We start from the raw sequence: 57671 nt of genomic DNA, 5'->3' as shown, positions 1-57671 counted from the left end.
CATTGATGAACTACAAATGATGGCATTATTAATCGATCCAGATGGTTATGTCCTATCCTTAAGTGGAAATAAACAAACGTTAAAGCGAGCGAAACATATTAATTTTATTGAAGGTGTAAAATGGACGGAAGCAGCTGTGGGGACAAACGCAATAGGAACAGCGCTAGAAATTGAAGAAGCTATTATGATAAGTGGTACTGAACATTACTCCGTGGTATCTCATAGCTGGAGTTGTGCGGCTGCTCCCATTCATAACGATGACGGGAAATTAATTGGTATTTTAGATTTCTCCTGTCCAATTGAATTTTCGCATCCATATATGCTCGGTATGGTAACTTCAATTGCACATGCGATTGAACGTGAATGTAGCATAAGAGTTCATCAAAATGAATTACACTTAATCCATCGTTTTTTAGATGTCATTGATAGTGATGAACAAGTAGTTATTTGTAATCATCGTGATGTTATCGTTTCTGCGAGTAAGAGCGTTCGGGAACGAGTAACTAATTGGTCAAGAATGAAACTTGAAGATTTAGTGCACCATGGATTGGAAACTAAATTAGAAATACCAGTATATAGTAATGAAAGAATGATCGGGAAATGTATGTATTTAAAGGAAAACAAACAAATGAATACATATTCTGCTTTCACATTTATAAAAGGAATTACTTTTCCAGGAGTTACCGGGACAAGCAAAGCATTTCAACACACACTAGAAGAAATTAAGCTTGTTTCACCGACTGATGCTAGTGTGTATGTATGTGGTGAGACAGGAGTAGGAAAGGAATATGTCGCGAGAGCGATTCATGAAAATAGTCCAAGAAAAGACGGGCCCTTTATAGCTGTTAATTGTGGTTCTTTGCCTAAAGAATTAATGGAAAGTGAATTGTTCGGTTATGCTGAAGGTGCGTTTACAGGTGCGCGACGTCAAGGGTATAAAGGGAAATTTGAACAAGCGAATGGAGGAACATTATTTTTAGATGAAATTGGTGAAGTACCACCAGAGATGCAAGTAGCATTATTGCGTGTTTTACAAGAACGTACAATAACTCCAATAGGAAGTTCAAAAGAGGTACCAGTAAATATTCGTATTATTACTGCCACACATAAAGATTTACTAAGGTTAGTAGAAGAAGGGAAATTCCGTCAAGATTTATATTATCGTTTACATGTTTATCCACTATATGTTCCATCGTTAATAGAAAGAAAAGAGGATATTCCATATTTTATACAACACTTTTGCGAACGGAAGAATTGGAATGTTGTATTTCCGAAGAGTATTTGTAATCAATTTTTACAACATACATGGCCCGGAAATATTCGAGAACTAGTAAATGCATTAGAACGCATTTACATTTTGTCGCAAGGACGGGAAATATGCGAAAAACAAGTCGCTTTTTTGATACAAACAATGATGGGAAATCAACAACAACTTGAGTTACAAGTTGAAAATAAAACCGAACATACATTGAATTTTCGCGAAAAAATACAGCGTGATAGCATGATTGAAGCATTACAAAAGACAAACGGAAATGTTTCATTAGCTGCAAAACTATTAGATGTACCCCGTAGTACATTTTATAAACGAATGCAAAAATATAAGTTATAAAGTAGATTTTTGTAATCTACTTTTTCTTTGTGGGCTCATGTTCTGTCGGAATGTGCGCTTACCGGGGAAATAATAGAATTGTTAGAAGGGAAATTTCCTAATGGGGGTTAGTGTGTGAAGTACATTGAAATTGGAATCGGGAATAGGTGGTTCGTTCGAACAGAAACCGAAAATAAAGATGGAACTGAATTTGAAGAACGAGGAATTATAAAACCTATTTATTTTGAGTCACTATATGTACGAATGTGGTTTCGGAAAACGTGTTTAATTTTTGATACGAAAGAAGGATTTAAAAAGATTAAGAAGGGGAGGATTGAATATAAATTTATAGTTGGAATTGTAAGTAGACTGAATAAAGAAGAAGTGGGCTAACATACGTAGTTATATTGGACAGGAAATTCTTTTGACTTATATCAAATTCATGAAAAGCACATTTACTAAATATAAATTGTTAATAAAACCACTAAAAATTATTATCAAGACCTAAAAGCTAAAAATCCTAAAAAAATAAAGGTGAGCGCATATTATACATGACTAATATGTACTCACCTTTATTTTATTGTTCAATTAAAGGGCCAGATTGTTGAGGAAACAGGAATAATAAGAATACTCAAAATATTGTTTGTGAAGTGTTACACTTAAACTAACGGGCAGTTTAGCTTAAGTACATTTTTTCACAAATTTAAATGGGGAAATTTCCCCATTTTTTATACCAGCTTAACGTTGATTCGGGAATATTGAACTTCGCTACCTGCTAATTGAATTCTACTTCATCTGGAGACCTTTAAATTAAAATGCTTCCTTTCTTCTGACAGACTTATTAAATTTCGAAAACAATCAATTCAATCATCTTTTCGTATAGAAAAACTTATTAAGAAACATGCACTAGAAAAAATATAAATCATATATAGGAGATATCCCGTTTGAATGCTTGAGGAGGATATTATGAAACCTATGTTACCTAGTGAAAAATATTTCGGTAATTTAGAACTAGTTTATGCATTTTATGGGGCTATGCCTACAGGTGTTACTGTTTCAGAAACCGGTCGTATTTTCATTTGCTTTCCGAAATGGGGAGACGATGTTAAATTTACGGTGGCGGAAATTTTTGAGGATAAATTGCAGCCTTATCCTAATTTACAAACCAATTTGGCTAACCCCGAGAATATCCCAATGACTTTCATCAGTGTCCAAAGTGTAGTTGCTGATGGAAGGGGAACGCTTTGGATATTAGATACAGCGGCACCTAATTTTTCTGAACCTATTAAAAGGGGGGCAAAATTAGTCGCTGTTGATTTAGAAACCAATACAATAAGAAAAGTATATACCTTTACAGAAGATGTGGTCCTGCCTACAACTTATCTGAATGATGTCCGTTTTGATTTTCGTGTTGGAAAAGCAGGTTATGCCTATATAACGGATTCTTCTTCAAGAGGACCAGGAGCTATTATCGTCGTAGATTTATCAAATGGAAACGCGTTTAGAAGGTTAAATGGAGCAAATTCAACTTCACCCGATCCCTATTTTTTACCGAAAGTAGAAGGTCAAATTTTAATGAATCGAAACAAAGACGGTTCAACTTCTCCATTTAGGTTGGCGTCTGATAGTCTTGCAATTTCTCCTGATGGAAAGATATTATTTTTTGCTCCACTAACCAGTCGGCATTTGTTCTCGATCTCAACAGAAGCCTTGAGAGACAGAACGATACCGGACATGAAATTACCTTATCATGTGGAGTATTGGGGAGAAAAAGGTGCGTCTGATGGAATGATCACCGATGCAAAGGGAACTATTTATGCTGGAGATTATGAAAACAACAGTATCCGTAAGATATTGCCAAATGGCATAATGGAAACTATCGCACATGATCCGAGAATTTTGTGGCCGGATACTTTTTCAATTGGTCCGGATCAATATTTGTATGTCATTGTGAACCAATTACATCGACAGCCTAGATTTCATTATGGAAAAGACTTACGACAGAAACCTTATAGTTTACTTCGTATCAAAATTGATGAATTTCCTGCTCCGACCTTTTCATAATAAAAATAGTCAATTAATTGTTTTCATTGATAGAAAATGATCAAACTTTTTTATAAAACCAAAACATAAACCTGCTGGATAAGAATCCATTTTGATCAATCTTTTTCAAAATGGATTCTTTTTATTTACCATAGAATACGGGTTAACACGATATTTTTAATCAAACTTTATTTTAAAATTACGAAGAAACTCATGAATGTTTTAAAAAATATGGTGAAGTAGTAATACCCGAACTTATGAGTGAAATTAATGAAAAGTTAAAATGGGATGTTGTTAGTTATGTAGATCATAAGGAGTATGCTTTATGGCCACATTCTATTTGAAGATTTTTCATTGAAAATCTCAATAGCTCTTTCACATATTTCTTGATTAATACAAAATCTTTCTGTTATCCAATAATTAAGTTCAGAAGATGTAAGGCTTTGTTCTATTTTCTTACCTTGGAAATATCGTTTTAAAACATTATCATTAATAGAAGTTGGAATACCATCGATATAACCGAAAATCTGAATTTTCTTTAATACAGGAGATGTATGCCAATCGTTAGACTTTTTAATGAGTTCTTTCATACTTGATAAATGTATTGAATCTGTATGTAAGATTTTTGCTGGACCTGGATTTCTAGCAATTTTAATCCTATTATTTGAGACTTCATAAGTGAAAGTTTCTCTTACATTACTTACTTGAAATGATTCATAAAGTGGGTAAGCTTGGAATAAAGGTGCACAATAACCAACATCAACATAATAAGGTTGGTCTAAGTTAACCCGTAAGTATAAATGTCCGGGATCCATATACATATAATGAACATTAAAACCAAGATTTGATAATAACCAATGGAATCCAATTGAGTGCGTCCAACAAGTACCCCCGAGACCTTTTGTTGTAATACGGTTTATGTATGTCTCAATGGAAGGAAAATAATTACCTGTTTCATTACCCTTTTCCCAGTCAATTATTTTAGTAAGGGTTTCCCATTTTATTTTTTCTTGATGAGCTTTAATAAGCTCATTTAAAAACTTTAAGCTAGTAGGCTGTTTTGTCGTACCTAAAAATGATAGAAAGCTATTTACTAGTTGTACTTGGGTCATTTTCTTATCCTTTCTATATAGAAATTGCTATTGGTATTATTATACAATAGGTGTCAGAAAATACAGTTGTTTATTATTGGAGTGGGAGAGAATTATATGTCGATGTCGCTATATTATAAAAAAATCCGTGAGCAATTAGGCCATGAACTAATTCTAATACCGAGTGTAGCTGCTGTTATAAAGAATGGGCAGGGAGATATTTTGTTTCAATATCCTGGCGGGGAATACTGGAGTTTGCCAGCTGGAGCAATTGAGCCTGGAGAAACTCCAGAAGAAGCGGTAGTTCGTGAAGTGTGGGAAGAAACGGGTTTGAAAGTGCAAGTAAAAAAACAAAAAGGGGTATTTGGAGGGGAAAGGTTCCGTCATATATATCCGAATGGCGATCAAGTAGAATATATTGTTGTTGTGTTTGAATGTGAAATTACTAGTGGAAAACTGAAATCGATAGATGGTGAATCTTTAAAACTACAATATTTCTCATTTTCTGAAAAGCCTACTTTAGCGCTACCATACCCAGATAATATATTTTTATAGATGTAAAATAACACACCTTACTTATTGAAGGTGTGTTATTTATATAACCCGGTCGTATACATCTCCGTTAACGTATACACAATTTCCTCTAAGTTAATCTTTTTATCATTTTGCGTAATAGTCCAAAGAAACGATTCATTCATCGCGAACCAACCGCGTGCTACAATCTCTTTATTTAAATTAGGTTGTGCTAATCCACTTTCTTGAGAGTAAGTAATATCCTGTTTAATACTTGTTATAAAACGTTCCCGAATCTCATCCCATTTTTGCCGTATTTCTCTTGATAATCCTATCGCTTCCTCTACAACTTGCAAAATAGCGCGTTCTGCATCTGCTAATTGCAGGAATGCTCTAACTTGATTTTGGATCATTATACGTGCTTCCTCTTTTGTTTGTGGAGAAAAAGAGCGCTCAGCAATATTATAAAATTGATTCATAACATCTTCCATTAAACTAATTAGGAGATCATCTTTGTTTTTGAAGTATACATATGCTGTTCCATAACCAGTTTCTGCATGTTTAATAATTTGTGTAATTGTCGTTTTTTGAAATCCATTATTTATAAAAATAGTGTAACCAGAGTGTAATAGTTTCTTCTTCGTTTCTAAGGAGCGGTGTTTTCTTGATGAAAGAGTAGAGTTTTTCAAAGAATCACCTCTTTATACTGAAATATCTGAAAATATAACTGTATTGTAAAAGAAGTTCATATATAAAGTCAACTGACATAATATCATTGACGTTGTATCAATTAAGGTGATATATTTCAATTAGTTAGAATAAAAAGAAAATTAAGAGAAGGTGACACCATGTATAAAGAACCATTTCAACCAACTTATGAGTATGCGCTTGAATGTGATAAACATGATGAACTGAAAGATTTTCAAACTGAATTCTATAAAAAAGAAGGTACTATATATTTAGATGGAAACTCATTAGGGCTACTTTCAAAAAGAGCAGAGAAATCATTACTTACGTTGCTAGATTCGTGGAAAGAGTATGGCATTGACGGCTGGACAGAAGGTGAGCACCCGTGGTTTTTCCTTTCAGAGAAATTAGGTAAACTTACAGCCCCTCTTATTGGTGCTTTACCGGAAGAAACTATTGTAACCGGTTCTACAACTACAAATATACACCAAGTTATTGCGACGTTTTACGAACCAAAAGGAATACGTACAAAAATACTTGCGGATGAATTAACTTTCCCATCAGATATTTATGCACTTCAAAGTCAAATTCGTTTAAAAGGATTAGATCCAGAGGAGCATTTAGTAAGAGTGAAAAGCCGAGATGGTAGAACACTTTCTGAAGAAGATATTATTTATGCGATGGAAGATGATATCGCTTTAATTTTATTACCTTCTGTTTTATATAGAAGTGGTCAAATTCTGGATATGAAACGTTTAACAACGGAAGCTCATAAACGCGGCATTCATATCGGATTTGATTTATGCCATTCAATAGGATCTATTCCGCATCATTTCAAAGATTGGGATGTCGATTTTGCTGTTTGGTGCAATTATAAATATTTAAATGCAGGACCGGGTGGCGTTGCAGGAATTTATGTGAATAATAAACATTTTAATAGACTACCAGGGTTGTCTGGATGGTTTAGTTCTAGAAAAGATAAGCAGTTTGATATGGAGCATACATTAACAGCTGCTGATCATGCAGGTGCTTATCAAATTGGTACACCGCACGTTTTAAGTACAGCACCATTAATTGGTTCACTTGAAATTTTCAAAGATGCTGGTATTGAACGTTTACGTGAAAAATCTTTACATATTACGAGATACATGCTGAATTTAATTGGACATGAATTAAAAGGTTTCGAATTTACAATTGGAAATCCATTAGAGGATGAAAAACGAGGCGGGCACATTTATTTAGAGCATGCAGAAGCAGCACGTATATGTAAAGCACTAAAAGCAAATGGAGTAATTCCAGATTTTAGAGCGCCAAATGGGGTGAGACTTGCGCCGGTCGCTTTATATAACACATACGAAGAAGTGTGGAAATCTGTACAAATATTAAAGAAAATTATGAAAAATGAAGAGTATAAGCAGTTTGAAAATAAGCGAGAGGTTGTGGCATAAATATGAAAACATCAGAGTGGATTGATATTTCACAACCGCTAAATAATAATATTGCAACGTGGCCAGGAGACACACCGTTCTCGTATGAAGTTTCATGGTCAAAAGAAGAAAGTGGCTCAGTAAATGTCGGAAAGTTAACGATGAGTATTCATACAGGCACTCATATTGATGCACCATTTCATTTTGATAATGATGGAAAGAAAGTATTGGATTTAGATGTTCAAGTTTATGTTGGCCCAGCACGGATTATTGACGTTTCTAATCTTGAAAGCATCGGGAAAAAGGAATTAGAAAGCTTTCATTTAGAAGGTGTAGAACGATTATTATTACGTACATCTTCACATGGAAAAGCTGAAGAATTTCCAGAGGTGATCCCTCATTTACGTGCAGACATAGCGTCGTTTCTTTCAGAGAAAGGTATTCGTTTAATCGGAGTAGATGTACCATCAGTTGATCCGCTAGATGATAAAGAATTAGCAGCGCATCATCAATTATTTAAACATGGAATTCATATTTTAGAAAATGTCGTACTAGATCATGTAGCAGACGGTGATTATGAACTTATTGCATTACCACTTGCATTAACTGATGCAGATGGAAGTCCAGTTCGAGCCGTTATTAGACCAATATAAGTAGAATCATATAAAAGGGGCGTTTGGCTAATATGAAAGAAAATGAAAAAGTAATTATGGAAAAAGGGATTCATACGGATTTTAAAGAGAATATGACGTATGGGGAGTATTTACAATTAGATAGTTTACTATCTTCTCAAAAAAGATTATCGGACCATCATGATGAAATGTTATTTATCGTTATTCACCAAGCAAGTGAGCTTTGGATGAAGCTCATTTTACATGAGCTAAATGCGGCGATTGAATCTATTAAACAAGATAAATTACAACCAGCTTTTAAAATGTTAGCACGTGTATCAAAAATTCAGTCTCAAATTATTCAATCTTGGGATATTCTTGCGACATTAACACCATCAGAATATATTGAGTTTCGTGATTCACTCGGTCAAGCTTCAGGTTTTCAATCGTATCAATATCGTATGATTGAGTATGCACTTGGCTATAAAACGCCACACGCATTAAAAATTTATGAAAAGGATCCAGAATTACATGCACGACTTCATAAAGCGCTACATGCACCAAGTCTATATGATGTCGCGATTCAAGCATTAGTAAAAGAAGGATTCCCTATTCATAAAGATGTGTTAAACCGTGATATTACGCAGCCTTATGAAGAAGATGCAACAGTAGAAGCAGCATGGTTGGAAGTGTATGCGGATGTGAAAAAATATTGGAATTTATATCAGCTTGCTGAAAAATTGATTGATATTGAAGACTGGCTACAACAATGGCGTTTCCGTCATATGAAAACAGTAGAAAGAATTATTGGACATAAAATGGGTACAGGTGGATCCTCCGGTGTTTCTTATTTAAAGCGAGTACTTGATCAACAATTCTTCCCAGAGCTTTGGAATGTTCGTACGAAATTATAAAAATAAACCTGTCAGTTCATTATGGCTGACAGGTTTATTTTTATTTGAACACAATTATGTTTAAAATGAAGGAACAAGATATAATAAATGGAGTAACTATTTAAATGGAGGTAAAGTTTTTGGATTTCAAGCAACTAGAAAATAAATTCGAAAAGAAAAAAGTGAATACATTTCTTGTTTATCAAAAAGGGGAATTAACAACGGAGTATTATAAAACACCCGAATGTGCAAATAACTTATATAAAATAAATTCGATTACAAAAAGTATCGTATCTTTATTAATTGGTATTGCAATTGATAAGGGCTATATAAATGATATACATACATCAATTACAGAGTGGATTGAAAATGTACCTGGGGAAAAACATGATTTAACGCTATATCACTTATTAACAATGACTACTGGTGAGGACTGGAAAGAGTTTGGGAATGGAGTAGTATTCCCAAATGACTTTGTAGAATCAGAGAACTGGGTACAGTACATATTAGAAAAGCCAATAATTGAAGAACCTGCTACAAAAATGAATTATAATTCAGGTTCTTCTCATTTACTGAGCTATATTATTCAAGAAGCTACTGGAATGTCGACAGAGCGGTTTGCAAAGAAATATTTATTTGATCCATTAAAAATTAACGAATACGAGTGGCAACAAGATCCGCAGGGTATATATGTAGGTGGCTTCGGTATGAAAATGAAATCTACCGATTTATTAAAATTAGGAAAATTATGTTTGCAAAATGGATATTGGAATGAAAAAGAAATTGTATCAGCGAAATGGTTAAAAGAGTCAAGTAGGGCGCAATTTGAAACATATGAACATGTCGGCGCATATGGATATCACTGGTGGGTATTACATAACGAAAGATTTCACATACCGTATTGTATATATTTCGCTATGGGATACGGCGGACAATACATCGTTATCATTCCTCAATTAGAAGTAGTATCTATTATAAGTAGTCATATGCCAAAACGTGGGCTCGTTCCGTTAAAATTATTTATTGAGCATGTACAGGGAAATTCTAATTATATATAAGAAAAGGAGGGAATGTATGAAGGATGAAAAAATTTTATCTTTATTTAGACTATGTTTAAGCCTTCTAGCATTTAGTGCAATCATTACGCAATTTATAATACGGGCACAAGTGAAACCGTTCAATCCAGTTAACTTTTTTAGTTTCTTCACGATCGAAAGTAACATTTTAGTTGCATGTATTCTCCTTTTAAGTAGTATCGGAACAGCTACATTTGGTCGATCAGAACAGTTTGGTATACTTCGTGGTGCAGCAACGGTATACATACTTACGACTGGACTCATTTATTTTTTATTATTAAGAGGGTTAGAAGAATCACTTCAAACGGCAATACCATGGGTAAATACGGTGTTACATTATATCATGCCAATTGCTATGCTTTTAGATTGGATATTAAATCCACCAAATAAGAAAATCACTTGGAAACAAGCTTCAAGTTGGCTCTTATTCCCGTTTTTTTACGTTGTATATAGCTTAATTCGTGGTCCAATCGTGAATTGGTATCCTTATCCATTTTTAGATCCGAGAATAGGTGGATATGGTAGAGTACTTTTATACAGTATAGGGATAGCAGTTGTAATTGGCACTATTTGTATATTGGTAAGATTTTTAGGGAATCGATATTTTAGAAAAGAATTTTAGAAATGAAAGAAACCCGGCTGTTATGAATCTAAATAGCCGGGTTTCTTTCATTTTATCTACTCGTCTTCTGAAACGACATTTTAATAAATTTCTCCGTCTTCGTTTCAAATTCCACATCAACAAAAACACCATATTCTTTTCCGTCTTCACGTAGCCACAATTTGAATTTTTCAACTGTTATTTGAACGGTTTTTGGTTTTCTACCTATATGAAGGTAATCAATAATCTCTGCTTTTGGGTACTTTTCTTTCGTTTTCTCTACAGCAAGCTTACCCCATTTTGCATACGGCGGCTGCGCATGAACAATTGATGAGCTTGTATATACATTTGAACATGTTGTTAGGAACAGAAGGACGAGTGCGACACGCTTTAACAAATTCTTCATGATGAACTCCTTTTATCCTTTTTTTATATTGTTTACATTTTCTTTCTACGATATTAGTTTGGATTTTTTTGTCTTCTTTACATAAAAGCGAGGCTTTTACAAAACATAACCAAGAAATCATTTACATAATTAAGGAGGGAAAATTATGCGCCAAAAAGTTATGTTTAAAATAGCGGTTTTACTTGCGTTCATAGGACTGTCTTTAATGATCAGTAGTATACAACTAAAGAATGTAGAAGCATTTTCTAATCAAGTCATTCAAAGAGGAGCATCGGGCGAAGATGTCATTGAACTGCAATCTCGTTTAAAATATAACGGATTTTATACGGGAAAAGTAGATGGTGTTTTCGGATGGGGTACATATTGGGCACTTCGGAATTTTCAAGAGAAATTTGGATTACCCGTTGATGGTTTAGCTGGAGCTAAAACGAAGCAAATGCTCGTGAAGGCAACGAAGTATGACAAATCAACTGCTAATAAAGGAACGACAACGAATAAAGGAAATAGTGGTGGCACTGCACAAGAGAATAAACCACCTCAAAATAAAGGGACAAATGTTCCGAACGGTTATTCTCAAAATGATATTCAGCTGATGGCAAACGCAGTATACGGAGAATCACGTGGTGAACCGTATTTAGGACAAGTTGCAGTAGCTGCTGTTATTTTGAACCGTGTTACAAGTGCGTCATTCCCAAATACTGTTTCAGGTGTAATCTTTGAACCTAGAGCATTTACAGCGGTAGCCGATGGACAAATATATTTAACACCAAATGAAACAGCAAAAAAAGCAGTTTTAGATGCGATTAACGGATGGGATCCAACAGGAAATGCTTTATATTATTTCAATCCAGATACTGCGACTAGTAAATGGATTTGGACTCGTCCACAAATTAAAAAAATCGGTAAACATATTTTCTGTAAATAGAGCGGAGGTGGGACAATGTTACGAGGTATTATCATTGTATTGTTAACAGTCGGTGTAGTAGGAACAGGCTATTGGGGCTATAAAGAGCACCAAGAGAAAAATGCGGTTTTAATTCGAGCGGAAAATAGCTATCAACGTGCATTCCATGATTTAGCATACGAAGTCGATTTATTACACGATAAAATTGGCACAACACTTGCGATGAATTCACGATCATCTTTATCACCTGCATTAGCGGATGTATGGCGTTTAACATCTGAAGCTCGCTCAGATGTAGGACAACTACCTTTAACATTAATGCCATTTAATAAAACGGAAGAATTTTTAGCGAATATCGGTGATTTCAGTTACCGTGCAGCCATTCGTGATTTAGAAAAAGAGCCGTTAAATGAGCAAGAATATAAAACGCTACAAACTTTATATTCAAATGCAGGAAATATACAAGATGAACTAAGAAAAGTACAACATCTTGTTTTGAAAAATAATTTACGCTGGATGGATGTAGAAATGGCACTTGCATCAAATCGCGATCCAGCAGATAACACAATTATTGATGGATTGAAAACTGTAGAGAAAAACGTAACATCATATTCTTCTACAAACTTCGGACCGACCTTTACAAGTGCGCAAAAAAATAAAAAAGGTGGATTTGAAGCGGAAGGAAAGGCAATTTCTAAAGATGAAGCGGCGAAAATTGCCAAATCGTTTTTGAATTTAAAAGGAAATGAAAAAGTAGATGTTGAGAAAAGCGGAAAAGGTGCGAAAGAATCCTTCTATAGTGTGAAAATTAAAGATGAAGCAACGAACAATGAGTTCTATATGGATATTACCGGAAAAGGCGGATATCCAATTTGGGTTATGAATAACCGCGAAATTAAAGAACAGAAAGTTAGTTTAAACGATGCAGGTAGTAAAGGTTTGAAATTTTTAAAGGACCATAAGTTTAATAATATGGAGCTTTATGATAGCTCTCAATATGATAATGTTGGTGTATTTACGTATGTAGTAAATGAAAATGGAGTACGAATTTATCCAGAAGCAATCCAAATGAAAATTGCTTTAGATGATGGTTCTATCGTTGGGTTCTCCGCAAAAGAATACTTAGCGTCACATCAAAAGCGAACAGTTCCATCGGCAAAGCTAACTGCAGCAGAAGCAAGAAAGAAAATCAATCCGGATGTAAAAGTCATGGAAGAACGTAAAGCTTTAGTAGTCAATGATTTGCATAATGAAGTGCTTTGCTATGAATTTGTAGGCACTTTAGGAAAAGATACGTACCAAATATTCATTAATGCTAATAGCGGGGCCGAGGAAAAGGTAAAGAAAATGCAAGCTGTTGAAAAAATTTATGATTAAACCTTAATAGTGAAGTGGTGAAAATAATGAAAACTCTAATATATATATTGATGCTTTGCTTCGTTATAACTGGATGCAGTATTGGAAAAAAAGACAATCCAAACGAAAAGCCGGAACAAAAAAATGTTTCAATGAAAAATGTTAATTATACGAATAAATCAAATAAGCCAAATGAAAAAGCAGCAGATCATTTAGCATCTTTAGCAGCAAGTGTGCCAGGTGTGAATGATGCAACAGCGGTCGTTGTTGGAAAATATGCTATTGTAGGTATTGATGTAAAAGCAAAACTTGATCGAACTCGAGTTGAATCAATTAAATACTCTGTTGCAGAAAGTTTAAAAAATGACCCTGACGGTGCTAATGCAGTCGTTGTAGCAGATGTTGATACGTATGAACGCCTCAAACAAATCGGAAAGCAAATTAAAAAAGGAAAAACAGGTGAAGGTATACTAGATGAATTAGCCGCTATTGTGGGCCGAGTAATGCCACAAGTTCCAAATGATATGATAGAAAATAGAGAAACGAATCCAATTAAAGATAATGATAAACAATTACCAAAAGATGAAGAACAAGAGTTAAGAAAAGAACAGGATGATCAATCAAATAATCATTTGAATAAATGAAATTAGCCTCGTACTTAATTGTACGAGGTTTTTAAATATAATATTAAATATTCAGTTTATTTTTAAGGGAATATATGGTTTAATTATCATGGGAGGGACAACTGTTATGATGAAAAAAAGCGCATGTATATTGTTTAGTTTATGCTTAGGTTTCAGTATGACAGCGTGTGAACAGAGAAAAGAAGTGAAAAACCAAACAGCAACTTCTTCTACTGTGATGGAAAGGCAACAGAAAGAGTCTATCAATATAAATCATTTCTCGAGTATAAATGAAGGAATGACTTATACAGAAGTGAAAGATTTAATTGGTTTTGAAGGAGATTTACTTATAGAAGAAGGGGTAGAGCATTCTACACAAATTAAACAAATTTTTGCTTGGAAAGGGAACGATCCAAATTCATTTGTTGAAATTACCTTTTTAGATGGAAGAGTGCATTCAAAAGCACAGCAAGGTATAAGTTAATAAGCTAAAAAATGGGAGAGTTTAGCATGAACATACACACAGGGGAAATTCAATTAGCTCCGTATAAGGAGAAATATAAAGAAGTTATACAAACATTTACTTTACCAAGTGAACAAGTTCAGTTTACATCAGATCCAAGCGCATTACTGGAGAAAGCAAAAAGTGATTATACAAAAAATGTGATTGTTATTTTAGATCACAATGGGGTACCGGTGGGTCTTTTCGCATTGGAAACGGGAGATAGAGTAAAGGAGTTCACAGATAATGAGGATGCTTTACTTTTAACGTCATTTTCTATTAATCACAATAGACAAAGAAAAGGATTCGCTAAAAAGTCATTGTTATTATTAGAAGAGTTTGTAAAACGTTATTTTCCAATAAAAAATGAAGTTGTACTTGCTGTGAATGAAAGAAATATTCCTGCACAAAATTTATATGCAAAAGTTGGTTTCCAAGATAAAGGTTTTAGAAGAATGGGACCAATTGGCCAACAAATAATAATGCATTTACCTATAATGAAATAATGAGATAGAAAACTTACTCTTGAATATTCAAGTAGTAGGTTTTTTTATTTTAACAATATATAATATATGTATATAAAATGAAACAGGAATGAAGGATATAAAAAATGAATCAAGATAGAAAATGGAATATCGTTGGACGAAGAGTGATTAAAACTGGGATTGCAGTTTTTCTTACAGTGTTAGTTTGTGATTTTTTTAACATCCCAACTATTTTTGCTGTAATAACAGCAATTGTTACAATTGAACCAACTGCAACAGACTCAATAAAAAAAGGACTTATTCGCTTTCCGGCCTCAACAATTGGATCGGCATATGCCATGACTTTCACATTTTTCCTAGGCCACCAAGCAATTTCTTATGCATTAGCTGCAATGTTTACGATCGTTACATGTCAAAAACTAAGGTTACATGCGGGAACTTTAGTTGCAACTTTAACTGCCGTAGCAATGATTCCAATTACGGCAAATCATTATTTTACTGCATTTTTAATTCGTTTAGCTACTACATCTACTGGTATTATAGTATCTACTTTAGTGAATTTTTTCATTTTTCCACCCCACTACACGAAAATGATTTTTGGATGTACAGAGGATCTATTTGCTAAAACAGCAAATATTATGGAAGAATGGATTACTGCATTAGTTGCAGGAAAAGGTGTGAAAAAGGAGACTGCTCAGGATTTATCTAAATTGACTTTATTATTGCATAAGGCGATACAATTTGTTCAATATGAGCAGAAAGATTGGAAATATCATCAACATACAAAGAAGGAAATGAGAAGCTTTTTAACGATGCAGAAGCAACTTCATATATTACAGCAAATCATTTACCATATAGATAATTTAGCTCGGGTATCAATTGAGACTTGTGACTGGTCACAAAGTGAAAGAGAAATATTACAACGAACAATTCATTCTATAATTGCTATATTGAGAAACCGTTGTAATGAAATTGATGAGGAACATTTCAAACTTATTGCTGAATTAGACAAGCAATTTTGGAGTTATAAAAATGATTTAAAAGATTATAAACCAAATCATTATCATCACCATTTTTCAAGTGAATCTATTATTTTATTTGAGGTATTATCTATTCATGATATGTTAGAAGAATTAAAACAAATATCCGAGAAATATGAGTGGGAAAACCGATTCAATTGATAAGTTCATTTTACTGTGGGGGGGATAATATGACATTTTATATTGCATTACTAAGAGGAATCAATGTCGGTGGCCATAAAGTAATCAAAATGGCTGATTTAAAACGAGTGTTTGAATCAATAGGGTTAAAACAAGTGAAAACATATATACAAAGTGGTAATATTGTGTTCGAATCTGAGGAAGGTATAAACTTTCTAAAGGACCAAATACAATCTGAAATAAAAAAAGAATTTGATTTCGATGTTCCAGTCATGCTAAGAACACATGATGAATTTATAAATATTATTAAACAATGTCCATATGAAGTTCATTCATTGTTAGAAGGAGAAAGTGTTCATATTGCTTTTTTAGCTAATGTACTTTCTGAAGAAGAGAGTAGTCAATTGCTTACATTTAAAAGTGAACTTGAAGATTGCTATATAGATGAGAAGGTCGTTTATTTATTTTTCAAAAATAGCATTCGAAATTCTAAATTAATGAACCAGTTTCAGAAGTTACATACACCAGCTACAGTTAGGAATTGGCGGACTGTGAATAAATTAAAAGCAATTGTAGAGAGTATGTAAATATAAAAAGATGAGTTCGACAATAGGATAAATAAAGAATGAAGAGCAAATTGCGATGAACAGGGGGAGGTTTTTTACTCCATCTAAATTAGCCCCCATAGAAAATCCTTCGGAGAAGATTAATAAAAGGAACATTACAACTACAAGCACAAAATACGCAATTTTAAAGCTTTTATATGTAATTTGTTGTCCCATCTCATCTTGACTTTCTTCTGACACACCGTGGGGATCTCCCCAAGTAATGTGATTAATTAAATTACTAAGTATTAACGAAATAGCAAAAATCGTACCACCTAAAATAGAACCTTCAGTTATGTATTTATATGTGCCATGTACTAGTATTGCAATTAATGCTAAAACAATGATTATAAAAATAGTTTTTTTAGTATTCAATAAATAATTGCCCCCTCGATTGTAAAAAACCCTTTACAAATATAAGTATAAAATTGGAAAAGCGTCATGTCAAATACTTTTTACACACAATATGTAAGTATGCAATATTTTGTTTTTATGATAAATAAAAAATTACAATACATTTGAATGTAAAAGAATGGGCTCGCATATATTTGGAAGGGATGTCAGATTAATTTAGGGGGTAGTTATGTCTATACTTTTAAAAGCTGGTGCAGATGCAGGAAACAACGGTTTGAAGTTAATGGTGAAAGGGCAAGACCCTATTTTTATTCCGAGTATTTATTCTTTATATATAGGTGAGCCTACAGGACTCTTAGATGAGGTAGATGTTTCATTATCTGAATTAGAAAACCACATTGATGTGACTATAAGTTCGCCATCGTTAATGCTAAATAATGTACGATACATCGTTGGAGAAAAAGTTATTCAAGATCAATTAAAAGGTACTGAGGTAGAGAAGAAATCGAATAAGTCAACGGATGAGTTAATGGTTATTACAATACTATCAGGTTTGGCGGTAAGCGCTATGCGTCAAAGTCCAACTTCTAGCCATATTAATATTCGTTATGATTTATCTGTCGCTCTTCCTATGCAGCTTATTACACAAGAAATAGCTGCTGAAAATGCAAAACGTTATATGGGAAATCATAAGGTTATTTTCCATTATCCGAACGGACGCGATGTGACAATTAATGTTTCAATTGAGTATTGTAAATGCCTGCCTGAGGGCGCTTCTGGTACGTGGGGCATTGTATACGATGAAGAAGGAAATGTTGTGAAACATAAAATAGAATGTGAGCAAAATCAAGTTTCTGAAATTGATTTTGTAGATAAAACTCTACTCTCTTTTGATATTGGTGCAGGGACGACAGAAGAAGTCGTTTCATTAGGGGTGAATTTCCGTCCGCAACTAAGTAAAGGTTTATCTTATGGTGTAAAAGAGACGTTACTACAAATCATTACGAGATGGAACCGGAAGTATCCAACTAAAACGATTGATAGTATTACAGAATTCAATCAAATTTATTTAAATGATAAGCATCCGAGAAATACCTTATTAGTTGAGGAATCACAGCCAGCGCTATTAGGTTTAGCAGCACGTGTTGCAACAGATATTATAAATAAAATTGATGATATGAAAGACGATCCATACGTGTTTATTTATGGCGGGGGTGCAGTAATTATTAAAAATAGTTTAAAAATGATTTTAAAGCAAAAAGGACGACTCAAAAATGTAATCTTTGTAGATAATCCGTTATTTACAAATGCACGAGGATTATTAGTTTATACTTGTTCGCCAAAATATAGAGAGCATAAGCAAAAAGAGTTAGGATTTACAAACTTAACGATAAGTTAGTTGGTGGAAGTATGCGATCTAGGCGATATAAACGTGGTGATCGAGTAAAAATCAATATTCATAAATCGGTATCACCTGAAATGCTTGCGTGGCTGAATAAACAATCAAATCCAACTAATTTCTTCTTTTTTGCTGCGCAGCAACTATTTAAACAAGTTGGAGATATTGACGTTTCAAAAGCTTTACCAAGCAGCCATGTTTTCTCATTATATGTGGAGCCTTCATCCTTATTAAAAGTCGAAGTAAACCCTTTTAAAAACATGACACTAGACACAAATACATCCACCGAAAATGCAAAAAAAAAATTATGGGAATCTGTTGATCAATTAGATTGTCCATTTTTTTAAACATAGAAAAATATAAAAAGTCCCCATCACTATACATACGAATACAGTGATGGGTTTTTGTTTGTAAATAGAAGGGGGCACAATTTGTGCCCCCTTCCATTAGTTATTTATCTAAATTTTAGATGTATATTTAGAAACAGCGTTAATTATGCTTTCCCAGTCATCTGGATGGTTTTCATGGCCTGCCCCTTTAAGAGTTAATAGTACTGAGTTTGGAATTTCATCAATTAGTGCGAGGCCATGTTCAAATGGGAGTGCTGTATCGTCTGTTCCGTGAATAACCAATGTTGGTGCTTGTATGGAGTGAAGTACACCTTCATATGCATCATCACCTTGAAGTAAAGCGTGATTAAACATACTTAATAAATTGTTTGCGCGTTCTATTTCTTGTTTTACTTGTGTATAAACTCTATTTTCATCAAATATTCGTTCTGATCCACATAATAGACGAGATCCTGAAACTAAATATTCTGCCACATCATTTTTATTTGTCCAATCTATACTTGCGCTCTTTACATGATGTGTTAAAATCCTTTCATCCATTGGGGGTAAATCGCGAGTATTATTATCAGATCCTATTACACTAGTCGCTAGTAAAGTTAGCGTCAAAATTCTTTCGGGATGTTTTACAGCGGCAATTTGAGCAATCATACCACCTAATGACATACCAAAAAGATGGGCTTTATCAATATGATAAGCGTCTAATACTCCGATTGCATCTTCAGCCATATCTGTTACTGAATAATTTGAAGTGCCAGGTTCATATGTAACAGAGCGTCCAACATCGCGATTATCAAAGCGAATAACAAATTTTCCTGTGTTCGCCAACTGTTCACAAAATTCTTCATCCCAATATATCATTGAACAAGTAGCTCCCATAATTAATAAAATAGCGGGATCATTAGAGTTACCGAAGCTTTCTGTACATATATCAATACCGTTTATTTTAAATATCTTTTCACTCATAACGTTAGCCCCATTTCTTTTGAATTTAATTAATAATACAGTTTTGAATAATTCTAAGATGTGTGTAAGATTCTTTTTGAAATTCATCCCGCTATTTGCCGGGCAGTAAGAGCCCGATTGGTGAGGAATGATTAAAGTTTCACTTTATAATGCTTTTTGCATAATTACCCCCAAAAATAAGTATATGGTAATTCAAGGCAAAAAATTTTGAGAAATAATTGTATGTTATTAAAATAAACAGCAAGGAGGAGAGGAAATGAAAGCAATCGTTATTGATCGATATGGCAGTGTTGAAGAATTAAAAGAAAGACAAGTTTTAAAACCGGTTGTTAAGAATAATGAGGTATTAATACGTATTTATGCAACATCTGTTAATCCAGTTGATTGGAAAATAAGAAAAGGTGACTTACAAGAACAGTTACGCTTTTCATTTCCAATCACTTTAGGATTAGATGTAGCTGGAGTTATTGAAGAAGTTGGAGAAGATGTAGAGTGTTTCAATATAGGAGATAAAGTGTTTACGAAACCTGAAAATATAGGAAGCGGCTCTTATGCTGAATTCATTGCAGTACAATTAGATTTAGTATCACATATGCCTAATAATATTAGTTACGAAGAAGCAGCTTCTATTCCTCTTGCAGGACTTACAGCGTGGCAAAGTCTTGTAGATTACGCAAAAATAAAAGAGAATGACCGTGTATTCATTCATGCTGGAGCTGGTGGCGTTGGAAGTTTGGCAATCCAAATCGCAAAATCATTTGGAGCTTTTGTTGCCACGACTGCTAGTAGTAAAAATAAAGAATTTTTACAGTCTTTAGGAGCGGATCTCGTTATTGATTATAAAAAAGATAAATTTGAAGAACTAGTATCAGATTTTGATATTGTGTTAGATACAATAGGTGGCGAAGTGCAAGAAAAAAGTTTTCGAATTATTAAACCTGGTGGTGTTCTAGTTTCCATTGTTCATGAACCACTACAAAAAGTAGAAGGAATAAAATCAGGATTTTTATGGCTAAAACCAAATGGAAAACAATTAGAAGAATTATCAGCTTTAATTGTAAACGGAAAAATCAAACCAATCATAAGTAAAGTGGTGCCATTTAATGAAGCAGGAGTTCGAGAAGCTCATATTTTGAGTGAAGGACAACATGTTAGAGGAAAGATTGTAGTTAAAGTGGAATGATAATAAAGATTACAGCTTATAGAGTAACTAGATTTGAATAACGAAAAAGCTCAACAATAGATAATATCCCATACTATACATTTTCATTTGCGGGCATTATTTATTGTTGGCTAATGTGATATTGCTTCTAACAAATACTTTTTCGTATTGTATCATGTAATTTCTCTAATCCAATTTCCATATCTTTCTCGTTTAACATTGAATAGCTAATTCTTAATTGGTTATCATTTGTTTCGTAGTTTAATAGACAAGCTGTTCCTGGTAAAAAAGAGACATCTACTTCATTTGCTTTTTGTAATAAGGTAAAGGGATCTATCGAATCAGGTAGTGTCACCCATAAATTAAAACCTCCATTTGGTATTTCAAAGTGTAGTTCTTTTAATGGCGATAATATATCAATTGTTAAATCACGTCTCATTTGTAAAGCTGTACGTAATTTTTCTAAATGGTTTTTCATACGTTCTGCACGTAAAAACGGTAGAAGTGCCTTTTGTGTTAATAAAGGACTACCGATATCCATTGAACCTTTTACTGCATATAGCCATTCAAAAATAGGACCATCGGCAATAAGCGCCGCGATACGCAGTCCTGGTGCTAACGTTTTACTAAATCCTTTTATATATATTACGTGGCCATCCTTATCAAAACTTTTGATTGGGGGCGGGATTATAGCATCTTCAAAATATATTTCTCCGAAAGAATCATCTTCAATGATAAAAAATTGATATAGCCCCGCTAGTTCTATAAGTTCCATTCTTCGTTCTTTACTCATTACTGTACCTGTCGGGTTTTGGAAGGTCGGATTCGTATACAATAAAACGGGATTTTTACTTTGACAAATATCATCAATTAAGTCGGAGCGAACTCCATGATTATCAAGAGAAACAGGAATGATTTGAACACCTTTATTGATGAAAACATCAAGCGCGGCACTGTAACACGGACTTTCTACTAATACAGTATCTCCAGGTTTTAATAATGTTTGAGCAATTAAATCAATTCCTTGTTGTGCTCCGCTTGTAATTAATAATTGAGATGGGTCCGTCACTAATTTCTGGTGTTCATTTAAGTAATTTGCTATTTCAACTCGCAATTCATAATCGCCTTGAACTGGCCCATAAGTTGCTAACAACATCGGATTTTTATCCAGCAATTTATGCATTTCGTCTGCCAAAAATGGATTTGGTAACAGACGGGGATACAGAATTGCTTGTGAAAAATCATAATATTTACGGTGTTTATTCATTGCATATTGAGAACGCATAACATTAATAGATCTTGATTGTTGCCATTTATACGGTATCGGTTTGAAATCTTTCTTTACACGTTTATATATGTAAGCACCTTTTCCTTGTTCGATGCGTATATACCCTTTCGTTTCTAACTGTTTATAAGCTTTACGAACAGTTAATACATTGATTTGTAAATCTGTGGCCATACAACGTAAAGAAGGAAGGGATTCACCATGTGAAAGCATACCACTTTGTACTCTTTCAACAATTTGCATATATATTTGCTTGTAATACGGTATGTTTGATTCTTTACGCAATACAATCTTCATAGGTTCACCTATTTTTCTTTTTAATTTAATTAAAGCGAAAAATATATAGGGAATCAACTACAACTTGAAGTAACTGTTATATGTACCGATACACTGTTATACACCATAGCCTCTATACTCATTTTAAGAGTAAAAAGGAGGAAGTAAAATGGTCATTTTTAATTACATTTTAGTATGTATTATTTTCGGGACAACATTTTTAACGATTAAAATTGGAATTGAAGCAGGAGCGCCACCGTTGTTTTCAGCAGGAATTCGTTTCTTTTTAGCGGGTATAATCCTTATGATTATTTTTAAATTAAAGCGAAAAGAAATTATGCCACATATATTTTCAAAACGTATTATGTATGCTGGATTTTGTTTAACATTTATGACATTCGCAAGTTTATATTGGTCAGAACAATATATTTCTTCGGGATTAGCTGCTGTTCTTTCTGCTACGGGACCAATGATGATTTTATTAATACAAGCAAAGAGGAATAGGGAGAAATTACAAAAGGAACAACTCGTTGCTTTAGTTATTGCACTAATAGGTGTTATATTTGTTTCTTTACCAGGAATGCATCAACAAGTAAGTTTCATATGGAGTATTGCTTGTATTGTTTTAGTTATAGGGGAGCTATTTTACGGAATAGGCTCTATTCGTTCAAAAGAAATACTTTCAGATTTATCAAATGTATCACCATTTCTTATTAACGGAATTCAAATGTTTTATGGAGGGATTTTACTACTAATCGCATCTATTATTGTAGAACAACCAAATGTAACTGTATTAACTTCATGGAGTGTACAATGGCCTATTTTATATCTCATATTTATCGGATCGATCGGTGGACACGGATTATATTACTGGCTCTTATCAAAAACAAACCCAGTATTTCCATCGACGTGGTTATATGTATCACCATTAATTGCAATAATTGTGGGATATATCATTTTAGGAGAGCCTTTAAATCCTACAATGGGAATGGGGGCTTGTCTTATATTGATTGGTGTATTTTTGGCCAATCGTTCAACGCTACGGACTTATTTCAAAAAAGGGCGGTTATTAGAGAAGGAGATGTAGTTTAATAAAGCAACAGCCCTGTATATTACAGGACTGATAAAATCAAAAACACAGTTGGAAAAATAACCAACTGTGTTTTTGATAATTAATTCACTTTTTTAATAAAGCCTTTATAATGACGTTTTACAAGCTGGCTTTCTAACGTCTTCATAGTTTCTAGTGCTACACCGACAATGATAAGTAAGCTTGTACCACCAATTTGAGCAGAAGGTGGTAACGTAGCAATTTTCGTGAATACGAGCGGTAATATAGAAATAGCACCTAAGAAAATTGCACCGATAAATGTTAAACGGTATAAAATTTTAGTTACATATTGTTCAGTTGCTTTACCAGGACGAATACCAGGAACATATCCATTTTGCTTTTTCAAATTCTCAGCCATTTGTTCAGGATTTACTTGAATAAATGCGTAGAAGTATGTGAAAGCAACGATAAGACCGACATAAAGTGTCATTCCAATTGGATGTGCGAAATCAAGATTTGCAACTAACCATTTTGATACGCTTGAATCAGGGAAGAGCTGCGCAATTGTACGCGGCGTCATTAAAAATGCAGAAGCAAAGATAACTGGTATAACACCAGCACTATTTACTTTAAGCGGTAAATGAGTGTTTTTTGCTCCTTGATATTGATTGTTTCCTGAAACAGCTTTTGCATATTGGATCGGTATTTTACGTACAGCTTGTTGAATGTAAATAACACCAACAACTATCGCTAAAATTACGAGTCCAATTAAAACAATTTTTATTATGTGCATAAATAGCTGATCGCCAGCATTTTGGAATTGTTGTAAATAAATTTGATTTGCAACATTTGGAATCGCGGCAACGAGACCTGCGAAGATAATCATCGAAATACCATTACCAACTCCGTTAGCGGTAATTTGTTCGCCTAACCAAAGTAAAAATGCAGTACCTGCAGTTAAAACTGTCGCAATAAATAAGTATGTAGTCCAGCTTTGATCTGTTATTAATTGTCCACCTGCTATATTATTAAAGCCATAAGACATTCCGATGGCCTGTATGAATGCGAGAATGATTGTAAAGTATCGAGTGAATTGAGCTGATTTCTTACGGCCCATTTCTCCTTGCTTTGCCCATTCCGAAAATTTAGGTATAACATCCATTTGTAGTAACTGTACTATGATGGAAGCTGTAATATATGGTGTAATACCTACAGCAAAGATTGAGAAGTGTTGCAATGCTCCTCCGCCAAATACGTTTAACATACCTAGAACGTTAGCTTGATCTTGTACTTTTAATACCTCTGCGTTAGTATGAGGAACTGGAATAAACGTGCCAATTCGAAAAACGATTAACATCGCTAGTGTAAAAAGGATTTTCCTTCTTATCTCAGCTACTCTCATGAAATTTGAAATCGTACGAAACATTATGTCGCCTCCTATATTTTTATCAGTAAAAAACTGATTATTATACCCTATGAAGTAACCACAAACCTCCTTCCGCACTAAATTCATTTGACAAATGGATTTTCATACACTTTGTAGTTTTCACGGATATAAAAATATAAGGTGTTATATAAGCGACCTATACACTTCACGTAATCATTCAATACCCATAATATATCGAATAAATTAACAAATGTACATACATACGCATTAAAAATGAATAAATAGGGTCATTTTTTACATTTATTTAATGATAAATTGATAGGACATTATTATTCAAGATTGTTATACATGTTATCAATTAAAGTTTATCCCGCATTAACTGGTAGCCCGATTGGTTCAACTAATAATCAGTGGGGATGAACAAAACCATCGCTGATTAAAGTTTCACTTTATATGATTAGAGAATTCTTTTTATTTAAGAAGGAATAAATGTTAAAGAAAGCTAATTAAACAGTGTACATATTTATAGGGGAGAAGATATAAATGAAAGTTGTTATAAAAAAATTACCACCATTAGAAGTAGCGTATATAAGACGAACTGGTAGCTACTTTGAACCGCAAGATCACTGGGGAAAGTTACTGAATTGGTCAATTGAAAATAAACTGTATCCACCAGAGCAATCATTTATCGGAATATCATTGGATAATCCTGAACTTGTTGCAAGTCATAAGTGCCGGCATGATGCATGTGTTACGATTCCTGAAAACTTCGATAAAGAAAAGTATCATGATGTGCAATTTAAAAAATTAGATGGAGGTACATATGGTCTATACCAGTTCTATGATGAACCTCATAAATTAAGTGAAGCGTATCAATACATGTATGTAGAGTGGCTACCAAATAGTGAGTATGATGCAGATTATGATAGAGATAATTTAGAGTTTTGCTTAAATAATGTTGCTGAAGATCTAGACGGAAAGTTAAAGGTTGATTTATTTGTGCCAATTAAAAAGATATAAAAAAACAAATAAGTTCATTTGTGGCTTTAAAATAAAATTGGAATAGTAGTGAAAGAAAAACTTTTTTTGAAGATAATATCTCTAGCGTAGAAATTTAAGTATGTAGGTTGCAATGAAAGGAGAATCCACATGGATACATTTGTAAATGACAAGTTTTATGAAACGAGAGATCAATTATTTGAGGAAATTACTTTGTTGAGTGATGTTCAATTTAATAGGAAACCAGATAAGGATAAATGGAGTATTGCACAAGTTTGTCATCATTTAGTTTTATTAGATGAGAGAGTGATAACAGTTATTTCCTCAGGGTTAAAAAAGTTAGATAGTACCCAAAATGAGCGTAAAGAAATTCACACTATTTTATTAGATAGAACGAAAAAGTTTATAGCTCCAGAAATGATTGAACCAAGTATAGAACCATTTGAAGTGGAGCAAATGCTCAATATGCTAAACGAATCAAGAAAAGAATTGATGCGTTTCCTGAGTACAATAGAAGATGAGTCTATATTAGCGAAAAAATCAGTGATGCATCCAGCTCTTGGAGAATTATCCCTTGATCAGTGGATAGAATTGATCTATTTACATGAACAGCGTCATATTTCACAAATAAAAGAGATAAAATTGCTTTGTGAAATTGAAAAGTAAAAATTATTCCCTATTTATTGATACGTATTATAAACAGGGGAAACGGTTGATTCATATTGATTCAGAAGAAAACAAAAATAGAATGAAATTAGTTGAAAGTGACCAATAAGCTTAAGAAAATATGAAACTATCCGATTTTCTGTATAAGTGTAACCCCGTCTTAAATGAAGAGCGGGGTTATTTTTTTGAAAGTACACTTCACACGCTTAAGGAAGGAGTATTCTGTCAGAAAACGATAAAATACAATTCTGTTAGGGGATGTATGCAATTTATTCTCTTTATTTTTGCAACAGAACCACCTTCAAAATTATCTTTTGTAGTTGAAGTTTCCTGAATAATAAGTTACATTTTTAAAGTTCAAGCAACTTTATGAAAGTACAAAAAGGGGAGAAATATTATTATTATGCAAAAAATGAAATGGAAGAACTATGTATGTTACTTTGTAATTTTATTACTGCTTGGAACGGCAGTAATAGTCAAACCATCTATCTCTAAGGCTGAGGAATCTGAAGTTAATATTACATTGTTAGGTACTGCAGATATTCATGGTAGATTTATGCCTTGGGATTATGCGCTTGATGGAGCAAATATGAGTGGAAGTTTGACGCAGCTTTATACGGTTATAAAGAAGGTCCGTCAAGAAAATCCAAATACCATATTAGTAGATGCCGGGGATACAATTCAAGGAAACTCAGTAGAATTATTCAACGATAAGCCACAATCGCCAATGATGGTAGCGATGAATACAATGGGATATGATGCCTGGGCATTTGGAAATCATGAATTCAACTTTGGATTAGATACATTGAAAAAAGTTAGTGAGCAATATAAGGGAAAAACGTTAGCAGGAAATATTTATAAGGAAAATGGAGAGCGCTTTCTTCCTGCATATACAATTGTAGAAAAAGGTGGAATTAAAGTTGGGATTATTGGTATGAATACACCAATGATTAGTGATTTTGAAAAAGGGACAGATCACTTAAATGGTTTAGTGGTGAAAAATCCGGTAGAAGAGACGAAAAAGGCAATTAAGGAATTAGAAGGTAAAGTAGATGTAATGGTAGGAGTTATGCATATGGGACTAGAAAATGAGAATGGTATCCCTGGTACTGGTGTTCAAGATATTGCAAATGCTTGTCCGGAACTAAGTGCTATTTTTGCGGCTCATATGCATAAACTTGTAAAAAAAGAAGTTGTAAATGGCGTAATTATTACAGAACCAGATAAATATGGAACACATATTTCACGTATTGACCTTACTTTTACAAAGCAAGATGGGAAGTTGGCTTTAAAAAATAAAACTGCTACCGCTATACCTGTAAAAAATGCTGATGGGACAACGATATTATCCGATCCTACACTTGAAGAAACATTAACACCTTTTCACGAATATGCGAGAGGAGATGCAAATGTTGTAGTCGCTCAATTAAAGGGTAGAAATCTTGTTCCTGAAAATGAAATAAAGGGTATTCCAAGTGTTCAGATTCAAGAAACACCTTTATCAGATTTCTTTCATGAAGTTATGCTCTACTACAGTAAAGCAGATGTAGTAGCCCATCAAATTGATAATGATTATGCCCGTTTAGATACAGGCCCTATTAAGAAAAAAGATATTGCGTACAATTACCAATATGCCTTGGGAGAAATTACAGTATATAAGATTTCTGGAAAAGATTTAAAAGACTATATGGAATGGGCAGCAGGATATTTTAACTCATCTCGTGCCGGAGATGTAACCGTTAGCTTTGATAAAACCCGCCGTGCATCTAAATACAGTACGAACGATTTCTTTGGAGGCGTAAAATACGAAATTGACTTAACAAAACCATATGGAAGCAGAATTACAAATTTACGCTCTATTCGTACAAACAAACCAATCAAAATGAGCGATGTTATGACGTTGGGAATGAATGCATATAGAATGGAGGCTCTTCAGGCAAAAGGTGGAGCTTTAGAGGGGCGTAAGTTTGAACAAATTTGGTCATCTAAACAAGAGAATGCATTTGGAGAAACAGGCGGAACCATTCGTAACCTTGCTATTACATATTTAAAAGAGGTAAAGAACGGTGTATACACACCAAAAGTTATGCATAATTGGAAAATTACTGGTGTAGATTTACATTCTTCAGAGCATAAGGCGGTAGTTGATCTTGTGAATAAAGGGATTTTAGAAATTCCAAAAACAGAAGACGGAAAATACACAAATATAGCATCTATAAATACGAAAGACTCAATTTCAAAAGAAGAGATTATATTACTCTCACAAAAAGCAAATATTAATCCAAATCAGTTTAATCATGTAAAGACAAAAGGTGAATTTTACAAAAAACTTAGTAGGATTACTAAAAGAATATAAATTATAAAATTTCTTATAGTAATTGTTATTTTAATAACATTAAACCCACTCTTACAATAGTAAAGAGTGGGTTTTTATGTTGTTATTTAGAGGTAAGTATACTTTTATTACAATGAATATAGATAATTAATAACTAACCAATTGGGTGAGCACCTATAAGGACTCTCTTTTATTCAAATTAATGTACATATGTGTTCCGTTCATTATTTATAATATTGACCACAATTTATGTAATTTTGCATAATGTTACATAAATTGTGTATTTTCTCTTTTTTTAGACATTAATAGACAGTATACTTTGTACAAGCTTTCTATTTCAAAAATTATACGAGGTGAAATAATGAAAAACAAAAAGACATTAACTAAGGTAGCATTAACAACAGGATTAGCTTTAACAGCTGTGGCACCATATGGGGTAGGTCATGCAGAGGAAACAGATCAACTACAAGTTCAAATTCAGGAGGAATCGTTCCGTTCGGGTGAACTTACACAGCCGTCACAAAAGGCACCAGAAAATGTAGTAAAGGATGCACTTAAGGAGAAAACAGAACAAGCTCTGTCCCAAAAACAAGTCAATGGAGAAGCAGGAGTAGATTATAAAGTCCTTCAAAAACGTGGTTCGTATGATGGAACTACACTTGTGCGTATGCAGCAAACATACGAAGGAAAAGAAGTATATGGACATCAATTAACTGCACACGTAGATAATAAGGGTGTTATTAAAAGTGTTTCAGGTGATAGCGCGCAAAATTTAAAACAAGAAGAATTGAAAAAACCTATTAATCTATCAAAAGATGAAGCAAAACAATATATTTATACGAAATACGGGAACGATATCAAGTTTATTTCTGAGCCAGAAGTTAAAGAGGTTATTTTTGTTGATGAAAATAATGGACAAGCTAGCAATGCATACCAAGTTACCTTCGAAGCTGCAACACCAAACTATGTTTCTGGTACTTATTTAGTAAATGCACAAAATGGTGATATGTTAAAAAATATGGTACAAGAATCTAACTTAAAGGCCAGTGACAAACTAGTTGGAGCTTTAAAGAAAAGTAAACAAAGCAGTCTTACATCATTAACCGGAACAGGAAAAGATGATTTAGGTATTAATCGTTCATTTGGTATCTCTAAACAAAGTAATGGCAAATATGCTCTTGCTGATTATACAAGAGGGCAAGGCATTGAAACATATGATGTGAATTACAGAGATATTACTAAAGAAGAAAGCTATTATCCTGGTACATTAGCGACAAGTACTTCGGCAACATTTAACGATCCAAAAGCAGTAAGTGCTCATTACTTAGCAACAAAAGTATTTGATTTTTATAAAGATAAATACAAGCGTAATAGCTTTGATAATAAGGGACAAAAGGTAGTTTCAGTTGTACACGCTTGGGATTCTGAAGAGACGAATGATCCGAAAAATTGGCAGAATGCATTAAGTGCTAATAATGGAAGTATGCTTGTATATGGCGATCCTATTGTTAAAGCATATGACGTAGCTGGACATGAATTTACACATGCTGTTACTTCTAGCGAATCTAATCTTGAATATTACGGGGAATCCGGTGCGATTAATGAGGCGCTATCTGATATTATGGGAACATCTATTGAGAAATACGTAAATAATGGAAACTTTAACTGGACAATGGGAGAACAAACGGGATCTGTTTTCCGTGATATGGAAAACCCAGCTTCTGTTCCATCTTCACTTGGAGTGCCTTATCCAGATGATTACAGTGAATTTAACGATTTTAATGGATGGGATCAAGGCGGTGTTCATTTTAATTCAAGTATTATTAATAAAGTTGCGTATCTGATTGCAAAAGGCGGAACTCATAACGGAGTAACTGTTAAAGGAATTGGTGAAGATAAAATGTTTGATATTTTCTATTATGCAAATACAGATGAGTTAAACATGACTTCTAATTTCAAAGAATTGAGATCAGCATGTATTCGAGTGGCAACTAATAAATATGGTGCGAATACAGCTGAAGTTCAAGCAGTTCAAAAAGCATTTGATGCAGCAAAAATTAAGTAATTTAGAAATATAGTTATCATTCATATATTAATACATTATGAAAAACAGCTAATGTCATTTTAAGGATATTAGCTGTTTTTTACGTGGCAATGTATCGTTGAAAATAAACTGACTAAGCAATAATGAGGCACTTTATCTGTAAGAAGTTGTGACAAATAAATAAGGTTTAAAATATATAAAAACAGAAAATTAATAATATATTGACCTCTTGATAGAAAGTCTATAAAATGAAAGCGATAACAAACGATTGCTTTAAAATGTTTTCCCTGATCTTTTAGTATTTACAAATATATGAAGGCATAAACAAATCTATTTTTTTAAGTACTAATGCAAACGTTTTCGTATTAAAAGGTCATTGAAATACATACGTGAAAATAGCCGATATGGAGGTGAAGTAAAAGAGATTTCTAGATTAATTTAAGCAGTGTTATTCAGTGTAAGCATAATAAATCGTTAGTAATATTTGAAGAAAGGGTGTATGTGATGCAAATTACAAAAAGATTAATTAACAAAACAGTTTTATTACTTACTTTAATCGTTATGTTATCATCTGTTTTCTCCTTTCAGAGTGTGAAGGCAGTTTCAAATTCGAAAACAACTGAAATTATCATTCATTACAAAGAAAAGCTTGGAAATACAAAAGACTGGAATCTTTGGTTATGGGGAGAAAATGCAAATGGTACATCTTATCAATTTACTGGTGAAGATGAATTTGGAAAATACGCTAAGATAAAAATAGACGGTGACTATAATCGTGTAGGATTTATAGTTCGAACAAATGAATGGGAAAAAGATGGTGGGGATCGTTGGATTGAAAATATAAAGGACGGTCGTGCTGAAGTATGGATCCTTTCGGGTGATGAAAAAGTATATAACTCTAAGCCTTCATCGGATCTCTCAATTCAAAAAGCAACTATTGATGGTTTCCATGAAATTACTGTAACGACTAATGTCCCGTTTAATATTAAGGAAAAGAAAATTGAAATTGAAGGCATTAAAATTAAGAATATTACTCCTTATGATATAAACAGTGGCGATATTACTAATAAGGTCAAAATAATTACGGAACAGAAAATTGATTTAAAACAAACATACAAAGTTAAAATAGAAAACTTAGCTGATACGAATACTGAAATTGGTAAAGTCATTCGTAGCGAAGAATTTGATAATTTATTTTATTATGGTGGTAACGATTTAGGAAATACATATACTCCGCAACATACAAAGTTCCGTTTATGGGCTCCTACTGCAAGCGAAGCGAAGTTAGTTACATATAAAAAATGGAGCGATAAAATAGGTGCTGAAATAAACATGCAACAAGGTGAAAAGGGAACTTGGACATCAGAACTAAAGGGGAACCAAAAAGGGCTCTTTTATACGTATAAGGTCAAAATTGGTGATAAGTGGACTGAAGCGGTTGATCCATATGTGCGTGCTGCTTCTGTAAATGGGGATAAAGGTGCAGTCGTTAATTTAGAAGAAACAAATCCGAAAAAATGGAAAGCAAACAAAAAGCCAAAATTTAAAAATCCGGAAGATGCTATTATTTATGAGTTACATGTACGCGATCTTTCCATTCAACCTGAAAGTGGTATTAAACAGAAAGGGAAGTATTTAGGTGTAACAGAAAAAGGAACAAAAGGGCCAGAAGGTGTAAAAACAGGACTTGATCATATAAAGGATCTCGGTGTTACTCACGTTCAGCTTTTACCGATATTTGATTATGCTTCTGTAAATGAAGAGACTTTAAATGAACCGCAATATAACTGGGGATATGATCCTAAAAATTTCAACGTTCCAGAAGGCTCCTATTCTACAAATCCTTATGAGCCAACTGTGCGAATAACTGAATTAAAGCAAATGGTTCAAACACTACATGATAATAATCTTCGAGTGGTGATGGATGTAGTATATAACCATATGTATAACGCTGCTGAATCTAATTTCCATAAGTTAGTTCCAGGTTATTATTATCGTTACAATGAAGATGGAACATTTGCAAATGGAACTGGAGTAGGAAATGATACTGCTTCAGAAAGAAAAATGATGAGGAAATTTATGATAGATTCCGTCACATATTGGGCAAAAGAATACAATTTAGATGGATTCCGTTTTGATTTAATGGGTATTCATGATTATGAAACGATGAATGAAATACGTAAAGCTGTTAATCAAATTGACCCTTCTATTATACTACACGGAGAAGGATGGGATTTAAATACACCTCTTGCAGCTGAGCTGAAAGCAAATCAAAAAAATGCAGAGAAAATGAAAGGGATTGCTCATTTTAACGATAATATACGTGATGGGTTAAAAGGTAGTGTATTTGAGGAAAAAGAAAATGGTTTTATAAATGGAAAGGAAAATATGGAAGATCGTATTAAAAAAGGTATTACGGCAGGTATTGACTACGATACAAATTCGTCTACCTATCAAGATCCGGAACAGGTGCTAACTTATGTGGAAGCACATGACAATCATACATTATGGGATAAACTTGAGTTAACTAATCCAGGTGACAGCGATGAAGTGCGAACACAAATGCACAAATTGTCTTCTTCGATTTTATTAACATCACAAGGAATTCCATTTTTACATGCAGGGCAAGAGTTTATGCGGACGAAATACGGTGATCATAATAGTTACAAATCTCCAGACTCAATTAACCAGATGGATTGGCTGCGCCGTGCAACGTTTAATAATGAAGTAGATTATATGAAGGGTTTAATAGAATTACGCAAAAAGTACTCAGCTTTTCAAATGACATCTGCAGAGCAAATAAAAACACACGTATCATTTATTGATGCTCCCCAAAATACTGTAGCTTATATAATAGAGGGGAATAAACATGAATACTTTACAGTGGCTCACAATGCAAATAGAGAAGCTGTTGAAATAACACTTCCATCGAAAGGGCCTTGGAAAGTACTAGTAGATGGCAAGCAGGCGGGAAGTAAACCACTTTATGTTGTCCATGACAATAAAATTAAAGTTCCTGCATTAAGTTCATTTGTTTTAAAGTTAAAATAATATAATTTCACATACTGTAATTATATTACAATTCAATAAACAAAAAGAGAAGAACTCACCAAGGTTCTTCTCTTTTTCATGTGAAATTAGGGTTTCCATAATTGTAGATATAAGAGTTCTTGAAAGTAGCAAAAGGCAAGACGATGAACCTATTTACAAAATGACAAGAAAATGACAAAACTGTAAGAATGCATGAATGTTTGTAAGAAAGTTCGATGTTTTCCTTTTTCTTTTTTTATTAAAGTGAAAAAGAAGAAAGTGATGTCATAAGAGGTTGATATTTTTAGATAGATACAATAACCAAAACTATTTATGTAATGAAAGTATATGGAAATCAGTAAAACACCTTACTAAAAAGGAGGGATTTGAAATGTCTTTTTCTCAATTTAATATTGATATATTTCGAGCAATTAATGATTTAGGTAAACAATATTCATTCCTAAACTCAGCCGTGGTATTTTTGGCAGAATATATGGTATATATTTTTGCTTTAATTATTTTAGCTTATTGGTTTACTGGGTCCAGAAAAAGTAGAATGATGGTTATTCAAGCGCTGGTTGCTTTTGTAATTGCTGAGGTAATCGGGAAAATAGCAGGGAAATTTCATTTGAATTATCAACCGTTTGCAGTATTGCCTGATGTTAATAAACTTGTCAATCATGCTATAGATAATTCATTTCCTAGTGACCATACGATTCTCTTTTTTTCGATTTGTTTTTCATTTTGGCTTGTTCGTAAAAAGATTGGGTGGTTATGGCTTATACTTGCATTTTGTGTAGCGATCTCTCGTATTTGGGTAGGAGTTCATTATCCTTTTGATGTTGCAATAGGGGCTTTAATAGGATGTGTTTCAGCGTTATTTTCGTATTGGTTAGTACCGAAATTTTCTTCTATCAAGAAGTTGCTTACTCTATATGAAAGAGTAGAGAAACATGTTTTACCATCAAAAAACAAATCAAAGGGATTTTGAGTATACAAGTATGTGAGTCTTTTGAATTAACAAATGTCATTACATTAAATCGTCTTGGAGGTCATTTTAAAGGAAGAACTGTTTTACACTGGAAAGGTGGAAATTATATTAAGACATTTTGCTAACAGGTGATATTTTTCAAGTGATTGCCAACTGTCAGTGAGTGAGTTTCATGTACAGTTATCTACATCCACTGCTAGTAAAGTAAAATAGCTGACGGATATAGTATAAGGGCTACCATTCAACCGTATTTATAATGCTTTTCATCGAGTCGTGTCAAAGCATGTGGACCTTGCTGTTCAGAAGTCAGCAGATCGATACATAAAAGCACTGCAGGGAACACTTTTTAATACATGGGATGTTTCAATATTATCTATAGATATCTGTAAGAAATAAAAATAAATAGATAAGTTTAGAGCATGTTATTATCATTTGTTTAAAACATGCTCTTTGTATTTAAAGTAACACCAGCATACTGACACGTACAAGTTATCAACAATCTTTATGTTGAAAGAATCTTAGTGTACGAATGTTGGTACTACCCCTTACTTAGTAATCTCACAATTTAAGACCTGTCATTGGATAAATGTGGGGAGTTCAATCGATTCTGAATAAAATTAATAGTATCAGTTGCAATTTTTTTACGTTTAAGAACTATCCCGGCATGCCCACATGTATAAATATATCGTGTAGGCCTTTCCCAAGATTTCCACAAGTAGTCTGTATCCTCAGAATGCACATATAGATCGTGCTTACCTGAAATTAATAAAATATTTTCTTTTTTTACTTTTGGTAATGCTTGACTCGGTTCAGTGATTTTCCAATAATCTATTAAATCATCATACGTTACACCATGATGTTCCAAGTCTTCTCTAATAAATTTACCTGGAGTTGTATTCCAAATTGAATAAGAGAGTCGATTTGCATAGAAAATGGATGCTAACACATCAATTTCTTCTTCAACAAGAGAGGTTAAGTTAGTAATAAATCCACCTAAACTAATTCCTATTAGAATCAGGGGACCATTTTTATTTGCTTTAATCCATTTAATCAAAGCTCGTAAATCAGCTACCGCTTGTCTAGTTGCTTGTACTGTTCGTTCAATATTTGCACTTACCATATACTCTCCACTGAAAAAGGATTGATCGGGTTTTCTTTCAAAATGATAGGGTAGAGTGAAATAATACATATTCCACTTCAGGCTGGTCATATGATCGTGGAATATTCTTTTCACACGTTCGTTAGAATCCATTCTCCAACCGTGAACAAAGATAACATGAGGTGCATTTTCATTTTTATGTAAGAATAATTCCCCAGTTACAGAGTCGTTGCGTGAATCACCGGATTGAACTGAGCTTTTATATTTGAATTGCCCAGCCATGTATTCCTTTTCCTGTTTTGAATGCTTAATGTCAAAATGAATATGTGATGGTTTTACTTTATAAAAAGATTCTATGTCCTTTATATTTAATGAAGTGTTAGAAAGGGAAGTATACTGAAACGCTACACTTCTTTTTTTGTGTAAATCATATAAGGCGTACCGATCAATGAGTTTTGAAAAAATCAAATTAACCTCCTCCAAAATACATATTGTGTAAAACATGGACAAAATTTATGGTGTAAATTAATTGTAAAATATTCTCTTTTCCTAATAGTAGGTGATAAATTTGCATATCATATTATAAAGCTTGCAATAAAATAAAACTATAAATAAATTATACTAAAATCTAAAAAGCAATTTAATATTATTATTCATATAAGAGAATATTAAATTGCTTATTTTCGTATTAAAAGATGCACCTTTTAAAGTGACGTGATTTGTATGAGATACAGTAACTATATTAAAATCCCTATTATAGATATCCAAATAGGTTTCTCTATATTTATTGTATAGAAATTACACAGTAAATATTTTTTGTGCTACATACATTAAATTAATCTTAACCTTTTCTTTTATATAAATTTATTAAACGGAATAACTCCTTACCAATATTCAAAAACGGCTGCGTTTTTGAATTTGTGTTCTAGCTTTTCTGAAACAGGTAAATAACTACACATAAACTCCTTATATCTCTAGTTAAACTACCGATTAGCTCCATATAAACTCTAGATAACCTATATAGAATACAAGATATCAAGGAGGTAAGAAAAAATGAATTTTATGAAACGAGCAATTCTCAGTATGAAAAAAAGGATAGGAACATCATTAATTTTGATGGCAGTTTTTCTGATTGTTACAAATTTGGTTCTTTCAGGTTTTACAATCCAAAATGCGTCAAAAAAAGCAGCGGATGCTGCGAGAAAAAAACTTGGTGCAGATGTTACTTTAGGTCTTGATTTCGACAAATTAGGTCAAAAAGCTAAGGAAACTGGAGAAATGCCAAGTCCGCCGCAGCTCGATACAAAAGAAACAGAACAATTAGCGAAGTCCAAGTATGTAAAAGACTATAATTACATAGCTAACACTTTCGGTATTTCTGATGGACTTAAACTAGTAGGAGCTTCAGAAGGAGAAGAAGGTAAAGGTAAAGCGGGAATAGCGGCTGTGCGAGGCGGTTCAAGCTCTGGTACAGAAATAGATATGAATGCTTCTTTTATGATTGAGGGAGTCCGCAAGACTGCATTACAAGAAAGCTTTAAAAACGGAAAAAGTAAAATCATTGATGGAAAACCAATTACAGAGCAAATGAAGAATCAGAATGTAGCTTTAATGGAAAAACGATTAGCGGAATTAAACAATTTGAAAGTAGGAGACAAAGTTAAAGTACAATCAGGGGATAAGAAGGAAACCCTTGAGGTTGAAATTATCGGTATTTACGAAACCAATGAGCAAGCAATGAGTCAACAGGCTCCTCCTATAATGGATCCGGCTAATAAACTATATATGCCACATTCAACTATGAAAAAATTAGAAGTGGATCAAGGTATAAGTAGTGTTCAAGTCGTGTATTTCTTGAATGACCCACAATATATTGATGCATTTAAAAAAGAAGCAAAAAAATCTAATATTGATTTTAATTATTATAAATTAGATGCGCATGATTCATTGTACAAGCAAATGATTGGTCCTATCGAAAATATCTCTTCGACTTCTCAAATGATTATTTATATTGTATCGATTGCAGGTGCGATTATTTTAGGATTAATCATTATGCTATCAATTAAAGGACGTCGTAAAGAAATGGGAATTCTATTGTCCATTGGAGAGAAAAAGTGGAAACTGATGGCACAGTTCGTAGTAGAAGTAGTATGTGTCGCTATTTTAGCATTTGGATTATCCATAACAACAGGAGCTAAAGTTTCTCAATATATCGGGGATAATTTACTTTCGAATGAAATAGCTACTGCAAGCGAAGAAACAGATACCTCGCAACATGGTACTGTAATGATGGCTGGATCTGGTGGTACTCTACAAAATCAAAAAGAAGATCCGATTGATAAAATTGATGTAAGTGTAACAGGAGAAGATGTAGGGAAAATGGGTGGAATTGGACTAGCTATTGCTATAATAGCAACGCTTCTTCCAGCATTATCTATTCTACGTTTAAACCCAAAACAAATTCTTTTAAAAGATGAATGAGGAGGATCGATATGGAGACGATTTTACAGTTTAAAAATTTGGATTATTATTATGAAAGTAATGGAAAAAATGTAGCGATACTAGATAATGTTAACTTTTCTTTTCAAAAAGGACATTTCTACACGATTTTAGGACCATCTGGATCTGGTAAAACCACAACTCTAAGTTTAGGTTGTGGACTGGATGTCCCTAAAAATGGTTATGTACTGTATAATGGCAAAGATATTAGAAAAATTGGTTTGGATCGATACCGTAATCAAAATGTATCTGTAATTTTCCAATCTTATAACTTAATTACCTATATGACCGCTCTTCAAAACGTCTTAACAGCAATGGAAATTACAGGTGTTAAAGTGCAAAATAAAACAGCAAGAGCATTAGAATTATTAGAGAGGGTAGGACTCACAGAACTTGAAGCGAAACGAAACGTCCTGCAACTAAGCGGTGGACAACAACAGCGTGTAGCAATTGCTCGAGCACTATCGTGTAATGTTGATTTACTAATTGCAGATGAGCCGACAGGAAACCTCGACGAAGAAACCGCAATGGATATAATAGAACTGTTTCAAGAACTTGCACATAAAGAGAATAAATGCATTATTGTTGTGACGCACTCACAGGAGGTTGCTAAAAAATCAGATCGTGCAGTGTATTTAAGTAAGAAGAAGTTGGTCGTAAATGAAATCTAATATAAACATCATAACTGTTCAATTCACATAATTTTCAAAATCTATCTCTTTCAAAAGCTTATATTTGATTTATAATAAAATCAAGCCATAACCAAAATGGTCTCCCTGTACTGAATGTTAAAATAGTTTGTTGTTCCCGTTTTAATAATATTTGAAAAAGAACTTGTATGATATTCTACAAGTTCTTTTTATTATAATTGGTTACCTATATCATGGGATAATCACACATAGTTATTGCAGAATTAAACCTACAATCATAATTAAACTAAATACTATTATCCAACCAAACACACAATAGCCAAAAATTCTAATCCATTTAGGTAATTGATTCATGTTAATTTTATTTGAGGGAACTCCCTGCATAGAAAACATCATTTTTTGATCTCTATCTCTATTATTTTGCTGTTCATACATAATATCATCACCTTTCCAGATATATTGAGTTTGTAGTATATCAACCTAAAGAAATTCATGTACAGAATAAAAGGGGATAGCATATATATTATGTGGTGGACTTTATAAATAAATGCATTTAATCACCATGGTTCTAAGCACTAATCCGTTATAAATACTGAAAAAGAGCCCTACATAAATAGGACTCATTTTCTTCAAATGTTAAGTTGCTGGATATAAATCAGAACCAAGGTAACGTTCTTTTATAATTTGAAGATGATGAAGCTCATGACCAGCAATGATGTATGCTAATGCACGAACTGTAACTTCAGAATTATTCGCATTTCCTCTTTGTGACCAAGCTTCTTTATCTAAGCTTCTAAGTAAATACAGGGTAGATTGGCGAACAACTATTAAATTCTCAAGAAGATCTTGCATAGATTGCTTATCAAAAGCAGCTCTAAGAACATACATATCATCATTATAGCCTGGAAGTTCTGCTGTCTCGCCTCGAGCGATTGATAGCAATCGATACGCCATAATCCGTTCTGTATCTGCTATATGACCCATTACTTCTTTTATACTCCATTTAGTAGGAGCATACCGGAAAAGTCCCTCACTATCAGAAATTTCCTTTAATAAGAGATTCGTTTCCTTCATTTGTTGTTCTAGAATATGTATGATATTTCCGTCTGATACCAAGTTGGTATACGTTGCATAATAGGAGTTATATTCACTTACTTGTGCTCTTATTTGCATACGAATCATCCTTTATGTTTTATGTTTAATCTTTACATATAGCTTACCATAAAAGAATTTTAAATTAATCTGAAAAATGGAGGGAAATATGCATTTTTCATCTTCCTTTTCAGTTTCATAGATGAAATGCATCTCAAATAAGAGAATCTAATTTGCTGCTAAGCGGAATTTCGTTTTTGCTGTTATAGTAAAAGATAAATATGTAAATTGAATACAGTTTGTCACCACTTATGATAATTACCATTTAAGAAGCAATATATATCATTAAACGAAAAGCCTGTTAATAAGTTTATACTTACCACAAAAACAAACAAACTCGTCCTATTTAAAGGAGAGTTTGTTTGTTTTTGTGTTTAGATAATGGAATACTCATGCAAAATTGTACACTATGTTCCATATTTTTTATTGAATACTTTATATCTAGCGTTTCAAGAATTTGTTTAACAATATATAGCCCCAAACCATTTCCTCCAGTATTTCGATTCCTTGATTTTTCAATTCGATAAAATGGTTTGAAAATTTGTTGTATCTCTTCATCTTTAATATTGACACCTGTATTTATAATTTGCATTTCGATTTGACTTTGTTTAGAATCCTCACTTAACTTTATATAGACTTTTTCATTATGTGGTGAATACATAACCGCATTATGGACAATATTTTTACATGCTTTTTCTAAAAGGGCACAATCTGTATAAATAGCAAGGCCAAAGTCAATTTCTTTTATTATTTCGATGTTTTTTTGAGAAGCAAAAAATTCGAGATCTTTTGTAATTGTCCCTATTAATTTTGAAAGATTAACTTTCTCTACTTTTAGTTTGAAGGTGTGTTGTTCTAATTTCGATACGCTTAAAATTTCACGAACTAATTGTTCCATACTTTCAATAATTTGATGATTCTTCTTTAAATATTGATCGCGATTTTGATAAGGGCCAATATTGTATATCATTCCTTCTAAGTATCCTTTCATTACAGTAAGAGGGGACTTTAATTCATGTGCTACAATCGCAAAAAACTCTCTGCGTTTTGTTTCTATTTCTCTTTCTTTTTCAATATCATTTTTTAATTGTTCATTTGCTTTTTTTAAATCAAACATAGCTTGTTGCAAGTTAATAGACATGTCATTCAAACTATTAGATAATTCTCCTAACTCATCTGTAGAGCGAACCTCAATTTTTTCGGAGAAATCTAAATTTGCCATCTTTTGTGCACCTTCATTAATATAAATAAGTGGCTTTGTAATAAACCTGGAATAAAAATAAGCACTCCCTATACCAATAACGAGCACAATGATACTAATATAGGGGAGAAAGCGTACTAAAACCTGTGAAGCTTCATCAATCGGTTGAAATGTAGCAAACACTACAAGCGTTAAACTACCATCTTGAAATTGAATTGGTTTCGTAGCGTTATATGAATTGCTAAGGGTACTTGCATTCTCGAATCGTGTTGCTTTAGTAACTACTGTTTTTTGCGTACCACTTTGAATAAAAGAAAATGAAGGAGAGTAAATAATTACTCCTTCTTTATTTTGAAGATAAAGCATCGCATTATTTTTTTTTGCGTATTCATCAAAAAGTGGTATCGCATCTTGAAACGTAAGATTTTTAGATTTATCAATGATTTCGTTTATCCCTGTTTGAAGTTGATCTGTTTTATATTGCTCATAAAACGTAGGGAGAAAGAAGTATAAAGTTAAATAAATCAATACTGCAAAGGATAACAAAATGAGAGATGTAGTCATAAAGAGTTTGTAAGTAATTTGCTTCATCTTCATGAGTTTCACAATACTATTCATCAATTTTATAACCAATACCCTTTATTGTTTTAATATAAGGGATAGCTAATTTTTTACGTAGATTTTTAATATGTGTATCAATTATTCGTGTTTCTCCAAAATAATCGTACCCCCAAACCTTCTCTACGATATTTTCTCTTGTAAGTACTTTTCTCTCATTTTGAAATAGTAGTTGTAGAATTTCAAACTCTTTTGTCGTTAATATAATTTCAACGTCATTTACATATACTCTATATGCATCCACATCGATACGCACTTCTTTAAATATCAAATGATTATTTACATTTTTATCATAACTTCTTCTAAGTACAGCTTCGACTCGTCTAATCAAAACATGAAATGAAAAGGGCTTTGTTATATAATCATCGATCCCAAGGTCGAATCCTTTCATTTGATCTTCCTCTTCTTCCAACGCAGTTAGCATAATAATTGGTACGTTTGACTGACTTCGAATCATTTTAGAAACTTCAAACCCATTAAGATTGGGCATCATGACATCTAGAAGAATTAAATCAAATGATTGCTTATTAAATTGTGTCATACCCTCTAGTCCATCTGAAGCGACTACCACTGTATAATGCTGTGTCATTAAAAATTGTTTAATTAATTCCTGAATTTCTTGATCGTCCTCTACCACGAGAATATGATAGTTTTTCATAATATCACCTCTGGTAGTCATTATAGCCGTACTATCTGGAGTTTATGTGGAGATACAGTAGTAAACTTCATAGGACGTTTACTACTAAAAAATATTATTAGCTATATTACTTTTTTATGGAGAAATAATTGTTTTAAAAAACTTATCGTATGAATTGATGTACGATTAATATTTACGAAAAACTAATGTATACTAATGTGAATTGTATGTAGCTTCTTAAAATTTGTGAAAATATACTTTTGCTTCTTTACCAAAAGAGGAAAGGGAATTTCAATATAGAAGAAGCTACTGTAATACTAGAGTGTGCGCCGAGAACTTTGGATTTCTTTCATCTAGTTTCTATTTAATCGTTAATCACTACATAACAATGTTCTTGCTGAACCAAAAGTTTAAAGGTACAAACTTGGAAAGATTTATATAATGCTAGAAAGGTTGTGAAATTATTTGATGGGTTATAAAGCGATGCTGTTTGATTTAGATGATACATTACTTGATAGGGATAAAGCAGTAGAGGCATTATTTTTAATTGTTTTAGAAAAGTGTTATGAAAATGTAGATGGTGCGGCTAAAAGCAACATGTTACAGAAATTTAAAAAATACGATAAAAGAGAATATGGCATAAGTAATAAAACGACAGTTTTAGAATCATTGTTTGATGAATTCACGCCGAAGTATAGATTGCCACGCAATTACATTCAAGATTTTTGGAATAATAATTTCCCTAGATGTTTTTCAATAGACAAAAATACTATTCATTTCTTAAATCAAATAAAGAAGCACTTTAAAGTTGGAATTATAACAAATGGCTCAACTCAGAGGCAAAAAGCTAAAATATTTAACACGAATTTAAATAGGTATTTTGAAACAATCATTATTTCTGAAGAAGTGGGATTTAGTAAACCTGATAAACGTATATTCGAACTAGCATTAAATAAGTTAAATTTACAACCGGAAAATACTTTATTTGTTGGGGATGACTTAGAAAAGGATATTGCTGGTCCTCAAAATGCAAATATAAAAGGTGTGTGGTTTAACCCTCAGAAAATCAAGAATACTACTAAAATACAACCATATGCCGAGATTAACACTTTGGATAGTTTGTTAAGTTATGTTACTCCACAATATTTTTATAACAAGTAAAAGTAATTCCATATATATATTCAAAAATACAAAAAAAGAGAAACTATCATTAATTTCATTGACCGTATTAGTAATAAAAAATAGGTATTTACAACAAAAAATAGAGGCCATTTTAATAGCTGTGGCTAATTTAATCTATGATTAATACGAAGTTTTGTAAAACAATTTTACTCATACTGTGTAAATTATAAAGGGGGAGGACTATGGAAATAAAGAAAGTAGTAATCGATGGAATCAATATTGCGGTCATTAGGAACGATAAGGTATTAATATCGGATGTTCAGTCTGCATTAGATACTATGGCAACAGTTCAATATGAGGTAGATGCGAAACATATTATTATCCATAAATCTTTAATAAGTGAAGATTTCTTTGACCTAAAAACACGGCTTGCGGGCGATATCCTTCAAAAGTTTATAAACTACAAGGTAAAGATTGCTATTGTTGGAGATTTCTCTATGTATACTAGTAAAAGCTTAAAAGATTTTATTTATGAATGTAATAAAGGGAATGACATTTTTTACTTAGCAACTGAACAACAAGCAATTGAAAAACTAAGTACATTAAAGTAATAATTATATCCTGCTAAATTCCCCCATTTCACTTAGTTCATAATTATATACGATATAGAAGAACTGATGTTTGTGGTAAACTAAGAGATGAATAAAGGGGGAGTTTTTTTGAACAATTTTAATAATATAATCCAAAATTTAAATAATATAATCCAAAATTTAAATAATATAGTTTACAAACCTAACAACTTAATGATTACGAATCTAAAAGAAGAAAAGCAAAACGCAGAATATGCCGGATGTTTATTCCACTTAAATAACAAAACCATTCGTTTTAGAAAATCAAAAGTTACACCTAATAAAATTGGTCAATTTGTTTCTTTTTGGGAGAAAGATGAAAATATGCGAAATAGAGCTTTCTCTTATGAAGCTGCTCCTGATTTATTAGTAATCACTTGTATTGCTGATAATAAACTAGGGCAATTTATTTTTCCTAAAGAGATTCTTCTTAAAGAAAAAATATTGAGAACACAAAGTCAAACAGGGAAAATGGCAACGAGAATTTATCCTGTTTGGGATACCACTGTTAGTAATCAAGCTAAAAAGAGCCAAACGTGGCAACTTCAATATTTTGTTGATTTAAGTGATAGTAATAATTTGCCTATAGATAAACTATTAAATTTATATTCGTAGCTTTTGATTTGCCCCAAAAAGAAGTGATTACAAAAAACATGTGTAATGACACCTCCTATGTGAATCGTAATTTTTGTACCGGTACAGTTAAATGAAATGTACATTGTTACAGTGCCCCTTAAAATTTACAATCAGCATATATTATTTAAACTTATAAATTTTTAAGGGGTGCTAAATATGACAAGTTTACAAGATCAGCTTTTCACAAGATTAAATCTTAAAAAACGTAATGATGTAACGTTTGAAGAATTACCTACCATACTCTTTTCGTTTGCGCATACTATACCATTTGAGAATTTAGATGTTATAGCACGAAATACGAATCAAATCTCTCTGGAAAACTTACGAGAGAAAATTTTAACTAGTTCCCGTGGTGGACTTTGCTACGAATTAAATACTCTTTTTTACTATTTCTTAAGAGACTGTGGCTATGATGTACAACTGGCATTAGGTACGGTTTATAAAAACGATATAAATGCATGGGCACTTGAGGATGGCCATATAACAATTATTTTAACTTATGATAATGTACAGTATTTAATTGATGTAGGTATAGCTTCGTTAGTACCTCTTGTTCCTGTACCTTTTACTGGCGATTCGGTTTCTTCAAAAAATGGTTCGTACCGGGTGAGACGGAAAGATACGAATAAAGGAAATTATGTTTTAGAAAGAATAGATGCTGCTGGAGAATGGAAAGTTTGTCATGCTTTTTATAAACATATTATTGATGAGATAGTAGTAAATGATGTTCAAAGAAGAGTGATAGAAGATGAGAAGTCTATTTTTAATAAAGGACCAATTGCAGTAAAGTTGACGAACTCTGGCCATATTTCATTAACGAATACAAGTTTAACCGAAATTATTCATGGGGAAAAAACTAAGCGTGAAATTACAGAAGATCAATATAAAGAGTTTTTATATACTTTATTTGCTATTAAGTTATGAATAATAAAGATAGCGGGTTCTTATTCAGAAGCGGCTATCTTTATTATTTTTGGTGTAAATGGTTTTCTTCTAATATGTTTCGGAAACTGCGGTATAGTTAATGTTTTTAATGTTTCCTCAGCTTCTTCATATGTATGAAAAATTGGTTCTTTTCCATCATCCCCTTGTAAAACTAGCCCTTCATCTCGGATTACATATGGCATAAAACCACCCCATCTAGTAAAGAATTATGTTCTTTTGCAGCAGAATAATACGATTTAAAGTTTGATTTTCTTAATACATATAATACACTAGAACAGTACGAAAAAGTATGTACAATGAATTTTGAATGTAAAGGAAGATTATTATGTCAGTTATTGATAAATTGAAACTTAATAAGTATACAAATATGGTCGTTATTAACGAACCAAGTGATTATGACATTTTTACAGGTAAAGAAACTGCATTCTCAAAAGAACACGATGCTATCTTTATATTTGTAGAAACGCTTGATGAAATGGTGAAACAAACGAATTTTATTATTAGTAATGAAGAATTACTAATTGAAAAAGGTTACGTATTCTTCGCATATCCGAAAAAAGGTAATGCTCGTTATAGTACGTTTATTCACCGTGATGAGATGTTTCCGGCATTAAACGTTGGAGAAGATGGTTATGTGGGAGAAAGCGATATTAAATTTGCACGAATGGTAAGTATGGATGAAGTCTTTACTGTTGTTGGTTTAAAACGTGAAAAGAAAAAAACAACAAAAACATCTGCTATGAGTCAATGTGTTGCCGATTATGCAGATCGAATTAAAGATGTTGAAGCATTATTAGCTAATCATCCGAATGAACTTAAGTTTTATCAAAGTTTAACGCCTGGATACCAAAAAGATTGGGCACGTAATCTTTTTTCTGTGAAACAAGAAAAAACACGTGAAAAACGTCTAGAGAAAATGATAGAAATCCTTTCACAAGGCTACAAAACAATTGAATTATTCCGTAAGAAGAAAAAATAATGATTAAGGAAGTCATAATGCTGCAACAATTAATTGTGATGAGTACATTGAAAAAAGCATTCCTTCCATTATACTAAGGAATGTTCTTATATTTATATAATTAGCAAAAGAGAAAAGGTGTTTGAAATGAAATCGTATATTGTAGTTGGATCAGGAATTTTAGGAGCGTCTACTGCTTATCATCTTGCTAAGGCAGGTGCGAATGTTACTATCGTGGATCGCCAACAATTAGGGCAAGCAACCGATGCAGGAGCAGGTATTGTATGTCCATGGCTATCACAGCGCCGTAATAAAGCATGGTATAAAATCGTTAAAGGCGGTGCACGTTACTATTCTTCGTTAATTCAGCAATTAGAAGAAGACGGTGAAACTGACACAGGATATAATCGTGTAGGTGCAATTAGTTTACATACTGACGAGAAAAAGTTAGATCAAATGGAAGAGCGAGCTTATAAACGACGTGAAGATGCCCCGGAGATTGGTGAAATAACTCGCTTATCAGCTGAAGAAACAAAAAAATTATTCCCAGCATTATCAGACGAATATAGTTCTGTTCATATTAGTGGTGCTGCACGAGTAAATGGAAGATTATTACGCAATGCATTAATAAGTGCTGCGAAAAAACATGGTGCAACTTTCATAAAAGGCGATGCTATATTAGTCCGTGAAGGAAATCATATTACGGGAGTTACAGTAAACGATGAAACAATTTTAGCGGAAAAGGTTATTGTAACTGCAGGCGCATGGGCGAATGAAATCTTGAAACCATTAGGAATTAATTTCTTAGTTACATTCCAAAAAGGACAAATTGTTCATCTGCAAATTGAAAATACAGCAACAGAAAATATGCCAGTTGTTATGCCACCAAACGATCAATATATTTTAACGTTTGACAATGGTCATGTCGTAATTGGTGCAACACATGAGAATGATACTGGTTTCGATCATCGTGTAACAGCAGGTGGTTTACATGAAGTATTCCATAAGGCATTAGCAGTTGCACCTGGCTTAGAAAATGCTACAATGCTTGAAACGAGAGTTGGATTCAGACCATTCACACCAGGATTCTTACCTGTTATCGGACCACTACCTAAATTTGAAGGAATTCTCGTTGCGAATGGATTAGGGGCTTCGGGTTTAACAGCTGGTCCATACTTAGGAGCCGAACTTGCTAAACTAGCGCTCGGACAACCGATTGAATTAGATTTAAATGATTATGACGTTGCTGGCGCAATTGAATAATATGGAGTACTGCTAACATTTATGAAAAACCATGCTAAACAAATTCGACAGAGAATAAGTAGTTTTTCCTCTGTTAAGAGTAAGCCTGTTTATGAAAAATAAAATTATTTAAAAATAGAGGGCCGACATTATAAACCTGCATTAATAATGTAGAATTGTGATGGCGGCTCTTTATTCATATTGATTTAAAACTTATTTTCGAGAGGAGGTTAAGTAATGAGAGCGCCATATCAAGTATTGATATTTCCTTATATAAAAACTGCCGATTCTATTCAATATGCCATTTTTAACCGAAGTGATTATGGTTATTGGCAAGGAATAGCTGGTGGCGGAGAAGACGGTGAGATTCCTATTGAATCAGCAAAACGGGAAGCGTTTGAAGAGGCTCGTATTACAAGAGAATGTCCATATATACAATTAGATTCTGTGTCTTCACTATCAGTAGAAGATGTAGTTGGAGGATTCCTTTGGGGAGAAGAGGTTTATGTAATAAAAGAATTTTCTTTTGGAGTTAAAGTCCCTACAAAAAACATATCATTATCTAAAGAACACTTCAATTATAAATGGTTATGCTTTGAGGAAGCAGTAACGTTTTTGAAATGGGATAGCAACAAAACAGCATTGTGGGAATTAAACAAAAGACTATTAAAACAATAAAAGTTTTAGCTAACAAAGATAGTAGTGGAACAAGAATTGAACCATTAACAAACCCTTGCTACACTTCTAAACAATGTTTTATAGATTTGGCATGGGTAATGAACGAACAGAACTTGCACTAAGAAAAGCCCTATACACTTGCCTCTGAAAAAATGAAAATAGTTAGAAATATTTTTATATCGTACGGTTTTTGGCTATGAATAACGGAATAAATATTAAGTATTCAACAGTTTAAATAAAATGAGTTAGCTTTTTATTTTAGGAAGAAAGATGACTCGTTTTATGCTAAAATTCGCTTAGTGTATATTTTCGTTAAAATGTGGGTGGGCCCCCTTTTAGCAAAACCGGAGTGGGAATGATGAGTATAAATAGTTTTGTGGGATTGATAAATGACGAATTATTAAAAGAGGTAAGTATCAGAAGTGAGGATGAATTCGAGCCTGTAGTAGTTAAAGATATTCCTAGACTTTGGAAGTGTTTAGGAACAGGTAATTATGCCGCAGTATTCATGCACAAAGAATACAAAGATTGGGTAGTGAAAGTTTACGTGCGAGAAGGAGAAGGAATTGAAAAAGAGTCAGAAGTATACCGAAGAATCGGAAATCATCCTTCTTATTCAAAGCTTATATATAAAGGAGAAAATTTCATAGTATTGAAACGTTTAAAAGAAATTACCTTATACGATGCTATTCATAAGGGGATTAAAATTCCTAAGCAAGTAATACTTGATATTAATGAGGCTTTAGAGTATGCGAGGGAACAAGGGTTAACTCCTTGTGATGTTCACGGGAAAAATGTGATGATGGAAAAAGGAAGGGGATATGTAGTCGATGTATCTGATTTCTTAAAAACAAAAGAAGATAGTAAGTGGAGAGACCTAGAAAAGGCATATTTCACCTTTTATTTTCCTTTCATATATAAATTGCCTTTCCCTATTAAAGTACCGTATTTTATGTTAAACATTGTTAGACGTTCGTATAGAAAATATAAGAAGCTTAAAAAGAAATTCAAATTGTAAAAGGACCACATATGTTCCTGAAAACGAGTTAAATTCACATAAATAACTTTAGAAAAATTTCAAATTTTGTTTAGGGGCTACTCCAAGACCTTAGCTTGCTGGGCATGTGGTGTTACCTCAAAAAATAAAAAGATTAGGAGTGAATCCTAATCTTTTTATTTATACATATTTTTGTTAGTTATATCACTATCAATTCCAAAACGGGATATTTTGAATAAATGAAACCGTCAAAATAAGTGTTGATGCGGAACCAGCAGTTACTAAAGTTACTATTTTTCGTCCATTCTGTTCTTTTGAAGGTTTTATAAGTTCTGTAATTAACAAAATCCATATTATGATAGATACTATTGAAATAATATTTATAGACATATGTAACACATCCCTTCGTGTTTTTACATAAATATTTCTGCTTTTATAAAATAAAAGCAATTTAACAAGAAAATATGTAACGCATTAAAAATCAATATTTCCTTGTTAAACCACCTTTTTTAAATAGAAATACGACTGATAAAACGATAACAACAGCCTTCAAACTGCCCCAATATGGATAAATAGCATGATTTGTTAGACTAGCATATTGAAAGATATTCTCTAAACCGAAAATTCCTATCATGACTGCTAAAAGGAATGAAGCTGATCCATACGTCCCGTTATGATAGAGAGTAAATAAGTATATGGCACATATAAGTGGTACGATGATTTGTAATAAGAGTGTCATAATTGATTCCCCTAATATATTGATTCTTATATTATATACAAAATTGTAATAAAAAGGAATACGACTTATTTAATACTAACAAAACTACTCTAATCATATTCTTCTATAAAAAAGAAGAAAAAGGGGTGTACAGTTAATTGACAAAAGTTAAAGTTAGTTTACGACCCATTGTTCATAACGTAAATTTACCAACTGTATTGAAAACAACGATACTTCCAGGTGAATCGACCGAAAGACTATTTATCGCAACTCAATTAGGGGAGATTTTTTACATAGGGGACGGAGTTATAAAGACATTTTTAGATATTCGTCACCTAATTATTAAATTAGGTACATTTGAAGAAGGTGTTTCTAGTAGCGGTTATGATGAACGAGGATTGCTTGGACTTGCGTTCCATCCACAATTTTATCAAAACGGTTTATTTTATCTTCATTATTCCGTCGCTGGAACTCAAGGGCCAGGTGCACTTTCTGAGCAATTTAAACCGAATCCTTGTGACCCTAAAACGCTAAATTTAAAGTGGGTTAATAGAAATACGCAATATGATCACATTGATACAGTAGAAGAATGGACTTTACAATCTAATGGTCAAGCTCAAAAGCGACGAACATTACTGAATGTAAGAAGACCATTTTTTAATCATAACGGAGTCAATAGTTTAAACTTTTCACCTGAGACTGGAAAACTTGTTTTTACAAATGGAGATGGCGGATCAGGTTATGATCCATTTAATTTAAGCCAAGATGATTTAGAAATAGCAGGTAAAATAATTGAAATCGATGTAAGTAAAAATACATTTATAAATAACCCTCCTGTAGTTACACGCTTTAATGAACTCCCTTTATCTATACAAGAAACACTTACAGTAATTGCAAAAGGAGTACGTAATATAACCGGCATTTCATTTCAAAGGTTTTATAATCAATATATCAAATACGCCGGAAATGTCGGACAAGATATTGTAGAGTCTATTTTTTCATTTATTCAATATAAACCTATACCGGTTACAGAACTTGTTCAAATGCATTTTATGAGGTTAACTCCCAATCAAGATGGGGTTATCAATTTTGGGTGGCGAGGATGGGAAGGGGATTTACCTACTTCTTTTATACGACATTGTTCTGAGAATCAGACTTTGGATGAGAGAACAATGGTTTATTATGATGAAACAATACAAACTTCAGTGAAGCGTATTCTGCCTCTACTTAGTTATTTTCATCAAGATTCCAGACCCGATAAGTTTGGAGGAACTTCCCTTACAGGAGTTCAGCCATATATGGGAAATGCAATTCCAAATTTAACAGGTAGCGTAGTGTTTACTGACCTTGCTAAGAAAGAAGATTCTCGACCGCCAGTTAAAGGTGTTTTAGCCTATACTAGAGCAGGTACAGACGGTAAACATGCTGACTTTCATGCTATTGAAACCAATTATGATTTTGGTACGCAAGCAGCTTATTATATGAGTTTAGGAACAAATTTGAATCAAACTAAATTATATTTAGGAGTTTACGGTTCTATGAAAGTAACTGATTTTAATAAATGTACCATTTTTGAAATTATTCCCTGATACGATACACACTCGTAGTTTAATAATCCAAGGAATTTATTTTGTTTCAAAACGCACAATTTATCCCCCTAAAAGCCTTTTATTATATAGTAATTCATAACAAGTAGAAAGCAGCTCATAAACCACTAGTGTATGAATAATATAGAAAGTAATGAATGAGGCATCTTTAGGGGGAGATATTGATGAATTGGTTTGTACGTTATTGGTATCAACTGATGATAGAACATGATACGAGCTTTGTTCATAAAAGAAAATTGTCCCTTGCGAATAAGTTAGTACTTACAGCTTTGATGAGTACATTAGCCACCATGTTTCAAGCAGCAGGAAACCTAGTTCCTGGTATAGGTTTGCTCATTAGTCCATTTTCGACATTACCGATTTTTTTTGCTATTTTCTATTCTATTCGTGAGGGAATACTTTCTTATATTCTTACTATTTTTCTATTATTTATTATTGAGCCAAGTGAACTAATTGTCTTTCCTTTTACTACAGGCTTATTAGGTCTAGCCTTAGGAGTATCCTTTTTAAAATTAAAGAGGAGAATTTGGATTGTTTCCTTTTCAGCAACTTGTCTAATTATTGGTATTATGATTGTTCTCGATGTTTTCCGTTTTCCGGTACTTGGTCCTGCTGTTCATACAACTATGGATATAAAAATTATTTTATCAATATCTATAATGAGCTTTCTATACTGTTGGATTTATGCAGGTTTTTGCAGAATAATGATGAATAGATTATATAAAGTGTTGTATTGACAATGGCATAATGAGGATTGGAGATTGAATTCATGACTAACGTTGCAGTTAGAAGACCGAATTTGAATGATGTAGATGAACTATATTTATTTTTCCGTATCGTTATTACGAATACATACAAAAATGAAGGATTGTCACAATCATTGGATGACATAGAAAATGAAATTAACTCAAAAAAGCAGTATTTGAAAAGTGATTTTGATAGTAACGGAGAAGGTCGTTACTTTTTATTAGCAATTGATACAAGTAACGATAAAATCATTGGAACAATCGAAATCGGTCCAGCAAGTACATTGATTAATAGTTGTACAGGTGGTGTACTTAAAAATTTGTATGAAATAGGAACTGTATTCATACTTCCGGAGTATCAGAGAAAGGGAATAGGGAGTTTATTACTACATACAATGTTTCTTACATTACTTAGCAGAGGGATAACAGAATATTGTTTAGATAGTGGATATAAAAATGCGCAAAGTATATGGACGAAAAAGTTTGGAAAACCTAGCTATGTATTGAAAGATTACTGGGGAGAATCCAGCGATCATATGATTTGGAAGAAAAGTTTACATGATACACCTATAATATTTGAATTATAAAATGAAATATGCCTCTGAACATAGCTTTTCTTACTTATGTATGCTATTATTTATCTTTATAATAAAAGAGGACGTGAATGAACTTGATTAAAATTAATATTCCTGAAGCTGATGTTTCAATTACTGAACGTAAACAAGTTATTAAAGGAGACGAGCCAATCATTACTCCAATTAATGGATTTATCGATTTCCACTTGTTCCCTAGAGATAAAGGCGGCATTTTTATGTTTTACAATATTAATGACGAACTTCTTTTCGTAGGTAAAGCTCGTAAAATTAGACAACGTATTAAGAAGCATTTTGAAGATAATGTTTCACCAATTAAAAATCACCGTGATGAAGTATACCGCATTGATGCATGTATCGTAGAAGATCCAACAGAAAGAGAAATTTACGAAACATATATCATTAATGAATACAAAGCGAAATATAACGTTGATAAAGTATTTTACAAATAATCAACATTAATAAAAAGCAATCCTAGCTAATATGCCAGGATTGTTTTTTATTTAGATTTATTTTTCATATCTTTCTCCTTTTTTCAAATGATTAGCAGCAACAAAACAGATTACACCTATAAATATAAGTACAATACCAACCGTTTTATGTTTTCCCTCAAAGAAAGGAATATCTGAAATAACATTTGTCATACATAGTCCTAAAAATACAAGGATAGGGCCCACCCAAAGTAATACATTACCGAATTTTGTGTGCTTCCACATAATAACCCTCCTTAACCCTCTTTACATATATATCCATAAATGAAAAGTAAATTCATAGAGAAATATAGTTTTTTTCATATCGAAAATTTAACCCTCATATATTGGTACAAGCAAAAGAGAAAGGAGACCATCATGAATTGGTTAGAAGCTTTCATACTAGGTATAATTCAAGGTTTAACAGAATTTTTACCAATCAGTAGTACCGGACATCTTTATTTAGGAAGGCATTTGTTCCGATTAGATGAGGCTGGCTTATTTTTAGATACGATGCTGCATATTGGGACTTTACTTGCGGTTTTTATTTATTACAAAAAAGAATTTATATATTTAATTAAAAACCCATTTTCAAAGCTCATGTTATTACTTATCGTTGGGACAATACCCGCAGTTGTAATTGGTTTATTGTTTAAAGATTTCTTTGAAGATATTTCAAAAACAGGAATCACGATCGGTTGGGAGTTTTTAGTGACCGGATTCTTTCTCTACACGGCAGATAAACAAAAGAATGGTCGTAAAAAAATGGATGACATAACATATAAAGACGCATTAATTATCGGTTCATTTCAAGCTGCTGCTATTTTTCCAGCCATTTCCCGTTCTGGAATGACAATTGTCGCTGCATTATGGAGAAAATTAGACCGTGAAACTGCTGCTTACTTTTCTTTTTTACTATCGACACCAGCCATTGTTGGAGCTATCATTTTGCAATTTATAGACGTTTTTCAAGGGAAAGCAGAATCTATTTCTAGTACATCTTTAATTGTCGGAACGTTATCAGCAGCGTTTTTTGGATACATAGCTGTTTCATGGATGATTCAATATTTAAAACGTCACTCCTTAAAAGTATTCGCGTATTACGTATGGGGATTAGGTATTTTAATTTTAATGTTGCAATTTACTGATGTATTTTAAGTATAATGATAAAGAAGTTAATTAGTTTAAGATCCTGTTTCATTCATACAAGGCAGGATCTCTTTTTATTAAGGGGGAAAATATGTTTAATAAGGCTATCGTTATTGGTGGAAGTATGGCAGGAAAGTTTGCAGCAAAAGCATTATCAACTTCTTTTAAAGAAGTAATCATTATAGAAGCTGGTGAAAGATGGGATGGAAAGTCTTCGAGAAAAAGAGTTCCACAAAGTAATCATCCTCACGTGTTATTAAAAGGTGGAGAAAACGCAATTGAAGAATTGTTTCCTAGTATTACGAATGAATTAATAGAAGCAGGTAGTATCGTAAATAACTTTACTCGTGATTTAAAATGGCATCAATTTGGTTTATGGAAACAGCCATTCATAGGGGAAGTACATATGATTCAACAAAGTCGTCCTTTGCTAGAATGGCATATTCAAAAACGAATACATCAAATTTCAAATATTACTATTAAATATGAAACATTGGTTAAAGGGTTATTGGTAGATGCAAAGCTTAACAAAGTGTGTGGAGTAAAAGTTAAATATCTAGAGACAAACACACAAGAAGAAGTTCATGCGGATCTTGTAGTTGATGCGAGTGGATTTGGCTCAAAAAGTATAGAGTGGCTACGAGAATACGAAATTGAAGTACAAGAAGAGAAAGTTCGTATTGATTTATTTTACGCAACGAAAATGTTCAAACTTAAAGAAAATGAGAAATTAGACTGTTGCAATGTGCTAATGTCTCCGAGTTTCCCTGATAACCCTTATGGCGTTCTTATTCAAACGATAGAAGATAATCGTTATTTTGTTACTTTCAGTGGATACGCAAACGAGAAAGCACCACAAACAGATGATGAGTTTTATGATTTTGCTGAAAATCTATCAATTTCTAATGTTACAGACTTCTTAAATAAGGCTGAGGGAATTACTGATATAAAGACATACAAAATTCCTTATCAAGTACGCCGGCGATTTGATTTAGTGAATAATGTACCAGAAGGATTATTAGTTGTTGGAGATGCGCAATGTCGTTTTGATCCCGTTTTCGGCCAAGGCGTATCAGTTGCTGCTATGGAGGCTCACCAATTGCAATTACTTTTGCAAGATAGAAAACAACTTGATAAAACATTTACACAACAATTTTATAAAAAGGCAGCTACTATAATAGAAACCCCTTGGGATATGACAACAACAGAAATATCACGTCACCCGCAACTAAAGAGAGAATTAACTACAAAACAAAAATTTCAGCTATGGTATACGAAACAAATATATCGACTATCCGCAAGTAATTCTGATGTTTATATTCGGTTAGTACGAGTGATGAATTTAATTCGTAGTCCATTTCATCTTTTTCATCCGAAAGTGCTACTATCTGTATTACTTAATCGAAAGTAATAGCAGGAATATAATTGATTAAAAAAGAATGTATAACAGTTAGTAAATCTAGAAGGAGAATACGGGATGGAAATATACATAGAGCAACTAAAGAAACAAGATGCTAAGGATTTATTTACGTTTGAACTTACGAATAAATATTTTTTTGAAACAATGGTACCAAATCGCGGCTCGAAATATTTTGAATTTGAATATTTCCAAAAACTACTAGACGATTTGTTAATAGAACAAGCAGATGGAGATTCTTATTTTTATTTAATTCGTAATGAAGAAAAAGAAATTATAGGACGAATAAATTTAGTAGATATAGATACAGAAACTCAAATTAGTTCGCTAGGGTATCGGGTCGGAGAAAAATTTACTAAAAAAGGAGTTGCTACAGCAGCCGTAAAATTAATTTTAGATGTAGCGAAAAATAATGAAATTACTGAAGTTCATGCTAAAACAACGACTAATAATCTCGCATCACAAATTGTACTAGAAAAAAGCGGATTTTCTTCTTATCAAAACGAATCAGATACAACTTCTGTAGAATTAAATGGAGAACATGTGAAGTTTGTACACTATATTTGGAGAAATACTTCACGCTTATAATAAGGAGGACTTATTCATGAATGATTTACGTTATCCAATTGGCCAATTTACATACAAACGTCCTATAACTGAAGAAATGATTGATACATGGATTCAAGAAATTGAAGATTTACCAAATGAACTAACAAAGGCAATTAAAGATTTAGATCAGAAGCAGTTAGATACACCATATCGCGTTGGAGGTTGGACTGTACGTCAAGTAGTTCATCACGTCGTTGATAGTCATATGAATAGCTACATACGCTTTAAATTAGCACTGACAGAAAAGAATCCCACTATTAAGCCGTATAAAGAAGAGAAGTGGGCAGAGTTACCCGATTCAAAATTACCGGTAGATGTTTCACTAGTAATGCTAGATTCATTACATAAAAGATGGGTTAACCTTTTATATTCTCTAGAAATTGAAGATTTAGAAAAGACATTTAACCATCCTGAAACTGGTGAAACAAAACTTGCT

60 protein-coding genes (2 of these 60 cut by a window edge) are annotated in these 57671 nt (G+C 32.9%); 44 read left to right on the top strand and 16 right to left on the bottom strand.

Translation table 11 applies throughout. The features are described 5' to 3' along the window. The 3 genes from ACTL4X_RS13635 to ACTL4X_RS13625 form a co-directional block, all read left to right on the top strand. On the top strand, positions 1-1609 hold the 3' portion of the coding sequence (locus ACTL4X_RS13635) for a sigma-54-dependent Fis family transcriptional regulator (RefSeq protein WP_000881429.1). 242 nt of this gene lie to the left of the window's left edge; the window shows 1609 of its 1851 coding nt (coding positions 243-1851); its start codon lies beyond the left edge, outside the window; it ends in the stop codon at positions 1607-1609. A 114-nt stretch (positions 1610-1723) separates the two neighbouring features. Further along, complete coding sequence (locus ACTL4X_RS13630) at positions 1724-1981, top strand: DUF3977 family protein (RefSeq protein ID WP_000873846.1); 258 nt, start codon at positions 1724-1726, stop codon at positions 1979-1981. A 573-nt stretch (positions 1982-2554) separates the two neighbouring features. Beyond that, a complete protein-coding gene (locus ACTL4X_RS13625) occupies positions 2555-3652 on the top strand; it encodes an L-dopachrome tautomerase-related protein (protein WP_033687476.1) in 1098 nt (365 codons plus the stop codon). Between the two features lie 302 nt (positions 3653-3954). On the opposite strand, the gene ACTL4X_RS13620 is transcribed toward ACTL4X_RS13625, so the two are convergent. Then, complete coding sequence (locus ACTL4X_RS13620) at positions 3955-4743, bottom strand: arylamine N-acetyltransferase (RefSeq protein ID WP_441395067.1); 789 nt, start codon at positions 4741-4743, stop codon at positions 3955-3957. 96 nt (positions 4744-4839) lie between these two features. On the opposite strand from ACTL4X_RS13620, the gene ACTL4X_RS13615 reads away from it, so the two are divergent. After that, entirely contained in the window at positions 4840-5277 is a 438-nt protein-coding gene (locus tag ACTL4X_RS13615; RefSeq protein ID WP_000062938.1) for an NUDIX hydrolase, read from the top strand. Between the two features lie 35 nt (positions 5278-5312). Here the strand turns inward: ACTL4X_RS13615 and ACTL4X_RS13610 are convergent, their stop codons facing one another. Beyond that, positions 5313-5924: a TetR/AcrR family transcriptional regulator gene (locus tag ACTL4X_RS13610; RefSeq protein WP_000798536.1), complete on the bottom strand. Its 612-nt coding sequence runs from the start codon at positions 5922-5924 to the stop codon at positions 5313-5315. Between the two features lie 159 nt (positions 5925-6083). Here ACTL4X_RS13610 and kynU point away from each other — a divergent pair, with 159 nt between their 5' ends. The 5 genes from kynU (at position 6084) to ACTL4X_RS13585 (ending at position 10551) form a co-directional block, all read left to right on the top strand. Next, positions 6084-7370, top strand: coding sequence for a kynureninase (gene kynU, locus ACTL4X_RS13605; RefSeq protein WP_086395542.1), 1287 nt, complete (start codon positions 6084-6086; stop codon positions 7368-7370). A gap of 2 nt (positions 7371-7372) precedes the next feature. Then, a complete protein-coding gene (gene kynB / locus ACTL4X_RS13600; protein ID WP_000858074.1) occupies positions 7373-8002 on the top strand; it encodes an arylformamidase in 630 nt (209 codons plus the stop codon). 32 nt (positions 8003-8034) lie between these two features. Beyond that, the gene (gene kynA, locus ACTL4X_RS13595; RefSeq protein ID WP_000661957.1) at positions 8035-8874 is read left to right on the top strand and encodes a tryptophan 2,3-dioxygenase; all 840 of its coding nucleotides are present in this window, start codon (positions 8035-8037) and stop codon (positions 8872-8874) included. A gap of 119 nt (positions 8875-8993) precedes the next feature. Then, on the top strand, positions 8994-9911 hold the full coding sequence (locus ACTL4X_RS13590; RefSeq protein ID WP_000346251.1) for a serine hydrolase domain-containing protein: 918 nt from the start codon (positions 8994-8996) through the stop codon (positions 9909-9911). Between the two features lie 16 nt (positions 9912-9927). Then, the gene (locus ACTL4X_RS13585) at positions 9928-10551 is read left to right on the top strand and encodes a Pr6Pr family membrane protein (protein ID WP_000650955.1); all 624 of its coding nucleotides are present in this window, start codon (positions 9928-9930) and stop codon (positions 10549-10551) included. A gap of 52 nt (positions 10552-10603) precedes the next feature. Here the strand turns inward: ACTL4X_RS13585 and ACTL4X_RS13580 are convergent, their stop codons facing one another. Then, positions 10604-10936, bottom strand: a complete 333-nt coding sequence (locus ACTL4X_RS13580) for a YqzG/YhdC family protein (protein WP_000793376.1) — start codon at positions 10934-10936, stop codon at positions 10604-10606. A 145-nt stretch (positions 10937-11081) separates the two neighbouring features. On the opposite strand from ACTL4X_RS13580, the gene sleB reads away from it, so the two are divergent. The 7 genes from sleB (at position 11082) to ACTL4X_RS13545 (ending at position 16553) form a co-directional block, all read left to right on the top strand. Then, entirely contained in the window at positions 11082-11861 is a 780-nt protein-coding gene (gene sleB / locus ACTL4X_RS13575) for a spore cortex-lytic enzyme (RefSeq protein ID WP_001249306.1), read from the top strand. 15 nt (positions 11862-11876) lie between these two features. Beyond that, positions 11877-13217 carry a germination protein YpeB gene (gene ypeB / locus ACTL4X_RS13570; protein WP_000943727.1) on the top strand — a complete coding sequence of 447 codons (1341 nt, stop codon included), beginning with the start codon at positions 11877-11879 and terminating at the stop codon, positions 13215-13217. A 26-nt stretch (positions 13218-13243) separates the two neighbouring features. Then, the gene (locus ACTL4X_RS13565) at positions 13244-13840 is read left to right on the top strand and encodes a YhcN/YlaJ family sporulation lipoprotein (RefSeq protein WP_000854053.1); all 597 of its coding nucleotides are present in this window, start codon (positions 13244-13246) and stop codon (positions 13838-13840) included. 106 nt (positions 13841-13946) lie between these two features. Further along, positions 13947-14303, top strand: a complete 357-nt coding sequence (locus tag ACTL4X_RS13560; protein WP_000976446.1) for a hypothetical protein — start codon at positions 13947-13949, stop codon at positions 14301-14303. An 11-nt stretch (positions 14304-14314) separates the two neighbouring features. Continuing rightward, on the top strand, positions 14315-14827 hold the full coding sequence (locus ACTL4X_RS13555) for a GNAT family N-acetyltransferase (protein ID WP_002025890.1): 513 nt from the start codon (positions 14315-14317) through the stop codon (positions 14825-14827). Positions 14828-14931: 104 nt separating this feature from the next. Beyond that, positions 14932-15987 (top strand): aromatic acid exporter family protein, encoded by a 1056-nt coding sequence (locus ACTL4X_RS13550; RefSeq protein ID WP_075677116.1) that lies wholly within the window; start codon positions 14932-14934, stop codon positions 15985-15987. Between the two features lie 29 nt (positions 15988-16016). Next, positions 16017-16553, top strand: coding sequence for a DUF1697 domain-containing protein (locus tag ACTL4X_RS13545; protein ID WP_000145145.1), 537 nt, complete (start codon positions 16017-16019; stop codon positions 16551-16553). On the opposite strand, the gene ACTL4X_RS13540 is transcribed toward ACTL4X_RS13545, so the two are convergent. After that, entirely contained in the window at positions 16527-16946 is a 420-nt protein-coding gene (locus ACTL4X_RS13540) for a hypothetical protein (protein WP_322371308.1), read from the bottom strand. The two genes, ACTL4X_RS13545 and ACTL4X_RS13540, sit on opposite strands and share 27 nt — an antisense overlap. 208 nt (positions 16947-17154) lie before the next feature. Here ACTL4X_RS13540 and ACTL4X_RS13535 point away from each other — a divergent pair, with 208 nt between their 5' ends. After that, positions 17155-18324, top strand: coding sequence for a ParM/StbA family protein (locus ACTL4X_RS13535; RefSeq protein WP_000025622.1), 1170 nt, complete (start codon positions 17155-17157; stop codon positions 18322-18324). A gap of 11 nt (positions 18325-18335) precedes the next feature. Then, on the top strand, positions 18336-18671 hold the full coding sequence (locus ACTL4X_RS13530) for a hypothetical protein (RefSeq protein WP_001257760.1): 336 nt from the start codon (positions 18336-18338) through the stop codon (positions 18669-18671). A gap of 111 nt (positions 18672-18782) precedes the next feature. Here ACTL4X_RS13530 and ACTL4X_RS13525 read toward each other — a convergent pair whose 3' ends face one another. Continuing rightward, the gene (locus ACTL4X_RS13525) at positions 18783-19637 is read right to left on the bottom strand and encodes an alpha/beta fold hydrolase (RefSeq protein ID WP_059303756.1); all 855 of its coding nucleotides are present in this window, start codon (positions 19635-19637) and stop codon (positions 18783-18785) included. Positions 19638-19893: 256 nt separating this feature from the next. On the opposite strand from ACTL4X_RS13525, the gene ACTL4X_RS13520 reads away from it, so the two are divergent. Beyond that, the gene (locus ACTL4X_RS13520; protein WP_000644580.1) at positions 19894-20820 is read left to right on the top strand and encodes an NADP-dependent oxidoreductase; all 927 of its coding nucleotides are present in this window, start codon (positions 19894-19896) and stop codon (positions 20818-20820) included. A 127-nt stretch (positions 20821-20947) separates the two neighbouring features. Here ACTL4X_RS13520 and pdxR read toward each other — a convergent pair whose 3' ends face one another. After that, the gene (gene pdxR, locus ACTL4X_RS13515; RefSeq protein ID WP_000706780.1) at positions 20948-22381 is read right to left on the bottom strand and encodes a MocR-like pyridoxine biosynthesis transcription factor PdxR; all 1434 of its coding nucleotides are present in this window, start codon (positions 22379-22381) and stop codon (positions 20948-20950) included. A gap of 148 nt (positions 22382-22529) precedes the next feature. Here pdxR and ACTL4X_RS13510 point away from each other — a divergent pair, with 148 nt between their 5' ends. Continuing rightward, entirely contained in the window at positions 22530-23447 is a 918-nt protein-coding gene (locus ACTL4X_RS13510) for a DMT family transporter (protein WP_000234337.1), read from the top strand. A gap of 85 nt (positions 23448-23532) precedes the next feature. Here the strand turns inward: ACTL4X_RS13510 and secY are convergent, their stop codons facing one another. Continuing rightward, entirely contained in the window at positions 23533-24837 is a 1305-nt protein-coding gene (secY, locus tag ACTL4X_RS13505; RefSeq protein WP_000490135.1) for a preprotein translocase subunit SecY, read from the bottom strand. Positions 24838-25341: 504 nt separating this feature from the next. On the opposite strand from secY, the gene ACTL4X_RS13500 reads away from it, so the two are divergent. From ACTL4X_RS13500 to ACTL4X_RS13475, 6 genes are all read left to right on the top strand, one after another. Further along, a complete protein-coding gene (locus ACTL4X_RS13500; protein WP_000869612.1) occupies positions 25342-25818 on the top strand; it encodes an AraC family transcriptional regulator in 477 nt (158 codons plus the stop codon). A gap of 129 nt (positions 25819-25947) precedes the next feature. Next, complete coding sequence (locus ACTL4X_RS13495; protein WP_000379368.1) at positions 25948-26463, top strand: DinB family protein; 516 nt, start codon at positions 25948-25950, stop codon at positions 26461-26463. A 403-nt stretch (positions 26464-26866) separates the two neighbouring features. Then, positions 26867-28819: a bifunctional metallophosphatase/5'-nucleotidase gene (locus ACTL4X_RS13490; protein WP_001171090.1), complete on the top strand. Its 1953-nt coding sequence runs from the start codon at positions 26867-26869 to the stop codon at positions 28817-28819. Positions 28820-29159: 340 nt separating this feature from the next. Then, positions 29160-30863, top strand: coding sequence for a M4 family metallopeptidase (locus tag ACTL4X_RS13485; protein ID WP_000791447.1), 1704 nt, complete (start codon positions 29160-29162; stop codon positions 30861-30863). Positions 30864-31346: 483 nt separating this feature from the next. Then, positions 31347-33893, top strand: coding sequence for a type I pullulanase (pulA, locus tag ACTL4X_RS13480; RefSeq protein WP_441395066.1), 2547 nt, complete (start codon positions 31347-31349; stop codon positions 33891-33893). Between the two features lie 370 nt (positions 33894-34263). Further along, positions 34264-34863, top strand: coding sequence for an undecaprenyl-diphosphatase (locus tag ACTL4X_RS13475; protein WP_000010592.1), 600 nt, complete (start codon positions 34264-34266; stop codon positions 34861-34863). Positions 34864-35428: 565 nt separating this feature from the next. Here ACTL4X_RS13475 and ACTL4X_RS13470 read toward each other — a convergent pair. Continuing rightward, on the bottom strand, positions 35429-36430 hold the full coding sequence (locus tag ACTL4X_RS13470; RefSeq protein ID WP_000577717.1) for an alpha/beta hydrolase: 1002 nt from the start codon (positions 36428-36430) through the stop codon (positions 35429-35431). A gap of 585 nt (positions 36431-37015) precedes the next feature. Here ACTL4X_RS13470 and ACTL4X_RS13465 point away from each other — a divergent pair. Then, positions 37016-38443, top strand: coding sequence for an ABC transporter permease (locus tag ACTL4X_RS13465; protein ID WP_001010223.1), 1428 nt, complete (start codon positions 37016-37018; stop codon positions 38441-38443). Positions 38444-38454: 11 nt separating this feature from the next. After that, the gene (locus ACTL4X_RS13460) at positions 38455-39132 is read left to right on the top strand and encodes an ABC transporter ATP-binding protein (protein ID WP_000447853.1); all 678 of its coding nucleotides are present in this window, start codon (positions 38455-38457) and stop codon (positions 39130-39132) included. Positions 39133-39363: 231 nt separating this feature from the next. Here ACTL4X_RS13460 and ACTL4X_RS13455 read toward each other — a convergent pair whose 3' ends face one another. From ACTL4X_RS13455 to ACTL4X_RS13440, 4 genes are all read right to left on the bottom strand, one after another. Continuing rightward, positions 39364-39546 carry a hypothetical protein gene (locus ACTL4X_RS13455; protein WP_000273230.1) on the bottom strand — a complete coding sequence of 61 codons (183 nt, stop codon included), beginning with the start codon at positions 39544-39546 and terminating at the stop codon, positions 39364-39366. A gap of 201 nt (positions 39547-39747) precedes the next feature. Continuing rightward, complete coding sequence (locus tag ACTL4X_RS13450; protein ID WP_001167023.1) at positions 39748-40284, bottom strand: DinB family protein; 537 nt, start codon at positions 40282-40284, stop codon at positions 39748-39750. A gap of 325 nt (positions 40285-40609) precedes the next feature. Further along, positions 40610-42061, bottom strand: a complete 1452-nt coding sequence (locus tag ACTL4X_RS13445; RefSeq protein WP_033695141.1) for a sensor histidine kinase — start codon at positions 42059-42061, stop codon at positions 40610-40612. Between the two features lie 13 nt (positions 42062-42074). After that, positions 42075-42740 (bottom strand): response regulator transcription factor, encoded by a 666-nt coding sequence (locus ACTL4X_RS13440; RefSeq protein ID WP_000800727.1) that lies wholly within the window; start codon positions 42738-42740, stop codon positions 42075-42077. Between the two features lie 447 nt (positions 42741-43187). Between ACTL4X_RS13440 and ACTL4X_RS13435 the strand changes: the two genes are divergently transcribed. The 4 genes from ACTL4X_RS13435 to ACTL4X_RS13420 all read left to right on the top strand — a co-directional run bounded on the left by ACTL4X_RS13435 (position 43188) and on the right by ACTL4X_RS13420 (position 46030). Further along, positions 43188-43880, top strand: coding sequence for an HAD-IA family hydrolase (locus tag ACTL4X_RS13435; RefSeq protein ID WP_000540719.1), 693 nt, complete (start codon positions 43188-43190; stop codon positions 43878-43880). A 203-nt stretch (positions 43881-44083) separates the two neighbouring features. Further along, positions 44084-44452, top strand: coding sequence for a DUF4180 domain-containing protein (locus ACTL4X_RS13430; protein WP_000403464.1), 369 nt, complete (start codon positions 44084-44086; stop codon positions 44450-44452). A gap of 87 nt (positions 44453-44539) precedes the next feature. Next, a complete protein-coding gene (locus tag ACTL4X_RS13425) occupies positions 44540-45085 on the top strand; it encodes a MepB family protein (RefSeq protein WP_441395065.1) in 546 nt (181 codons plus the stop codon). A 177-nt stretch (positions 45086-45262) separates the two neighbouring features. After that, positions 45263-46030 (top strand): arylamine N-acetyltransferase family protein, encoded by a 768-nt coding sequence (locus ACTL4X_RS13420; protein ID WP_000202748.1) that lies wholly within the window; start codon positions 45263-45265, stop codon positions 46028-46030. A gap of 20 nt (positions 46031-46050) precedes the next feature. Here ACTL4X_RS13420 and ACTL4X_RS13415 read toward each other — a convergent pair whose 3' ends face one another. Further along, a complete protein-coding gene (locus ACTL4X_RS13415; RefSeq protein WP_001147158.1) occupies positions 46051-46233 on the bottom strand; it encodes a hypothetical protein in 183 nt (60 codons plus the stop codon). Positions 46234-46376: 143 nt separating this feature from the next. Here ACTL4X_RS13415 and ACTL4X_RS13410 point away from each other — a divergent pair, with 143 nt between their 5' ends. From ACTL4X_RS13410 to ACTL4X_RS13395, 4 genes are all read left to right on the top strand, one after another. Next, positions 46377-47030: a YdeI/OmpD-associated family protein gene (locus tag ACTL4X_RS13410; RefSeq protein WP_000110844.1), complete on the top strand. Its 654-nt coding sequence runs from the start codon at positions 46377-46379 to the stop codon at positions 47028-47030. Between the two features lie 126 nt (positions 47031-47156). Further along, positions 47157-48272 (top strand): NAD(P)/FAD-dependent oxidoreductase, encoded by a 1116-nt coding sequence (locus ACTL4X_RS13405; protein WP_000844380.1) that lies wholly within the window; start codon positions 47157-47159, stop codon positions 48270-48272. Between the two features lie 216 nt (positions 48273-48488). Further along, complete coding sequence (locus ACTL4X_RS13400; RefSeq protein WP_001202590.1) at positions 48489-48929, top strand: NUDIX hydrolase; 441 nt, start codon at positions 48489-48491, stop codon at positions 48927-48929. 349 nt (positions 48930-49278) lie between these two features. Continuing rightward, positions 49279-49947, top strand: coding sequence for a serine/threonine protein kinase (locus ACTL4X_RS13395; protein ID WP_002041240.1), 669 nt, complete (start codon positions 49279-49281; stop codon positions 49945-49947). A 189-nt stretch (positions 49948-50136) separates the two neighbouring features. On the opposite strand, the gene ACTL4X_RS13390 is transcribed toward ACTL4X_RS13395, so the two are convergent. Next, complete coding sequence (locus ACTL4X_RS13390) at positions 50137-50316, bottom strand: hypothetical protein (RefSeq protein WP_000026314.1); 180 nt, start codon at positions 50314-50316, stop codon at positions 50137-50139. Positions 50317-50407: 91 nt separating this feature from the next. Beyond that, a complete protein-coding gene (locus ACTL4X_RS13385) occupies positions 50408-50665 on the bottom strand; it encodes a hypothetical protein (RefSeq protein ID WP_000173570.1) in 258 nt (85 codons plus the stop codon). 137 nt (positions 50666-50802) lie between these two features. Here ACTL4X_RS13385 and ACTL4X_RS13380 point away from each other — a divergent pair, with 137 nt between their 5' ends. From ACTL4X_RS13380 to ACTL4X_RS13365, 4 genes are all read left to right on the top strand, one after another. Continuing rightward, entirely contained in the window at positions 50803-52233 is a 1431-nt protein-coding gene (locus tag ACTL4X_RS13380; RefSeq protein WP_000170004.1) for a PQQ-dependent sugar dehydrogenase, read from the top strand. A gap of 182 nt (positions 52234-52415) precedes the next feature. Continuing rightward, positions 52416-52988, top strand: a complete 573-nt coding sequence (locus tag ACTL4X_RS13375; RefSeq protein ID WP_001103998.1) for a hypothetical protein — start codon at positions 52416-52418, stop codon at positions 52986-52988. A 32-nt stretch (positions 52989-53020) separates the two neighbouring features. Next, positions 53021-53584, top strand: coding sequence for a GNAT family N-acetyltransferase (locus ACTL4X_RS13370; RefSeq protein ID WP_000185966.1), 564 nt, complete (start codon positions 53021-53023; stop codon positions 53582-53584). Positions 53585-53661: 77 nt separating this feature from the next. Continuing rightward, a complete protein-coding gene (locus ACTL4X_RS13365; RefSeq protein WP_001048941.1) occupies positions 53662-54042 on the top strand; it encodes a nucleotide excision repair endonuclease in 381 nt (126 codons plus the stop codon). A 57-nt stretch (positions 54043-54099) separates the two neighbouring features. On the opposite strand, the gene ACTL4X_RS13360 is transcribed toward ACTL4X_RS13365, so the two are convergent. Then, positions 54100-54306 carry a hypothetical protein gene (locus ACTL4X_RS13360; protein ID WP_000265478.1) on the bottom strand — a complete coding sequence of 69 codons (207 nt, stop codon included), beginning with the start codon at positions 54304-54306 and terminating at the stop codon, positions 54100-54102. A gap of 132 nt (positions 54307-54438) precedes the next feature. Here ACTL4X_RS13360 and ACTL4X_RS13355 point away from each other — a divergent pair, with 132 nt between their 5' ends. From ACTL4X_RS13355 to ACTL4X_RS13340, 4 genes are all read left to right on the top strand, one after another. Next, entirely contained in the window at positions 54439-55218 is a 780-nt protein-coding gene (locus ACTL4X_RS13355; RefSeq protein ID WP_001104303.1) for an undecaprenyl-diphosphate phosphatase, read from the top strand. A gap of 82 nt (positions 55219-55300) precedes the next feature. Continuing rightward, positions 55301-56620, top strand: a complete 1320-nt coding sequence (locus ACTL4X_RS13350; RefSeq protein WP_000482061.1) for an FAD-dependent oxidoreductase — start codon at positions 55301-55303, stop codon at positions 56618-56620. 66 nt (positions 56621-56686) lie between these two features. Further along, a complete protein-coding gene (locus ACTL4X_RS13345) occupies positions 56687-57214 on the top strand; it encodes a GNAT family N-acetyltransferase (protein WP_000409245.1) in 528 nt (175 codons plus the stop codon). 16 nt (positions 57215-57230) lie between these two features. Beyond that, positions 57231-57671: the 5' portion of a YfiT family bacillithiol transferase gene (locus ACTL4X_RS13340; RefSeq protein ID WP_000999070.1), read on the top strand. 81 nt of this gene lie beyond the right edge of the window; the window shows 441 of its 522 coding nt (coding positions 1-441); its start codon is at positions 57231-57233; the stop codon falls past the right edge of the window.

It is taken from the genome of Bacillus sp. RE35 (assembly GCF_052146655.1).
In the GTDB taxonomy this organism is placed as follows: Bacteria; Bacillota; Bacilli; order Bacillales; family Bacillaceae_G; genus Bacillus_A; species Bacillus_A cereus.
Note: the sequence above shows the minus strand (reverse complement) of the source record. Positions and strands in the feature narration are given on the sequence as shown.

Bases quoted from the DNA above. Each gene is read 5' to 3' on its own strand.
- ACTL4X_RS13430 (WP_000403464.1), top strand. From the start codon at position 44,084: ATGGAAATAAAGAAAGTAGTAATCGATGGAATCAATATTGCGGTCATT.
- ACTL4X_RS13495 (WP_000379368.1), top strand. From the start codon at position 25,948: ATGGATACATTTGTAAATGACAAGTTTTATGAAACGAGAGATCAATTA.
- ACTL4X_RS13450 (WP_001167023.1), bottom strand. From the start codon at position 40,284: ATGCAAATAAGAGCACAAGTAAGTGAATATAACTCCTATTATGCAACG.
- ACTL4X_RS13440 (WP_000800727.1), bottom strand. From the start codon at position 42,740: ATGAAAAACTATCATATTCTCGTGGTAGAGGACGATCAAGAAATTCAG.
- ACTL4X_RS13525 (WP_059303756.1), bottom strand. From the start codon at position 19,637: ATGAGTGAAAAGATATTTAAAATAAACGGTATTGATATATGTACAGAA.
- ACTL4X_RS13445 (WP_033695141.1), bottom strand. From the start codon at position 42,061: ATGAAGATGAAGCAAATTACTTACAAACTCTTTATGACTACATCTCTC.
- ACTL4X_RS13385 (WP_000173570.1), bottom strand. From the start codon at position 50,665: ATGACACTCTTATTACAAATCATCGTACCACTTATATGTGCCATATAC.
- ACTL4X_RS13465 (WP_001010223.1), top strand. From the start codon at position 37,016: ATGAATTTTATGAAACGAGCAATTCTCAGTATGAAAAAAAGGATAGGA.
- ACTL4X_RS13405 (WP_000844380.1), top strand. From the start codon at position 47,157: ATGAAATCGTATATTGTAGTTGGATCAGGAATTTTAGGAGCGTCTACT.
- ACTL4X_RS13460 (WP_000447853.1), top strand. From the start codon at position 38,455: ATGGAGACGATTTTACAGTTTAAAAATTTGGATTATTATTATGAAAGT.
- ACTL4X_RS13535 (WP_000025622.1), top strand. From the start codon at position 17,155: ATGTCTATACTTTTAAAAGCTGGTGCAGATGCAGGAAACAACGGTTTG.
- ACTL4X_RS13530 (WP_001257760.1), top strand. From the start codon at position 18,336: ATGCGATCTAGGCGATATAAACGTGGTGATCGAGTAAAAATCAATATT.
- ACTL4X_RS13520 (WP_000644580.1), top strand. From the start codon at position 19,894: ATGAAAGCAATCGTTATTGATCGATATGGCAGTGTTGAAGAATTAAAA.
- ACTL4X_RS13455 (WP_000273230.1), bottom strand. From the start codon at position 39,546: ATGTATGAACAGCAAAATAATAGAGATAGAGATCAAAAAATGATGTTT.
- ACTL4X_RS13620 (WP_441395067.1), bottom strand. From the start codon at position 4,743: ATGACCCAAGTACAACTAGTAAATAGCTTTCTATCATTTTTAGGTACG.
- kynB (WP_000858074.1), top strand. From the start codon at position 7,373: ATGAAAACATCAGAGTGGATTGATATTTCACAACCGCTAAATAATAAT.
- pulA (WP_441395066.1), top strand. From the start codon at position 31,347: ATGCAAATTACAAAAAGATTAATTAACAAAACAGTTTTATTACTTACT.
- ypeB (WP_000943727.1), top strand. From the start codon at position 11,877: ATGTTACGAGGTATTATCATTGTATTGTTAACAGTCGGTGTAGTAGGA.
- ACTL4X_RS13585 (WP_000650955.1), top strand. From the start codon at position 9,928: ATGAAGGATGAAAAAATTTTATCTTTATTTAGACTATGTTTAAGCCTT.
- ACTL4X_RS13400 (WP_001202590.1), top strand. From the start codon at position 48,489: ATGAGAGCGCCATATCAAGTATTGATATTTCCTTATATAAAAACTGCC.
- ACTL4X_RS13555 (WP_002025890.1), top strand. From the start codon at position 14,315: ATGGGAGAGTTTAGCATGAACATACACACAGGGGAAATTCAATTAGCT.
- ACTL4X_RS13510 (WP_000234337.1), top strand. From the start codon at position 22,530: ATGGTCATTTTTAATTACATTTTAGTATGTATTATTTTCGGGACAACA.
- secY (WP_000490135.1), bottom strand. From the start codon at position 24,837: ATGTTTCGTACGATTTCAAATTTCATGAGAGTAGCTGAGATAAGAAGG.
- ACTL4X_RS13415 (WP_001147158.1), bottom strand. From the start codon at position 46,233: ATGCCATATGTAATCCGAGATGAAGGGCTAGTTTTACAAGGGGATGAT.
- ACTL4X_RS13560 (WP_000976446.1), top strand. From the start codon at position 13,947: ATGATGAAAAAAAGCGCATGTATATTGTTTAGTTTATGCTTAGGTTTC.
- ACTL4X_RS13550 (WP_075677116.1), top strand. From the start codon at position 14,932: ATGAATCAAGATAGAAAATGGAATATCGTTGGACGAAGAGTGATTAAA.
- pdxR (WP_000706780.1), bottom strand. From the start codon at position 22,381: ATGAAGATTGTATTGCGTAAAGAATCAAACATACCGTATTACAAGCAA.
- kynA (WP_000661957.1), top strand. From the start codon at position 8,035: ATGAAAGAAAATGAAAAAGTAATTATGGAAAAAGGGATTCATACGGAT.
- ACTL4X_RS13625 (WP_033687476.1), top strand. From the start codon at position 2,555: ATGAAACCTATGTTACCTAGTGAAAAATATTTCGGTAATTTAGAACTA.
- ACTL4X_RS13565 (WP_000854053.1), top strand. From the start codon at position 13,244: ATGAAAACTCTAATATATATATTGATGCTTTGCTTCGTTATAACTGGA.
- ACTL4X_RS13580 (WP_000793376.1), bottom strand. From the start codon at position 10,936: ATGAAGAATTTGTTAAAGCGTGTCGCACTCGTCCTTCTGTTCCTAACA.
- ACTL4X_RS13365 (WP_001048941.1), top strand. From the start codon at position 53,662: ATGAACTTGATTAAAATTAATATTCCTGAAGCTGATGTTTCAATTACT.
- ACTL4X_RS13345 (WP_000409245.1), top strand. From the start codon at position 56,687: ATGGAAATATACATAGAGCAACTAAAGAAACAAGATGCTAAGGATTTA.
- ACTL4X_RS13410 (WP_000110844.1), top strand. From the start codon at position 46,377: ATGTCAGTTATTGATAAATTGAAACTTAATAAGTATACAAATATGGTC.
- ACTL4X_RS13370 (WP_000185966.1), top strand. From the start codon at position 53,021: ATGACTAACGTTGCAGTTAGAAGACCGAATTTGAATGATGTAGATGAA.
- ACTL4X_RS13435 (WP_000540719.1), top strand. From the start codon at position 43,188: ATGGGTTATAAAGCGATGCTGTTTGATTTAGATGATACATTACTTGAT.
- kynU (WP_086395542.1), top strand. From the start codon at position 6,084: ATGTATAAAGAACCATTTCAACCAACTTATGAGTATGCGCTTGAATGT.
- ACTL4X_RS13500 (WP_000869612.1), top strand. From the start codon at position 25,342: ATGAAAGTTGTTATAAAAAAATTACCACCATTAGAAGTAGCGTATATA.
- ACTL4X_RS13475 (WP_000010592.1), top strand. From the start codon at position 34,264: ATGTCTTTTTCTCAATTTAATATTGATATATTTCGAGCAATTAATGAT.
- ACTL4X_RS13360 (WP_000265478.1), bottom strand. From the start codon at position 54,306: ATGTGGAAGCACACAAAATTCGGTAATGTATTACTTTGGGTGGGCCCT.
- ACTL4X_RS13355 (WP_001104303.1), top strand. From the start codon at position 54,439: ATGAATTGGTTAGAAGCTTTCATACTAGGTATAATTCAAGGTTTAACA.
- sleB (WP_001249306.1), top strand. From the start codon at position 11,082: ATGCGCCAAAAAGTTATGTTTAAAATAGCGGTTTTACTTGCGTTCATA.
- ACTL4X_RS13545 (WP_000145145.1), top strand. From the start codon at position 16,017: ATGACATTTTATATTGCATTACTAAGAGGAATCAATGTCGGTGGCCAT.
- ACTL4X_RS13490 (WP_001171090.1), top strand. From the start codon at position 26,867: ATGCAAAAAATGAAATGGAAGAACTATGTATGTTACTTTGTAATTTTA.
- ACTL4X_RS13420 (WP_000202748.1), top strand. From the start codon at position 45,263: ATGACAAGTTTACAAGATCAGCTTTTCACAAGATTAAATCTTAAAAAA.
- ACTL4X_RS13425 (WP_441395065.1), top strand. From the start codon at position 44,540: ATGAATAAAGGGGGAGTTTTTTTGAACAATTTTAATAATATAATCCAA.
- ACTL4X_RS13615 (WP_000062938.1), top strand. From the start codon at position 4,840: ATGTCGATGTCGCTATATTATAAAAAAATCCGTGAGCAATTAGGCCAT.
- ACTL4X_RS13375 (WP_001103998.1), top strand. From the start codon at position 52,416: ATGAATTGGTTTGTACGTTATTGGTATCAACTGATGATAGAACATGAT.
- ACTL4X_RS13485 (WP_000791447.1), top strand. From the start codon at position 29,160: ATGAAAAACAAAAAGACATTAACTAAGGTAGCATTAACAACAGGATTA.
- ACTL4X_RS13390 (WP_000026314.1), bottom strand. From the start codon at position 50,316: ATGTCTATAAATATTATTTCAATAGTATCTATCATAATATGGATTTTG.
- ACTL4X_RS13350 (WP_000482061.1), top strand. From the start codon at position 55,301: ATGTTTAATAAGGCTATCGTTATTGGTGGAAGTATGGCAGGAAAGTTT.